Source organism: Luteimonas sp. 3794 (assembly GCF_031456825.1).
In the GTDB taxonomy this organism is placed as follows: Bacteria; Pseudomonadota; Gammaproteobacteria; order Xanthomonadales; family Xanthomonadaceae; genus Luteimonas.
In genome coordinates this window covers 227,175-283,962 of the sequence record NZ_JAVDVJ010000001.1, presented here as the reverse complement: position 1 = coordinate 283,962, position 56,788 = coordinate 227,175, and the positions used below count along the sequence as shown (strand labels likewise).

The 56,788-nt window shown below is 66.1% G+C and carries 53 protein-coding genes and 3 pseudogenes (2 of these 56 only partly in view); 31 read left to right on the top strand and 25 right to left on the bottom strand.

From position 1 onward, the window contains the following. A protein-coding gene (locus J2X52_RS01310; protein ID WP_310147629.1) for an IS30 family transposase crosses the window boundary here: on the bottom strand, positions 1–191 show its 5' end (the start). It extends 793 nt beyond the left edge of the window; 191 of the gene's 984 nt are visible here — the first part of the coding sequence; the start codon lies at positions 189–191; its stop codon lies beyond the left edge, outside the window. Between the two features lie 163 nt (positions 192–354). Here J2X52_RS01310 and J2X52_RS01305 point away from each other — a divergent pair, with 163 nt between their 5' ends. From J2X52_RS01305 to J2X52_RS01255, 11 genes and pseudogenes are all read left to right on the top strand, one after another. After that, positions 355–1,176, top strand: a complete 822-nt coding sequence (locus J2X52_RS01305; protein ID WP_310147627.1) for a hypothetical protein — start codon at positions 355–357, stop codon at positions 1,174–1,176. A 1,409-nt stretch (positions 1,177–2,585) separates the two neighbouring features. Beyond that, positions 2,586–3,119 carry a hypothetical protein gene (locus J2X52_RS01300; RefSeq protein ID WP_310147625.1) on the top strand — a complete coding sequence of 178 codons (534 nt, stop codon included), beginning with the start codon at positions 2,586–2,588 and terminating at the stop codon, positions 3,117–3,119. Continuing rightward, positions 3,116–3,895, top strand: a complete 780-nt coding sequence (locus J2X52_RS01295) for a trypsin-like serine protease (protein WP_310147623.1) — start codon at positions 3,116–3,118, stop codon at positions 3,893–3,895. The genes J2X52_RS01300 and J2X52_RS01295 overlap by 4 nt, the downstream gene beginning before the upstream one ends. 57 nt (positions 3,896–3,952) lie before the next feature. Continuing rightward, on the top strand, positions 3,953–4,330 hold the full coding sequence (locus tag J2X52_RS01290) for a VOC family protein (RefSeq protein ID WP_310147621.1): 378 nt from the start codon (positions 3,953–3,955) through the stop codon (positions 4,328–4,330). An 11-nt stretch (positions 4,331–4,341) separates the two neighbouring features. Continuing rightward, entirely contained in the window at positions 4,342–4,803 is a 462-nt protein-coding gene (locus J2X52_RS01285) for an isoprenylcysteine carboxylmethyltransferase family protein (RefSeq protein WP_310147619.1), read from the top strand. 125 nt (positions 4,804–4,928) lie between these two features. Beyond that, positions 4,929–5,180 (top strand): annotated as a pseudogene (locus tag J2X52_RS01280) (hypothetical protein); the annotation flags it as partial. A gap of 18 nt (positions 5,181–5,198) precedes the next feature. After that, positions 5,199–5,411 (top strand): annotated as a pseudogene (locus J2X52_RS01275) (integrase core domain-containing protein); the annotation flags it as partial. Between the two features lie 73 nt (positions 5,412–5,484). Then, entirely contained in the window at positions 5,485–6,072 is a 588-nt protein-coding gene (locus J2X52_RS01270) for an ankyrin repeat domain-containing protein (RefSeq protein WP_310147617.1), read from the top strand. 415 nt (positions 6,073–6,487) lie between these two features. Continuing rightward, positions 6,488–6,793: a carboxymuconolactone decarboxylase family protein gene (locus J2X52_RS01265; RefSeq protein WP_310147615.1), complete on the top strand. Its 306-nt coding sequence runs from the start codon at positions 6,488–6,490 to the stop codon at positions 6,791–6,793. Positions 6,794–7,293: 500 nt separating this feature from the next. Then, complete coding sequence (locus J2X52_RS01260; RefSeq protein WP_310147613.1) at positions 7,294–7,722, top strand: VOC family protein; 429 nt, start codon at positions 7,294–7,296, stop codon at positions 7,720–7,722. Positions 7,723–7,973: 251 nt separating this feature from the next. Further along, the gene (locus J2X52_RS01255; protein WP_310147612.1) at positions 7,974–8,261 is read left to right on the top strand and encodes a hypothetical protein; all 288 of its coding nucleotides are present in this window, start codon (positions 7,974–7,976) and stop codon (positions 8,259–8,261) included. A gap of 31 nt (positions 8,262–8,292) precedes the next feature. Here the strand turns inward: J2X52_RS01255 and J2X52_RS01250 are convergent, their stop codons facing one another. Together J2X52_RS01250 and J2X52_RS01245 are read right to left on the bottom strand one after the other, a co-directional pair. Then, positions 8,293–9,120, bottom strand: coding sequence for a hypothetical protein (locus J2X52_RS01250; RefSeq protein WP_310147610.1), 828 nt, complete (start codon positions 9,118–9,120; stop codon positions 8,293–8,295). Positions 9,121–9,785: 665 nt separating this feature from the next. Continuing rightward, positions 9,786–10,106 carry a nuclear transport factor 2 family protein gene (locus J2X52_RS01245; RefSeq protein ID WP_310147609.1) on the bottom strand — a complete coding sequence of 107 codons (321 nt, stop codon included), beginning with the start codon at positions 10,104–10,106 and terminating at the stop codon, positions 9,786–9,788. A gap of 91 nt (positions 10,107–10,197) precedes the next feature. On the opposite strand from J2X52_RS01245, the gene J2X52_RS01240 reads away from it, so the two are divergent. From J2X52_RS01240 to J2X52_RS01225, 4 genes are all read left to right on the top strand, one after another. Continuing rightward, positions 10,198–10,542, top strand: a complete 345-nt coding sequence (locus tag J2X52_RS01240) for a helix-turn-helix domain-containing protein (RefSeq protein ID WP_310147608.1) — start codon at positions 10,198–10,200, stop codon at positions 10,540–10,542. 318 nt (positions 10,543–10,860) lie between these two features. Next, complete coding sequence (locus J2X52_RS01235; protein ID WP_310147607.1) at positions 10,861–11,652, top strand: enhanced serine sensitivity protein SseB C-terminal domain-containing protein; 792 nt, start codon at positions 10,861–10,863, stop codon at positions 11,650–11,652. A 281-nt stretch (positions 11,653–11,933) separates the two neighbouring features. Next, the gene (locus tag J2X52_RS01230; RefSeq protein WP_310147605.1) at positions 11,934–12,341 is read left to right on the top strand and encodes a hypothetical protein; all 408 of its coding nucleotides are present in this window, start codon (positions 11,934–11,936) and stop codon (positions 12,339–12,341) included. Positions 12,342–12,481: 140 nt separating this feature from the next. Then, positions 12,482–12,775, top strand: a complete 294-nt coding sequence (locus J2X52_RS01225) for a hypothetical protein (RefSeq protein WP_310147603.1) — start codon at positions 12,482–12,484, stop codon at positions 12,773–12,775. A gap of 136 nt (positions 12,776–12,911) precedes the next feature. Here J2X52_RS01225 and J2X52_RS01220 read toward each other — a convergent pair whose 3' ends face one another. Then, positions 12,912–13,463, bottom strand: a complete 552-nt coding sequence (locus tag J2X52_RS01220; protein ID WP_310147602.1) for a TonB family protein — start codon at positions 13,461–13,463, stop codon at positions 12,912–12,914. 209 nt (positions 13,464–13,672) lie between these two features. Beyond that, positions 13,673–14,497 (bottom strand): CPBP family glutamic-type intramembrane protease, encoded by an 825-nt coding sequence (locus J2X52_RS01215; protein ID WP_310147600.1) that lies wholly within the window; start codon positions 14,495–14,497, stop codon positions 13,673–13,675. 200 nt (positions 14,498–14,697) lie between these two features. Here J2X52_RS01215 and J2X52_RS01210 point away from each other — a divergent pair, with 200 nt between their 5' ends. From J2X52_RS01210 to htpG, 9 genes are all read left to right on the top strand, one after another. Continuing rightward, complete coding sequence (locus J2X52_RS01210) at positions 14,698–14,916, top strand: polyprenyl synthetase (RefSeq protein ID WP_310147598.1); 219 nt, start codon at positions 14,698–14,700, stop codon at positions 14,914–14,916. Next, positions 14,913–15,314 (top strand): GFA family protein, encoded by a 402-nt coding sequence (locus J2X52_RS01205; RefSeq protein ID WP_310147597.1) that lies wholly within the window; start codon positions 14,913–14,915, stop codon positions 15,312–15,314. Before J2X52_RS01210 ends, J2X52_RS01205 begins: the two co-directional genes overlap by 4 nt. A gap of 70 nt (positions 15,315–15,384) precedes the next feature. Continuing rightward, positions 15,385–15,789: a hypothetical protein gene (locus J2X52_RS01200; RefSeq protein ID WP_310147593.1), complete on the top strand. Its 405-nt coding sequence runs from the start codon at positions 15,385–15,387 to the stop codon at positions 15,787–15,789. 84 nt (positions 15,790–15,873) lie between these two features. Then, the gene (locus J2X52_RS01195; protein WP_310147592.1) at positions 15,874–16,356 is read left to right on the top strand and encodes a hypothetical protein; all 483 of its coding nucleotides are present in this window, start codon (positions 15,874–15,876) and stop codon (positions 16,354–16,356) included. A 147-nt stretch (positions 16,357–16,503) separates the two neighbouring features. After that, a complete protein-coding gene (locus tag J2X52_RS01190; RefSeq protein WP_310147591.1) occupies positions 16,504–17,586 on the top strand; it encodes a catalase family peroxidase in 1,083 nt (360 codons plus the stop codon). Continuing rightward, positions 17,583–18,173, top strand: a complete 591-nt coding sequence (locus J2X52_RS01185; protein WP_310147588.1) for a cytochrome b — start codon at positions 17,583–17,585, stop codon at positions 18,171–18,173. Before J2X52_RS01190 ends, J2X52_RS01185 begins: the two co-directional genes overlap by 4 nt. A 111-nt stretch (positions 18,174–18,284) precedes the next feature. Next, entirely contained in the window at positions 18,285–20,177 is a 1,893-nt protein-coding gene (locus J2X52_RS01180) for an SLC13 family permease (RefSeq protein WP_310147586.1), read from the top strand. Between the two features lie 65 nt (positions 20,178–20,242). Next, the gene (locus J2X52_RS01175; RefSeq protein WP_310147584.1) at positions 20,243–20,659 is read left to right on the top strand and encodes a DUF1801 domain-containing protein; all 417 of its coding nucleotides are present in this window, start codon (positions 20,243–20,245) and stop codon (positions 20,657–20,659) included. A 221-nt stretch (positions 20,660–20,880) separates the two neighbouring features. Next, positions 20,881–22,782, top strand: coding sequence for a molecular chaperone HtpG (gene htpG, locus J2X52_RS01170; RefSeq protein WP_310147582.1), 1,902 nt, complete (start codon positions 20,881–20,883; stop codon positions 22,780–22,782). 496 nt (positions 22,783–23,278) lie between these two features. On the opposite strand, the gene J2X52_RS01165 is transcribed toward htpG, so the two are convergent. The 5 genes from J2X52_RS01165 to J2X52_RS01145 all read right to left on the bottom strand — a co-directional run bounded on the left by J2X52_RS01165 (position 23,279) and on the right by J2X52_RS01145 (position 30,975). Further along, a complete protein-coding gene (locus J2X52_RS01165; RefSeq protein WP_310148777.1) occupies positions 23,279–24,730 on the bottom strand; it encodes an efflux transporter outer membrane subunit in 1,452 nt (483 codons plus the stop codon). After that, positions 24,730–25,479, bottom strand: coding sequence for an SDR family oxidoreductase (locus J2X52_RS01160; RefSeq protein WP_310147581.1), 750 nt, complete (start codon positions 25,477–25,479; stop codon positions 24,730–24,732). Before J2X52_RS01160 ends, J2X52_RS01165 begins: the two co-directional genes overlap by 1 nt. Positions 25,480–25,579: 100 nt before the next feature. Continuing rightward, the gene (locus J2X52_RS01155) at positions 25,580–28,765 is read right to left on the bottom strand and encodes a multidrug efflux RND transporter permease subunit (RefSeq protein ID WP_310147579.1); all 3,186 of its coding nucleotides are present in this window, start codon (positions 28,763–28,765) and stop codon (positions 25,580–25,582) included. Between the two features lie 198 nt (positions 28,766–28,963). Further along, positions 28,964–30,148 carry an efflux RND transporter periplasmic adaptor subunit gene (locus J2X52_RS01150; protein ID WP_310147577.1) on the bottom strand — a complete coding sequence of 395 codons (1,185 nt, stop codon included), beginning with the start codon at positions 30,146–30,148 and terminating at the stop codon, positions 28,964–28,966. Beyond that, on the bottom strand, positions 30,145–30,975 hold the full coding sequence (locus tag J2X52_RS01145; protein ID WP_310147576.1) for an NAD-dependent epimerase/dehydratase family protein: 831 nt from the start codon (positions 30,973–30,975) through the stop codon (positions 30,145–30,147). The genes J2X52_RS01150 and J2X52_RS01145 overlap by 4 nt, the downstream gene beginning before the upstream one ends. 381 nt (positions 30,976–31,356) lie before the next feature. Between J2X52_RS01145 and J2X52_RS01140 the strand changes: the two are divergent. After that, positions 31,357–32,265 (top strand): annotated as a pseudogene (locus J2X52_RS01140) (LysR substrate-binding domain-containing protein); the annotation flags it as partial. 429 nt (positions 32,266–32,694) lie between these two features. Here the strand turns inward: J2X52_RS01140 and J2X52_RS01135 are convergent. The 4 genes from J2X52_RS01135 to J2X52_RS01120 all read right to left on the bottom strand — a co-directional run bounded on the left by J2X52_RS01135 (position 32,695) and on the right by J2X52_RS01120 (position 38,648). Beyond that, positions 32,695–33,447, bottom strand: a complete 753-nt coding sequence (locus tag J2X52_RS01135) for an N-acetylmuramoyl-L-alanine amidase (RefSeq protein ID WP_310147574.1) — start codon at positions 33,445–33,447, stop codon at positions 32,695–32,697. Positions 33,448–33,505: 58 nt separating this feature from the next. Continuing rightward, a complete protein-coding gene (locus tag J2X52_RS01130; protein ID WP_310147572.1) occupies positions 33,506–33,766 on the bottom strand; it encodes a hypothetical protein in 261 nt (86 codons plus the stop codon). Positions 33,767–34,158: 392 nt separating this feature from the next. After that, entirely contained in the window at positions 34,159–36,021 is a 1,863-nt protein-coding gene (locus J2X52_RS01125) for a S8 family peptidase (protein WP_310147570.1), read from the bottom strand. A 77-nt stretch (positions 36,022–36,098) separates the two neighbouring features. Continuing rightward, positions 36,099–38,648 (bottom strand): ESPR-type extended signal peptide-containing protein, encoded by a 2,550-nt coding sequence (locus tag J2X52_RS01120; protein ID WP_310147568.1) that lies wholly within the window; start codon positions 38,646–38,648, stop codon positions 36,099–36,101. Positions 38,649–38,875: 227 nt separating this feature from the next. Here J2X52_RS01120 and J2X52_RS01115 point away from each other — a divergent pair, with 227 nt between their 5' ends. Continuing rightward, positions 38,876–40,228, top strand: coding sequence for an ATP-binding protein (locus tag J2X52_RS01115; protein WP_310147567.1), 1,353 nt, complete (start codon positions 38,876–38,878; stop codon positions 40,226–40,228). Here the strand turns inward: J2X52_RS01115 and J2X52_RS01110 are convergent. From J2X52_RS01110 to J2X52_RS01085, 6 genes are all read right to left on the bottom strand, one after another. Continuing rightward, entirely contained in the window at positions 40,212–40,916 is a 705-nt protein-coding gene (locus J2X52_RS01110; RefSeq protein WP_310147565.1) for a response regulator transcription factor, read from the bottom strand. The two genes, J2X52_RS01115 and J2X52_RS01110, sit on opposite strands and share 17 nt — an antisense overlap. Positions 40,917–41,073: 157 nt before the next feature. After that, positions 41,074–42,480 (bottom strand): ammonium transporter, encoded by a 1,407-nt coding sequence (locus tag J2X52_RS01105; RefSeq protein WP_310147563.1) that lies wholly within the window; start codon positions 42,478–42,480, stop codon positions 41,074–41,076. After that, positions 42,470–42,808: a P-II family nitrogen regulator gene (locus tag J2X52_RS01100; protein WP_310147560.1), complete on the bottom strand. Its 339-nt coding sequence runs from the start codon at positions 42,806–42,808 to the stop codon at positions 42,470–42,472. The genes J2X52_RS01105 and J2X52_RS01100 overlap by 11 nt, the downstream gene beginning before the upstream one ends. A gap of 28 nt (positions 42,809–42,836) precedes the next feature. Next, complete coding sequence (locus tag J2X52_RS01095; protein WP_310147558.1) at positions 42,837–43,541, bottom strand: TorF family putative porin; 705 nt, start codon at positions 43,539–43,541, stop codon at positions 42,837–42,839. 283 nt (positions 43,542–43,824) lie between these two features. After that, a complete protein-coding gene (glnA, locus tag J2X52_RS01090) occupies positions 43,825–45,234 on the bottom strand; it encodes a type I glutamate--ammonia ligase (protein WP_310147557.1) in 1,410 nt (469 codons plus the stop codon). A gap of 165 nt (positions 45,235–45,399) precedes the next feature. Next, a complete protein-coding gene (locus tag J2X52_RS01085) occupies positions 45,400–45,873 on the bottom strand; it encodes an Lrp/AsnC family transcriptional regulator (RefSeq protein ID WP_310147555.1) in 474 nt (157 codons plus the stop codon). Between the two features lie 129 nt (positions 45,874–46,002). Here J2X52_RS01085 and phhA point away from each other — a divergent pair, with 129 nt between their 5' ends. Next, a complete protein-coding gene (phhA, locus tag J2X52_RS01080; RefSeq protein WP_310147554.1) occupies positions 46,003–46,905 on the top strand; it encodes a phenylalanine 4-monooxygenase in 903 nt (300 codons plus the stop codon). A gap of 447 nt (positions 46,906–47,352) precedes the next feature. On the opposite strand, the gene J2X52_RS01075 is transcribed toward phhA, so the two are convergent. The 4 genes from J2X52_RS01075 to J2X52_RS01060 form a co-directional block, all read right to left on the bottom strand. Then, positions 47,353–49,485 (bottom strand): TonB-dependent receptor, encoded by a 2,133-nt coding sequence (locus tag J2X52_RS01075; protein ID WP_310147553.1) that lies wholly within the window; start codon positions 49,483–49,485, stop codon positions 47,353–47,355. Next, positions 49,485–49,940 carry an azurin gene (gene azu, locus J2X52_RS01070; RefSeq protein WP_310147552.1) on the bottom strand — a complete coding sequence of 152 codons (456 nt, stop codon included), beginning with the start codon at positions 49,938–49,940 and terminating at the stop codon, positions 49,485–49,487. The genes J2X52_RS01075 and azu overlap by 1 nt, the downstream gene beginning before the upstream one ends. A gap of 213 nt (positions 49,941–50,153) precedes the next feature. Further along, on the bottom strand, positions 50,154–50,792 hold the full coding sequence (locus J2X52_RS01065) for a response regulator transcription factor (protein ID WP_310147550.1): 639 nt from the start codon (positions 50,790–50,792) through the stop codon (positions 50,154–50,156). After that, positions 50,789–52,003 (bottom strand): histidine kinase, encoded by a 1,215-nt coding sequence (locus tag J2X52_RS01060; RefSeq protein WP_310148775.1) that lies wholly within the window; start codon positions 52,001–52,003, stop codon positions 50,789–50,791. The genes J2X52_RS01065 and J2X52_RS01060 overlap by 4 nt, the downstream gene beginning before the upstream one ends. Before the next feature lie 34 nt (positions 52,004–52,037). Here J2X52_RS01060 and J2X52_RS01055 point away from each other — a divergent pair, with 34 nt between their 5' ends. From J2X52_RS01055 to J2X52_RS01045, 3 genes are read left to right on the top strand one after another with little or no spacing between them, the layout of a single operon-like run. After that, a complete protein-coding gene (locus J2X52_RS01055; protein ID WP_310147548.1) occupies positions 52,038–52,469 on the top strand; it encodes a DUF2141 domain-containing protein in 432 nt (143 codons plus the stop codon). A gap of 25 nt (positions 52,470–52,494) precedes the next feature. Then, positions 52,495–54,012 (top strand): carotenoid oxygenase family protein, encoded by a 1,518-nt coding sequence (locus J2X52_RS01050; protein ID WP_310147546.1) that lies wholly within the window; start codon positions 52,495–52,497, stop codon positions 54,010–54,012. Beyond that, positions 54,009–54,257 (top strand): hypothetical protein, encoded by a 249-nt coding sequence (locus tag J2X52_RS01045; protein ID WP_310147544.1) that lies wholly within the window; start codon positions 54,009–54,011, stop codon positions 54,255–54,257. Before J2X52_RS01050 ends, J2X52_RS01045 begins: the two co-directional genes overlap by 4 nt. 168 nt (positions 54,258–54,425) lie before the next feature. Here J2X52_RS01045 and J2X52_RS01040 read toward each other — a convergent pair whose 3' ends face one another. Further along, positions 54,426–55,631: an amino acid aminotransferase gene (locus J2X52_RS01040; RefSeq protein ID WP_310147542.1), complete on the bottom strand. Its 1,206-nt coding sequence runs from the start codon at positions 55,629–55,631 to the stop codon at positions 54,426–54,428. A gap of 164 nt (positions 55,632–55,795) precedes the next feature. Between J2X52_RS01040 and J2X52_RS01035 the strand changes: the two genes are divergently transcribed. Beyond that, positions 55,796–56,788, top strand: partial view of a class 1 fructose-bisphosphatase gene (locus J2X52_RS01035; RefSeq protein ID WP_310147541.1) — the 5' portion only. Its footprint extends 42 nt past the window's final position; 993 of the gene's 1,035 nt are visible here — the first part of the coding sequence; the start codon lies at positions 55,796–55,798; the stop codon falls past the right edge of the window.

Here is a 56,788-nt window from a genome sequence, read left to right as displayed (position 1 = left end):
CCATTCGTGCGCTCCTGCGCTTTGCTCGGCCTGTATGCACCATCCGTCGCGAGGCAGCTGTTGCGGCGTGTCTCGCGACTGATCGTGCTCGGATTTCGCCCCAAGACGCGCGCAATCGCGCGACAGGACATGCCTTGCTGCCTGAGTGCGGCCAGGGTGTATCGTTCCTGCTCGGTGAGCTGGCTGTACATGAGGGATCGTCTCTTGCCGGAGTGATCCCCTCCAGTCTGCCAGCTCACCTCTTTAGTTTCGGGCGGCGCGGGTGTTGCGCTTACTTTGTTAACCCGCGCGGGCTAACAATTCATTCAAGCCGACGCCGCTTCGCGGCACGGCTTAACTCAGGCGTTATACGTCATGACAGTTCATCGCTTTGAAGGACAAAAGCTCGCCGGAACAAGCCTTGATAGTCAGGGTGAGCGTCTAAAACTTGAAGATCTCCAAGCCTATGTGGCTTTTTGCAGCGGCAGGAAGCTTCCCCTGCATCAGCAGCATCAGATGAGTGAGCCCACGACGGGGTTCATTGAGAATGTGAGGCTTGTGCAAGAAGGTGTGGCTGACGACTGGGCTGTTCTCGGAGATGTGACCGTAGAATCCGGGGCCTTTGACAAAGGAATGCGTGGATTCAGCATCTCCTTCATGGCTCCTCTTGTGGAGAGGGAGCATGCAAACTGCTCGCTCTACATTCCCTATCCACACTATAACAACCAAGAATTTGTTGAGGAGCTCGCCTCAGACTCCGATCTTAAGATCGGAAAGTGGGTCAAAAAATCCGCGGAGACTACTACCTACGCGCTTTTTGGCGCCACCATTGCTTTTGCACTTACTCCTGTATGGGATCACGTTTACAAGAGTCGGATAGCGCCAATAATTGATCGGTTTCTAGACGATCATCTAGAGCAACTTGGTTCCAAGAACCTTTCCTTGGAGCATGTGCAGATCGTGTTGCAGGGTGGCCACGAAGTAGAACTTCGTTTTATTCCTGAGCGTGGAAAAGAGCGGTGGTGCTTCAACCAACAATGCATAACAACCGGCATAGCTCTTGTAGCGCAAAACCTCCTGACCAACGCTGTGGCTAATGAGTACGGTGTTCAGCGAGTTGTCCTTCGCTACTCAAAAACTTCTCGTGCTTATGAGATCTCGCGTATTGAGTACCGCAATGGCCACATTGACGTATAACAATTCATCCATGCCGCTTCGCGGCACGGCCTAATTCAAGAGTTAGGGCCCATGTGGAAGCTCGTCGCAATCTCGGCGCTAGTGATAACGATAGGCGGATGCTCGGCAAACCCCGGGCCCGCTTTCCTGTCTCCCATTTCTAGCTCAGACCCCTGTTCCACTGACGTCGTAAACCCGGTCGACGTTCCGTTAGTAGCCCTCCTTGCTGACCCAGTACGCTATGAGGGCCGGTCAGTTGCGGTGATCGGATACTTGCACCGGTCTTTCGAACATTCGGCCATCTATCCTCATCGAGAGGACTATGCTCAGAGCATTGCGCCCAATGGCTTGTGGGTGAGTGGCGCTACCATCCCAAAAGATTTGAACGACGGTTATGCTCGGCTTGAGGGCATTTTCACCGCGGCTGAGACCGGCCACCTCAATCAGTGGTCAGGCGCGCTCTGCAACATTGGAAGAGCGACTCCCTGGGGCCGGGACGTGCCCTAACAATTCGTTCAAGGGGATGCCGCTTCGCGCCACTCCTTAACTCAGACGTTAGGCCGCAATGGAAATTACTTTCACGGGTCCGGTTTTCTTTTCCTCAGGCGACGAAGACTTATTCTTTAGCGGGCTTAAGCATGTGCCTGGCTACAGTTCGGCTGTAGGGCACGGCCGCGAACTCACCGTGACACTTGGTGAGAGCCGCGAGGGAGCCGTCAGGGAGCTGCTTGTACTGCTCAGGCGCTGGCAAATTGATCCGGGCCCACTCCTGCCTTACAGAGCAGAGGACCCGTATCCCACACCCTTGTGGGAGCATGGGCTTCATCAAGCCGTTCTGGCCCACGGCGATCGCCGGCCTGGGGCCTAACAACTCAATCGGGCCGAACTTGCTTCGCAAGTCGGCTTATCTCGGACGTAAGCTCACAGGGAGAGATTCGTCGTGACTCGGGTTTTCGGGATCATCGCGATCTTACTGGCTCTGATCTCGGGTGACGCACGAGCGTCTCATTCGATCTACTTCGGAGACGGAAACGGCTACTCCATCGATATCGGCATCGGGACATGTGAGCATCCACCTCCCCGGCAGCCTGAAACATGTGTGACGATAGTTCGCGCCCAAACGCCTGACTCGAAGGGGTGGGTGCAAGTCAATGCCGGGTTGACGGTAGAAGCTTTCACGTTCCGAAGAAACATGGTTCTTCGATACGATGGCCGTGATCTGCGAGTGCCTGCGTTCTATCTGATCGTGCGCGGGCAACGAGCTTCGCTGCACATGGGTAGCTATGTGAGCCACACAGACTTTAGTTGGTTCATGTGAGCTTAGTCGTTGCTAGCAGGAGGACCAGCTGGTCCCTAACGAGTCGTTGCAGCCGACGTTGCATCGGCAGTGTCAGACCTCAGGTGCAACTATGCAGGCTACTTTAAACCGAATGATCAGCGCAGGATTCGCTCTCGCGTGTCTTGTGGTTGGCAATGGTGCAGCGGCGCACGAAAGTTCAGTGCCGGGTCTCATTGTTGACATGCCTCATGGCGGCTGCCGCCTTGTCGTTCAGCAAGACGGGAATGCCTCGATTTCTTATGGCGCAATGCCAAAACTGATCCGCGTTGCTCCCGGAACTTTCAACTTCAATGAGTTGGTCTTGTTGCTGCGCGAAAAGTCGTATCCGCAAAGCGACCGTTCTTTGCATGATGAACCCGTTGGGACCCTCTTGTTGCCGGAAGAGCAAGACTTGCTCCTCATCAACGATGCTTTCCTAGTCAGCTCCCTATTGGAACGCGCATGGAAGGCCCGTGCGGCACCAACGCGGCAGTTTGACGACGAAAGCTACCGGTGGGTAGCCGAGGCATGCGCCTTTTCAGATCGAGAGACGCAGGTGTTTGGGCTGCGGCCTAACAGTTCAAGCCGATGCCGCTTCGCGGCGCGGCTTAATTCAAGCGTTGGGCCTTACTCTGGAGACATATGAAGCGCCTCGTCCTGGTTTCTCTGCTGCTCGCCTCCGCGATGGCGAGCGCGGTTGTTGTGCGGCACGACGTGTCCGACTCGGCTTATCTGGTGGCCGAGACCGAGCTGCCCGCTCTCGTGGACCTTCCGCATGAGGGCCATGGGGTGCTGATTGCACCGCAATGGGTGCTGACCGCTGCCCATTCGACGCAATGGCACCCAATCACCGAGGTCATGCTCAACGGTAGCTGCCTCAAGGTTGAGCAGGTCTTCGTCCACCCGGGCTACAAGCAACTTCCAGAGGGCCTAGCCGAACGTGACCCCGAGGGCGCTATCGACTTTCTTGCGGGTCTGGATGACATCGCTCTCATCAAGTTGGCGGAGCCGGTCAGTGGCGTCAGCCCGGTGGGTCTGTATGGGGAGCAGGCGGAAATCGGAACGACAGTTGTGCTGTTCGGTAAAGGCGCCACAGGCAACGGCAAATCTGGACAGCTCGCGGGTTCCAACCGCACTCAGCTGCGCAGGGCAGAAAACGTCATATCTGCGGTCGAAGAGCGAGCGCTTATCTATACGTTCGACTCAGGCCCCGGCGCTCGCCCCCTTGAGGGCATGTTAGGAAACGGCGACAGCGGCGGCCCGGTGCTCTTGGATAACAGCGGGCGCTGGGAGCTGGTGGGGTTGGCACGGGGCAGACTCAGCACCTCGCCTCCGGGGTTCTACGGGCAGCAGAGCCATCAGGTCCGGGTGTCGTACTACTTACCTTGGATTAGAGCAACTATGGGCGGGACCGGGTCGTAATTCGTCCAAGCCGATGCCGCTTCGCGGCTCGGTTTAACTCATGTGTTAGGGCTCAAGATGAACCCACTCGGCTTACAGACAATAGAGGTCAAAGCGTTCGTACCAGCCCAGAACTTTGAGCTGTCTCTTCGCTTCTATCAAACGCTCGGTTTTATTGCAGCATGGTCCACTGGTGAAGTTGCCGAGTTGCGGCACGGACAATCCAGTTTCCTGCTACAGAAGTTCTTCGTCAAAGAGCATGCTCAAAACTTCCAAATGCATCTTCTCGTTAAAAGTGCAGATCAATGGCACCAGCACATTCAGTCGCAGGGCATAGCTGAAGAGTTTAGCGTTCAAGTCAGCGATCCGGAGGATAGGCCCTGGGGGGTTCGGGACTTCACTTTCATTGACCCTACTGGTGTCCTGTGGCGTGTCGGGCACAGCCTTGCCTCGTGACAAATGCACTCATGCACACCCTTGACGCGAAAATTCCACCACCCGTTATCCTGTTGTTTCTGGGCGTCCTAGCATCGGCTGCAGCTTTTTATATACCTGCCTTTACATTCGATCTGCCTTACAGTGAACTCTTTGCTGGTGCACTTGCGCTGGCGGGCTTAGGTCTTAATATCTACCCCAAGTTTACCTTCAACCAAGTGGGCACTACCGTCAACCCGCTTAAGCCGGATTCGACCGTTCATTTGGTCACGTCAGGCGTTTACCGCTATACACGTAATCCGATGTATCTCGGGCATAGCATGATTCTTCTTGGGTGGTCGCTCTACCTTCAAAGTATGATCGCCATCTTGGTTGTGCCTGTCTTTATTATTTTTGTCTCGCGGTTTCAGATTCGCCCAGAAGAGCGATATCTTTCGACTCGTTTTCCAGATGATTATGCTGCCTTTTGCAAACGGGTACCGCGCTGGCTATGAGCCGCTACAATCATTTAAGCTGACGCGGTGGTTTCTTCGGTTTACACCCTGTCCTAGCGGCATGAAGTGTCCTCATGCCAGCACCAGGCCCCAGAACAACGTATCGCTAAGGCGATCATTTCAAGGCAACAGCGGTCCGACTGAGCAAGCTTGCCGGCGTCTACGCGCGCGACGTCGCAGATTCGCTTTACATCCATCCCTTCATGCTGTCTCGTTGGCGCAACCTGGCCCGCAAGGAAGTGATCGTGACCAAGGGTTTCGACCTGGACAAGACGATGGCCGCAGAGCTGAAAGCACTGCGCGAGGTGAAGTGGAAATACGAGCGGCTGAAAGTCGAGCATCACCTTATGGCAACCGACTTCAAGCGGCGGCTGTAGCGCGCCGGTCTCGCGCAATCGGCCAATCGACCGCGCCGCATGATCGACAACGCGCACATGGAATCCCGGAGCAAGACGATGAAGTCAGATCTCTACCACCGACAGAACTTCAGCAGTGATCACGGCCTGCAAGCCGCCATCCGCAGCTACGTGGATTTCTACAATCACCAGCGCCTACACTCGGCGCTCGACTACCGCACACCCGCCGACTACGAACGCGCATGCGTCTAACCAGCAGGTGTCCACTTTTTCGAAGGAAGTCCCCGCCGCTTCGCGGCGCGGCTTAACTCAAGCGTTGGGCTGCATGGTTAAGTTCATCGCAAGTGTTGTTACATCACTGCTCATAAGCACCATCGCATACGCGAATCCTGTCACTCAAACCGCTGGAGAAAAGCACAGCATGGACGAGGCAGAAATTTATGATGCTGCCGTTTTCGGACAGTTCTCGCGAGTAGAAGAGCTACTCAATCAAGATCCATCTTTAATCAATGCAGCTGACAAGTACGGCTTTACGCCCCTACATGGAGTTGTCGGAGAGCACTACTTTGACATGGCTCGCCTACTTATCGCCAGAGGGGCCAACATCAACGCAAGCAACGACAACGGCACCACACCGCTTCATCTGGCGGCTTACGCGGAGATGGTCGAGATACTTGCAGCAAATGGGGCCAACCTCGAGGCACGAGACTCTAGAGGCAGCACTCCATTACACGCCGCAACGGAGCACCCCGAGCTAATTGACGTCATGGGCAAGCTGCTGCAGCTCGGTGCTGATGTCAACGCAGTGGACAAATCCGGGCTTACCCCGCTAGATATTGCCACGTCCCTTGAGGAAGAGGATAAGGTTGAGCTGCTAAAGCGCTATGACGCCCGTAGCGGCAATGCAAGGTGAATTAACACGCGAAGTGCACCGCGCCGAGTAGTTCTCACCTTCGTTCGATCGGTAATTTGAATCCATATCGTTTTCCCCGCCGTGATTCGAGTTTGTGCGCGACACGGTCGCAGGCCTTCTATTGGAGACGAGCCAGGCTGCTTCGCTTTGGAAAGTACTGGCGGAGCAGGCCGTTGAAGTCCCCCCCCCGCTGCCACGCCGACGGAACTTCAGCACTGATCACGGCTCGCAAGCCGCCATCCGCAGCTACGTGGATTTCTACAATCACCAGCGCCTACACTCGGCGCTCAACTACCCGCACCCGCCGACTACGAAGACGCATGTGCCTAACCAGCAGGTGTCCAATTTTTCGAACGAAGTCCCACCCGCTCCGCGGGTCTTCTTAATTCAGGGTCGAGCCCAGAAGGAAATATCCATGAGCGTTTCAGAATCGTTTGCCTTATTCCTGCAGGAGGCCCCGGAACATGCCAAGGCGTGGACGCAAGCCGCTGAAGCCCTTAATGTCGCCAGCGCTCTGGAAAAGAAGACCGAAGAATTAGCTTACATCGCGGTTCTGGCGGCCACTGGCAATGCCTCTGGAATTCCGTTTCATGTGCTCTCAGCAAAGTCGCACGGTGCATCAAGGCAGGAGGTGCTGAGTTCCGTTCTTCTTGGCCTGCCGGCCGCTGGCGCAGTTGTTATCGGCGCGCTCCCTGCTGCCGTGGCGGCTTATGATGGGTAGGACCAATAAGACGTGGCATGAGGAAAATCGTATGCCAAAGAACGCCACCGCTCAGCAGCGCATCGAATGGCATTTGGCTCATGCAAAGGCCTGCGGGTGTCGCCCGATTCCGCCATCCATACTCCAGCTACTTAAGAGGCATAGGCCGGCTGATTGGGCCTAGAAAATCCATAAGGAGCTTTCCTTCAACCCCGAGAGCATGGTTTCCGCGCCTTGATTTTCGGGCGTTTGCTGTTCTCAGCTTCGATCTTGTTGCCGCGCCACTCGCCAGAGTGATTCGGTGGTTCAAGCGTTGCCAGACTTCATTTCCGTAATCGGCCTTGTCGAATCGTCGCTGCGGATCCGGCGAGGCAAACACCGCATCCGTAAGGCCTCTCTCGTTCCTCGGATTCGCAACGCACGGGATCAGCCGTGTCATGCGGTGGTGCCACCTTGTTAGTCAGACCCCCTGCGGTACGGTGTGACTGCTTGCTACCCGTTCGCTCTGCGTTGGACCTCGCATGCTTGAAGAACCTCACTGGAATGCTCTCGTCCCCGAGTTCACGGTCGAGCGAATTGAAGTCTCCCTTCGCTTCTACACAGCTGTCGGCTTTTCTGTTCGATTTCAGCGCGACGACCCGCCATTCGCCTACCTTGAACTCGGGCACGCTCAGCTGATGTTGGAACAACAGCACGCGCGGGGATGGAATGTCACCCCGCTTGATCGCCCGCTTGGCCGAGGCATCAACTTCCAGATCGAGGTCACGGACGCCAATGCGGTCCGTTCTGCGTTGGTGGCTGCCGGCGTGACCCTCTTTAGAGAGGTCCAGGACACGTGGTACCCGGTTGCAGCCCATGTACAGAAAGGACAGCGCGAGTTGCTCGTTCAAGACCCGGATGGCTACCTGCTTCGTTTTGCGCAACATCTCGGGACTCGTGCTGCCGCCTAGCAATCCGTGTATGGACGCTCTCTTGCGACCGCGCACCGGTCGAGCATTGAGACCACGAAGTGGATCGGTTGCAGTCGGGTGTTCGGCCCTGGGATGAGCGCGGCGCGCTCGGGCCGCCACGAAGGCCGCTTTCGGTTCAATCGTTCACACGGCAATGGCCTGGTGACGGCGTCAGATTCATTTCATTCGGTGCAAGCGTCGCGCGAGGCATCAACTGCGATGGTGCGGCGCTACGTATGTCCAAGGATTCCATGAAAGCAAGCACCGCGTATCGCTGTTTTTCAGTACTGGCTGCATTGACAGTCGCCGGTGCCATTGCCGGCTTGATCCCTTATCTAGCGAAGGCATCGACGTTCGAAGGGAGTTCTGGATACCTGTCGGCACTGCTCTTTCTCCCGGCGCTGGGGGTGGTCGCGCTGGCGATGCGGGCCTGGGGTAAGCGACTGCGCACGAATACTTCGCGGTATCGCGCAACGCTCGTGCTTTACGGCCTGTTGTCGATTCCAGTCGTCTTCGTCATCGGCACGCTGCTTTTCTGACGCGGCGACGATGCGGCTGCCGGTGCCGGGTTTATTTGTCGTCGGCGGCGGGCACGGAGGCGCGCGGTAGCCAGTCGCCGCTGAGCTCCGGTTGCCGTGCGCTGGCCGGTGGCGCGGAGGCGGGCGGTTGCCAGTCGCTGCTGGACCCCGGTTGCCGGAACACCTTCGGGATGCGCATCCGCACCGGCGAGCGCAATGTCTCGCCTGGGGTGTCGGTCGCGACGATTGCCTTCTGCTGCTCGACCTGGAATACGCACAGGCCCTCCAGCGCGGTGTCGAACTGGAACGGATAGCGTTCGCCATCGATCGTCGCTGTCGTGTCGTCTGCATATTCGATGGGCTGGATGCGGCCGCGGCGCAGGCATTGCCCGCTGTGATCTCGCCAGAACGCAGCGTGGCGGTCGAGATCGCGGGGGTCGATGATCGCGGTTTCGGTCAGCGGGAAATCGAGACGCATGTCGCGCGCGCCATCGGCTTCGGGTGTACGCACAAAGACCAGCAGCGAGGTGGGGTGGTAACCGGCGATATGTGGGACGGGCAAACGCAGCACGCCGTCTGCATCCGGCGCCACGCCGCGGACCCCGAGCTTGCGCCACCGGGTCCCCATGAGGCCGGCGGCGCGATTCTTGTCGTAGGACAGCGACACTGGAGGACCGCCATAACGCTGGGCGCCCATCGTCGCACCCGGCGGCAGGGTCAGCACGATGTCGCCAAAGCGCGGCATTGCCCTGTAGGTGTCCGCGTCCACCGTGCGTTCCTGGTGATCGAGCTGCGGACTGCCGAAGCCGTCGTTGAGCCTGGGCACGTTCTGCGGAAACTCGAGGACGGAACTGCAGCCAGACAGCAGCGCGAGCAGCATCCCCGCAGCGGGAAGCCGCCACAGGCGGGGTTGGCACGGATGTGCCGCGACGGATCGCATGGCTGACATTTCAGTTTCTTCCGGCACCGGTCGCACGGCACCGATGGCCGTACAGGGGCGCGCAGCGTACCTGAAGCCGGGACAGGGTTCCCTTGAGGGCAGATAGAGGCCCGTCGCGACATTCGACCGCTCGATGTGCGGTGGATGGACGCAAGACGCGCACGCGGAAGACCTCGACAGAACGGGCCAACGGTTTCGCCTGCATCGACGCCGGATCGTGTCATCGAAGTGGATGACCGTTGGGTGGTGGCCGGACTAGGCGCGTGGAAAGTCGTGTCCGGGGATGTCAGGACAGCCCGACCGGGACGCTACGGGCAAACCGCGTGCAACGTGCGTTTGAGTCATTACGCCGACTGGATCGACAGCGTGATCGCAGAGCAGGCGCCGCAAGCGCCGCGTCACTGAGGATCATGCCGAAACGCTCGCGCGTGCCGCTCGCGCATCGCGCGGTCAGTCGGCCTATGACGCCGCGCGGTGCAGCTCGCGTATGCGCCTTGGGAGTGGAAGCACCATCTGATCCGCAGCCACGTCATGCCGTCGGCGCGCTGGCCGCCCGCCACCGATGACGCGCACGCGCTTGCAGGCGAGGCCGAGATCCAACGCCGTCAGCGGATCTCAAGCTCGGCGATGCGGCCATCGACCATCGCGAAGCGATACGCCAGCGTCACCGGGCTGCCCGGGAAGCTGCCGGTGAGATGCACCTGCACGACGGGATGTCCGGCATCGCCAGCGATCTCGAACGGTTCGGCCTGCCATTCGGACGCCGCGCGTGCGGCGGCGAGCCAGGCCTCGATGGCGGCGATGCCGGTATGGGTCTGGCGCTCGTCGTGCACGACGGCATCCGCGGTGAAGCAGTCGCGCAGGCCGACCAGGTCGGCGCCGTTGCCGATGGCGAAGAAAGACGCGATGGTGTTGGGGAGTTGCATGGGTCTCTGCCTCGATGGAATGGAGATCCGCGAAATGTCGGTGCCGGGCCGCGCGCCCGCAAGAACGCACGCAAAAGGAAGTCACTTCCCCATGGGTAAGGCCTACACACCCGCGACCGCGGCGGCCGATGTCGAAACGGTGTTCAAGCGTCTGGGCGGGCGCTGGAAGCTGCTGATCCTGTTTCACCTCTTCGGCGGCCAGGTACAGCGCTATTCCGACCTCGAACGGCTGATGCCCGGCATCTCGCCCAAGATGCTGGCCCAGCAGCTGCGCCAGCTCGAACACGACGGCATCGTCGCGCGGCAGGTCTATCCGGAAGTGCCGCCGAAAGTGGAATACCGGCTCACCGACTGGGGCCAGGCGCTGTGCCCGGCGCTCGATGCCTTGTTACGCTGGGATGCGGCGCGGGACGTGGATGCAGCGGTTGCGGATTGATGGCGCCTGGATTGCGCGTCTGTTTGCCGATGCGCATCGCTGCGACGACACCGCGATGCTGGATTCTCGACGTCACGATGGGCAGGTTATGACTGAGATCCAATGACCTCGTCATATCAGTCATATCAAACGACGAATTCCACGTACTGCAGCGCGCGTTAAAAGCCGGAAGCTGCGGTTTAAACTGCGTACGAACGTGTTCGCGCGATTCTGCCTGGTACGAACGCGACGTGATCGGCCGTTGGCCACGTTCTTGAAGGAAGCCACACCCGCGTCGTGGGTCGGATTGATCCAGGTCATATGCCCGATGGAGGCTGCATGCAAACCCCGTTGAACCCTTTGGAAATCGCATTGGCTCGCGCAGCCGACGAGCCGGCTGAGCGGCCTGAGTTCTACAAGGCGTTATTGGAGTCCGATGTCTACGTGATTGGCCATACCGACACGCCCGGGGACGGGCTGGCGACGATTCCGGCCGGCTCTCAGGTATCCATCGTCAATCTGGAGAAGGAAGACGGCACCCCCTTCATTCCGTTCTTCTCCAGCCTCGATGCGTTGCAGCGCGTGTTGCACGAGGAAACCCGCTTTGTCTCCATGTCGGCACGGAGCTTTCTTGACATCACGCGAGGCGCCACGGTGGTGCTCAACCCGGAATCCGACTACGGGAAGGAATTTCTTCCGAATGAGATCGATGCACTGCTGGCCACAGGCCTGAATCATGTGGCAGCAGAACGTGTTGTCCAGAAAGCCACCCGGGTTCTGCTGGCACAGCCTGAAACGGTTCCCTCTGACATGGTCGCTGCGTTGACTGCGTTTCTAAAAAAACACGCAGGCATCAAGGCGGCCTACCTCTGCGTGATGCATGAAGCCGAGTCAACGCAGGCGCCGACATGGATCGTTGGCCTTGAGGGTGACGGCGACATGGACGCCGTCATGCGCCAGGCGGGATCGGTTGCAGCCGATACGGCGCCGCGTGGAGAACCCGTTGATTTCGTCCGGGTCCAGCGTGGCGACGGAGGACTCAGCGATCACTTCACAGGTTTGGTCAAGCCGTTCTACAAGCGCAGCTGGGGCGCGACGCTTCGCGCCATGCTGTCATCAGCCGGGGCATGACAGGCGGTTCACACGGATCCCAAGCTGTTGGCGCTGTGGCGCTTCCCGGCGTCTGGCGCGTCTTGTTCTCCAGGGCGCAGTTCATCACGCTGCCGCTTGCCTGCATGTCGCAGAACATGCAGCATTTCATCGCACAGCGCATCGAGACACGCGGTGGCAAGAATGTGTGCTGATGCGTACTCGAGCGCCGTAGTGAAGCGCGCGCGTTCTTCCGTGCAAGTGACCGTGCCTGGCACGCCGCTTCATTCCAGCGGCCCACAGCCCTTCGCCAGCGAGCCGCAATGAACACCAGGATGGTCAAGGCCGCCGCCCTGTTCGGTGTACTCGGTCCAGTCATCGGGCTTCTGGCCATCACCTTGCCTGCGATGGCGCACGCGAACGCGTGGTCGCTCGTTGATCTGATGCAGTTGCTGCCAGCTGCCTATGTCATGGGAGCTGTGCCCGCGGCAGGTACCGGCGCCATTGTCGCGATGATGTGTCCGCGACCGCGTGGATCCCGGTCGTACCTGCTGGCGGGACTCGTCGGCGCGGCGTGTTCTGCCATCTACTATGTTGGCCTGGCGGCCAGCGGTATCGCGAAGTTCGGCTGGATTGGCGTGCTGTTTCCTGTGGCCGGCTTTGCCGCGGGGCTGGTATGCGGATTTCTCTTTCTCCGCAGAACGGCCAGCGCCGCCCGTTCCAGTCCCTGACCGCACGTGGATGCCGTCGACGCATCTGCCGGGCTTGGCAACGGCGTGGTTGATGGCAACGCACCTGCGCTCTGCCAGCAGACATCCACGTTCTTGACACAGCCCCCCTTCCATTGCGCATGTTTTGATCCAGGTACCCGATGACGCGCAAAGCAGACTCACGCCTAGGCTTGCTGAAGCCGACCCTCCTGTTCGTTCCCGTTGCGGCGCTCGCGACGTTCTTCTGGTGGGCCTACGAGGCGCGCTATCGCAGGTACGCGGACTGTCTCGATGCGCTGACCAACTCCAGCTGCATCACGCCGGACGGCACCAACGTCACATCAGGCGGGATCATCTGGGCATTCCTCGCACTTCCCTTCACTGTCGTGGCGGCGGTGTTGCTCTGTGTGATGGCGGTACGCCTGGTGCGCAGGCGATCGCGTGACGCGGCCTGATGCGGGCGTGGCGCGGGAGTCCGTGCTTCTACGGCGCACTCCGATCGCGCGCGATTTCGGAGGCGCGTTGCTCGAAGGGTTTGTCGCTGTCTGGCGTCACAGGCCGCGGGCCGAGCCGGTCGCGCTTACGCCGTCGCTACTCCACTTCGAATGGAACCGGCACCAGTACCAAACCGATGCCTGGCTCGCGCGGCGTGTCCATGCGTGTGTACGTCCAACGCTGGCTGGCCTCGAGGGCTGCCGTATCCAGGGCCGGGTGGCCGCTGCTGCGGGAGATCAGGCTGACCACCGGGCTTTGATCCGGATCGACGAGCACGACGACCATCGCGACGCCGCCCCGCCCCGCCGTGCCCGGGTGGACCGCCGGGTGCTCATGGCGCGACATCATGTCGAGGCCTGTCTGCGGCGAGGGCGGTGTTGCGCCGGGCGATTGCAGGCACACGCCGCCACCGGGCGGCGCGGCGAGCGTCAACGTGAAGCCATGCCCGGCGTCTGCGCCGCTTCCGACAGCGCCCACCTCGCCCGGCGTGGCGCGGGCTGCGCAGTTCGCCTCGGCGATCAAAGCCAGCGCGCGTTGTTGCAGAGCTGCGATGTCGGCCGTAGGCGCGATGCCCTCGATGCGGCAGCCGGATTCGGTCTGCGATGCCTCGAGCGTCTGCATGCGCGCGTCTTCGACGCGCCAGTCCACCAGTGCGCAGCCGCTGCGTGATTCGGCCTGGGCGCCGCCGCTGATGGCGAGCGCGAGTACGAGCCATGCACGAAAGCGATGGCGACGGGCGAGGAGACGGGAAACAAACATGCGGCAACGGTCACCGGTGTGGATGACGTTTCAGGATACGGGATGGCGCCCTCCACCCCGGATGCGCGCCGACGCGCGACGCGCCGATCCCTGCGCGCTCACTCGCGACGCCAGACCCCGATCCAGCCGCGTCCACGCACCCGCCGACCGCCGCGCCGTTTTGCGAATGCCAGCGTCACGCCGATCGACAGCGCGATGATCACCAGCCGCAAACCGACCGCCCACAGCGGCCCGAGCGCGTTGTCGGCCACCGGGAACACCACCCACCATGCGTTGATCAGCACATGAAAGGCCACTGGCACCCACAGGTCGAAATCCCATTCGACATACAGCCATGCGAACCACACGGCGCCCAGCGCGGTGATGGCGAAGATGCCGGCCGCCTCGACCGCCTGGCCGCCCTGCGTCAGGTGCGCGCCGCCGAACAGCAGTGCGGCCATCAGCGCTGCCGGCAGGAATCCCCAGCCCGCGAGTCGGAACAGCAGGCCGAACAGCAGGCCGCGATACAGCAGCTCCTCGCCGAAGCCGGGCAACAGTGCGTGGCGCGCGAGCGCATGCGGCGTGTCGGCGGTGAGCGTCAGCGGTGCCTTGAATGCGAGCACCGCCACCATCGGCGCAGTCAGCAGCAGGCCGAGCAGCAAGGCGCGCATGGGGCGGCCGTCGAGGCCGAGCGCCGCGAGCGCGTCGCGCGGCCGCGTCAGCACCGCGGCCATGCCCAGTGCGACCAGCCAGTGCGGGAGATAGCCCAGCAGCGCCAAGGCCGCTGTGCGCGCTGCGCCGGTCCAGTCGCCGGCTACGGCGCGGAATAGATCGAGATGGAATTGATCCAGCCACAGGAAGACCGCGATGATCGGCAACGCGACCCAGCGACGGACGGGATAGCCGCGAACCATGCGGCGTGTGCTGCCGATGCGATGGGACATGTGCGTCCAGAAAAGCGGAGCGGGATCGGCACCATGTTCGCGTGACGGGGCGGGTTACACGCATGCCGCAAGTCACGGCGCCCGGGGATGGGGACGCGGGCATTGCACGCCATCGCCACGGTTCCGACAGATACAGGCAGCAGCATCGATGGCAGCCGGCTGGCGCACAATGCATCCCTCGAAATCGAACCGGATGTGTCATGGAACTTGAAGCCCTTCTCATCGCGGCGCTGCGCGAAGCCGGCTACGGCCCCGATGCCATCGGTTCGGCCATGCCGCGGATCATCCGCATCATGCAGGCCGAAGACGTGCGTATCGAAATGGGCCGCAGTCTGTCGCGCAAGGAACGTGAGTACGTGCGCCTGCAGCTGGAGCTGGGCCTCAACGTGTCGGAAGTCGTGGCAGGTCTGAAGAAGTGAGCGACCCCCGGAAAGACGACCGCCCCGCGACGCACACCGTCACCGGCACCTGCCACTGCAAGGCCGTCGAATTTGAAGTCGACTTGATCGACGGCTTCGAGAACATCCGCCGCTGCAACTGCTCGCTCTGCAGCCGCAAGGGCGCGGTGATGGCCGGCGTGACGCTGGACCGTCTGCGTGTGACGCGCGGCGCGGACGTGCTCAGCCTCTACCAGTGGAATACGAAGATCGCCAAGCACTGGTTCTGCAGCGTCTGCGGCATCTACACCCACCACCAGCGTCGCAGCGCGCCGGACGAGTATGGATTCAACCTCGCGTGCATCGAGGGTGTCGACATCACCGCGATCGGTGAGGTCGGTCGCAGCAACGGCGCTGCACAAAGCCTGGTGGAGGCGTGACGCGCGGGCACGCCTGCTAGCATTCCCGCGCCGTCGCCATTCCGGCGACGCAGCACGCAAGGGGATTGCAATGCGCAATTGGGGAATCGGCGCCGCGCTGGCGCTGGCCGTGGCAGCTTCGGGAGCGGTCGCCGCGAATGAAGGGCAGACGCGCGAGGTGCAGTCGAAGGACGGCACGTTCACTGGTGAGATCGTCGGCACACCGGCCGAGGGCAGCAAGTTCGCGCAGCTCGAGATCGGCATGAGCATGCAGGACGTGCAGGAACTGCTGGACCGCGCGCCGGACCGTTTCCACACCTACGAGTCGGGCAAGCGCTGGATTCCGTTCTACTTCGGCAACGATGCGACGCGCCTGCAGGCGCTGTTCCGCGAAGAGGGCTGCCTGATCTTCACCGGCGGCAACGTCTGGGGCGGCGGCGGCAGCGAACTGATCCAGATCGAGGTCGATCCGTCGGGCGCCTGTTACCAGCCTTGACAATCTGGACTCCTCGACACATGCGGCGCTTGCCGTTGGGCTGGCGTCCGCATCTGCTCTCGCTGCAATGAAGGGACTCACGCTTTGAACCTGCAGACTTCATTCGTCTTTCAGCACTTTTGGCTCCTCTGCGGTCTGTGGACCGGCGGTCTGGGCGCCGTCCTGGTGTATCGCGCGCTGTCATCATCGGTAGCGGCGGGTCGCTTATCCGCGGATCGCAGGTTCGCGTCCGTAAGTGGCTTTGCGATCGCGGTGTTGTTGCCCTGCACGTCGCTCTGGCTACTGCAACTGTCTGTGGATGCCGGTGGGCCGGACCTGCTGCAGTGGCCGCAGCCGCAAAAGACGATCGGCGTCGGGATCGTGGTGGCATGTTGGACCGCGTTGTTGATATGGACCTGGGTCGGATCCGGTGCGCGCTGGATCGCAGGACTTTTCGCACACAACGAATCCGCTGCGGCGCGTGTGCTCGCACGCCCGATCGCGATACGGTTGCTTGTCATCGTGATCGTTGCCGCCGGCCTGCTGCACCCGGCGCTGCGCCACGTCGGCTCGAACGTCGGCCCCTGACGCCCAGCGCCAGTTCGTATCGCGGGTCTGACGTGTGCACCGCGCCGGCACAGGCGAATTGGCCCGCGCCTGAAACGCCGATTCCTGTTCACCCACTCGGTTGCATATCGGGCGTACGCTCGCCGCGGCCCGCCACGAGTCGCATCCATGTCGCACACACCCGCACCCCGCCGCCGCACCGGGGCCTATGTCGCGATCGCGGCGATCGTGGCCGCCGTGGGCGGCGCCTTCGCCTGGACCGCAGGCTGGCTCACGCCGGATCGACTCACGGCTGCGCGCATGACCGACGCCATCGAGGCGACGTCGACAACGCCGTATCCGGGGTTCCGCCGCGCGCACGCCAAGGGCATCTGCGTCGTCGGCCATTTCGACGGCACGCCGGAGGGAGCAGCCCTGAGCCGGGCCCGTGTGTTCGCCGACACCGGCACGCCGGTGCTCGGCCGGATGTCGATCGGCGGCGGCTCGCCCTACGGCCTGGATGCGCAGGCGCGCGTGCGCAGCATGGCGCTGGTGCTCAACGGCGCCGACGGCAGCGAATGGCGCATGGCGATGAACAGTTTTCCGTTCTTCGGTGCGGCGTCGATCGAGACCTTTTTCGAGCAGACGCGCGCATCGGCGCCGGATCCGGCGACCGGCAAGCCCGATCCCGAGCGCATGGCCGCGTTCGCCGCGCAGCACCCCGAAGCGCAGCGATTTGCCGCATGGGCGAAGTCGGCGCCGTGGTCCGACAGCTTCGCCAACACGCAGTACAACGGCATCCATGCCTACCGCTTCACCGGTGATCGCGGCGAGCAGCTGGTGCGCTGGTCGATGCGTCCGCAGGCGCCGTTCGTCGAGATGACTGCCGCGCAGCGCGAGGCGGCGGAAGGCAATTATCTGCAGGACGAACTGCGCGCGCGGCTCGCGGCGGGGCCGCTGCGCTGGGACATGGTCGCGACGCTCGCAGGCCCGGGTGACGACGCCAGCGATCCGAGCACGCCCTGGCCCGAGGATCGCGAGCAGGTGGTCGTCGGCACGGTGGTGCTGACGCAAGCGCAGGACCAGGCCAGCGGCCCGTGCCGCGATCTCAATTTCGATCCGACCATCGTGCCGGGCGGCGTCGCGCTGTCGGACGATCCGATTCTCGCCGCGCGCGCGGCGGTGTACGCGCAGTCCTTCGATCGCCGCGAACGCGAGGTGGCACGCGGCGCCGATGTCGATGGCACGCCGCCCGCGGAGGCCGCCCGATGAACATCCCGACCGACCGTCACGATGCATTCGCCCGCGTGCTGCACTGGAGCATGGCGGTGCTGATCCTGGCGATGCTGTTCGTCGGCGTGGCGATGGTGTCGTCGATGACGCTGCGCCCGTCGCTGTTGATGCTGCACCGGCCGATCGGCATCGCGCTGCTGGTGCTGGTGATCGTGCGGTTGATTCATCGCCTGCGGCGTCGCGTGCCGGACCTGCCGCGCGACCTCCCGCGCTGGCAACGCGTCGCCGCGCACGCGTCGCATATCGCGCTGTATGCGCTGATGTTCGCGATGCCGTTGATCGGCTGGGCGATGGTGTCGGCGGCGGGCAACCCGGTGGTGCTGTGGGGCGATGTGCATCTGCCGGCGATCGCCCCGCACGATCCCGCGCTCTACAGCCTGCTGCGCGCCGCGCACACGTGGCTGGCGCGCGCGTTGCTGGCGGTGATCCTGCTGCATCTCGCCGCCGCGCTGTATCACGCCTGGGTGCGCCGCGATGGCGTCTATCGCACGATGGCGCCGGTGCCGCTGGGACCGCGTCCGGATGAGGATCGCGCTGTCACGCGGGTGGAGATCGACGCGCCTTGAGTATGGCCGCCTCCGGTCGCGCGCACCGCATCGATGCAGGCGCGCCGCGCGTTGTGACGTGCCCGACACCGGCCGCGCTCTAGGCTGCGTCATTTCGTACAGAACGGCCCGATGCAGACCGACCAGATCCTGATCCTCGCCATCCTGGCCTGCACGGTCGGTCTGTTTCTGTGGGGCCGCTGGCGGCACGACCTGGTGGCCGGGGCGTCGTTGCTGGCCTGTGTGGCGGTGGGGCTGGTGGGCGCCGAGCAGGCGTTCGCCGGTTTCGGCCATCCTGCCGTGATCACGGTGGCCTGCGTGCTGGTCCTCAGCCGGGGGCTGCAGACCTCGGGCGCGGTGGACGCGCTGACCCGCGTGGTACTGCCGTCCAAGGCCGGACCGATGCTGTCGATCGCCGCGCTGACCGCACTGGCGGCACTGCTTTCGGCCTTCATGAACAATGTCGGCGCGCTGGCACTGTTGATGCCGGTGGCGGTGCAGATTGCCCGCAAGCAGTCGCTCGCGCCGGGCCAGGTGCTGATGCCGCTGGCGTTCGGCTCGATCCTGGGCGGCATGACCACGTTGATCGGGACGCCGCCCAATCTCATCGTGTCCGGCTTCCGGCAGGAACTGGGCGGCGCGCCGTTCTCGATGTTCGATTACACGCCGGTCGGCGCGGCGGTCGCAGTGGCGGGCGTGCTGCTGCTCGTGCTCGGTGGCTGGAAGCTGGTGCCGGTGCGGCGCGAGGCAGCGGTGGAGGGCTTCGATCCGGGCGCATATCTGACCGAGGTGCGCGTGCCCGAGGGCGCGCGGGCGGTGGGCAAGACCGTGCGCGAGATCGAGACGCTGCTCGACGAACACGATGCGCAGGTGGTCGGCATGGTCCAGGCGGAGTTGCGCGTGCATGCGCCCAATCCGTCGCGCGTGGTGCGCGCCGACGACATCCTGGTGATCGAGGCGGACGCCGACGTGCTCAGCGAAGTACTCGCCCGGCTCGGGGCGAAGCTGGAGGAAGACGTGCCCTCGGAGCCGGACGACGCCGACGCGACGGATGCCGGCAGCAACGACACCGACGCGCATGACACCGCGCCAACACCGATCGACGACGCGACGCCCGATGGAGACACGGCGCCGGACGACCGCAGCGACGATGCGCGCACGCCCCACGCCGACATCGTGCTGCAGGAAATCGCGGTGCTGCCGGGCTCGGGCCTCGCCGGGCGCTCGGCCTCGGAACTCGACCTGCGCACGCGTTACAGCATCAATGTGCTCGCGATCTCGCGCGCCGGCCACCGGTCGAGAAAGCGGCTGCGCTCGCAGCGCCTGCAGGACGGCGATCTGCTGCTGGTGCAGGGCACGCAGGCGGCGATCGCCGCATTCGCTGCCGAGTTTGGCGGCGTGCCGCTGGCCGAGCGGGCGCTGCGCATCCCCGACCGGCGCAAGGCGATCACCGCTGCATTGATCCTGCTCGGCGCCATCATCGCCACCGCGTCCGGGCTGGTGCCTGCAGCGGTCGCGTTCGCGGCTGGCGTGGTCGCTTCGATGGCGCTGCGTACGGTGCCGCCGCGCGAGGTCTATGGCGCGATCGACTGGCCGGTGGTGGTGCTGCTGGCAGCCCTCATTCCGGTGGCCGGCGCGATGGAGTCCACCGGCACCGCCGATCTCATCGCCCGCGTACTGTTCGAAAGCGTCGCCCAGGGCCACCCGGTGATCGGTCTGGTCCTGATCCTCGTCGTGACCATGACGCTGTCGGACCTGATGAACAACGCCGCCACCGCAGCGGTGATGTGCCCGATCGCGATCGGCGCAGCCGGCACCCTGGGCGTCAACGCAGACCCCTATCTGATGGCGGTCGCGGTGGGCGCGTCCTGCGCCTTCCTCACGCCCATCGGCCACCAGAACAACACGCTGATCCTCGGCCCCGGCGGTTTCCGCTTCAGTGACTACTGGCGTCTGGGCCTGCCGGTGCAGCTGCTGGTGCTGCTGGTGTCGATTCCGATGCTGCTGTGGATCTGGCCGCTGTAGATGCGACGACAGGCGCGGCACGGGGCGTCCGGCACACTGGGCCGCGTCCGTTCCAGGAGGTCGCCATGTCCGCGCGCCGCATCCCGCACAGCACCCCGGCCGATACATCCGTGGCCGTCGACGCCTTCATGGCGACGCTCGACCATCCGCATACCGACGCCGTGCAACGGCTGCGCGCGCTGGTGCTCGGCGTCGATCCCACCGTCGCGGAGGGCGTGAAGTGGAATGCGCCCAGCTGGCGCACCACCGAGTATTTCGCCACCACCCAGCTGCGCCTGAAAGCCGGCATCGGTCTGGTGCTGCGTCGGGGCGCCAAGACACGCGCCCAGCCTGACGGCGGCCTCGCCATCGACGATCCACAGGGCCTGCTGCGCTGGCCCGCGCCCGACCGCGCGCTGCTGACGTTTGCGGACCGTGCCGCAATCGAGACGCAGGCCGTCGCGGTGCAGGCGCTGTTGCGGCAGTGGATCGCCCACGTCTGAGGACCTAGCCACGCGGCCGGCGTGATGTTCCGGCGGGACCATGCAGTCCCCATGGAGGGAGACCAGCCCCGCGCGCGCGGCAGCAGGCAAGACCCAGTTGTCCGCGGGGCAGCACGGCCCGGCGCAAGGCGTCGGACTGGCTGCGCCCGGCCGGCGCTTGAAAGCCGGCCATCCACACCAATATCCCCGGCTCGCACCACAGCCACACGGACGCCGCACGCATGACCGCACCTGCCGAAACCCGCAAGTTCGAAGCCGAAGTCGCCCAGGTCCTGCACCTGGTCACGCACTCGCTGTACTCGCACAAGGAGATCTTCCTGCGCGAGCTGATCTCCAACGCCTCCGACGCCTGCGACAAGCTGCGCTTCGAGTCGATCGCCAATCCCGACCTGCTGGGCGGTGAGAGCGAACTGCACATCGACGTCAGCTGGGACAAGGCGGCGCGCACGGTGACGATCCGCGATACCGGCATCGGCATGAGCCGCGACGATGTGGTCGCCAACATCGGCACGATCGCCAGCTCCGGCACGCGCCGCTTCCTGGAAGCGATGAGCGGCGAGCAGAAGGCCGATGCGCGCCTGATCGGCCAGTTCGGCGTGGGCTTCTATTCGGCCTTCGTCGTCGCCGACCGCGTGACCGTGATGACCCGCCACGCCGGCGCCGCGCCGCAGGATGGCGTGAAGTGGGAAAGCGATGGCCGCGGCGAGTATTCGCTGGAAGCGGTGAGCCTGCCCGAGCGCGGCACCACCGTCGTGCTGCACCTCAAGGCCGACGAGGACGAATTCCTCGACGGCTGGAAGCTGCGTTCGCTGGTGCGCAAGTATTCCGACCACGTCGCCTTCCCGATCCGCATGCCCAAGGACGCGCCGATGCCGGCCGAGGGCGAGGACGAGGCCAAGTCCGACGCCGCGCCCGAATGGGAAACCGCGAACGATGCGTCGGCGCTGTGGACCAAGCCCAAGTCCGAGATCAGCGACGAGGATTACCAGGGCTTCTACAAGGCGCTCGGCCATGATTTCAACGACGCCGCCGCGTGGACCCACAACCGCGTCGAAGGCAGCCAGAGCTTCACCACGCTGCTGTATCTGCCGTCGCAGCCGCCGTTCGACCTGATGATGGGCGGGCGCGACGAGCGCAAGGGCCTGAAGCTCTACATCAAGCGCGTGTTCGTCATGGACGCGGCCGAGGAACTGCTGCCGAACTATCTGCGCTTCGTGCGCGGCGTCGTCGACGCCGACGATCTGCCGCTCAACGTCAGCCGCGAACTGCTGCAGCACAACCGCCAGCTCGACCGCATCAAGGGCGCCTGCGTGAAGCGCGTGCTCGACCTGATCGAGAAGCTCGCACGCGACGACGCGGACAAGTTCGCCGCGTTCTACAAGGCCTTCGGCAATACGCTCAAAGAAGGCATCGTCGAGGACGCGTCGAACCGCGAGCGCATCGCCAAGATCCTGCGCTTCGCCTCGACCAAGGGCGACGGCGCCGCGCAGACCGTATCGCTCGACGACTACGTCGGCCGCATGGCCGTCGGCCAGGACACCATCTGGTACATCACCGCCGACGGCTACAAGGCCGCTGCCGGCAGCCCGCAACTCGAAGCCTTCCGCGCCAAGGACATCGAAGTGCTGCTGATGTTCGACCGTATCGACGAATGGATGCTCGGCAGCCTGCACGAGTACGCCGGCAAGTCGATGAAGAACGTCGCCAAGGGCGAGCTGCCGCTCGACGAGGCCGACAAGGCGAAGCAGGCCGAAGCCGCCACTGCCGCAGCGCCGTTGGTCGAGCGCATCAAGACGCTGCTCGGCGAGCGCGTCGGCGACGTGCGCGTGTCCGCGCGCCTGACCGATTCGCCGTCGTGCCTCGCCCTGGCCGACTACGAAATGGCCCCACACCTCGCCCGCCTGCTGCGCGAAGCCGGCCAGGACGTGCCGGACAGCAAGCCGACCCTCGAGATCAATCCGCAGCACGCCCTGCTGCAGCGGATCGAAGGCGAAGCCGACGATGCGAAGGCGACCGATCTGGCGACGCTGCTGCTGGAGCAGGCCGAGATTGCCGCGGGCGCGCCACTGCCGGATCCGGCGGCGTTCGTGCAGCGGATGAACCGGGTGCTGCTGGGCGGTTGATCATCCGGCCTCGCGCTTCGCTCAAGCCCTCCCCCGCACGCGGGGGAGGGTTGGGTGGGGGCGCGCATGAAGCGTGATACGCGCGCTGTATGGGCCGATGACCGCGCCTGATCTACAGACGCGCGTATCGGGTGCGGATCTAGCCGCTTCCGGTGTTGCGTGATGCCGTCATCGGCCACTTGCCTACCTCGCGAAGTCGCACATGGCTCGCAAAGGCGCCCTCACCCCAACCCCTCTCCCAGAGGGAGAGGGGCTCGAAGCGCGCCTGCTCGAACGGGAGCGGCATGCTGACGGCTCAAAGCGCGTATGTCCCCACCAGAGCGGCGTGCTGTCGGTCCGACACGCGCCAGCCCTGATAAGGGAGCGCGATGCTGCACTAGCCCCTCTCCCTCCGGGAGAGGGGTTGGGGTGAGGGCAGAGTCGCGGGAAACCAGACCGTCAAAGCGGATATCCACGCACGCCCCGGACCGGGAACTGCATCGCGCGACGATGCGATCTACCGCATCCCCGCCGTCTCCCGCGCCGGCAAGCTCTGCGGCCAGCCGCCGGCCAATGCGCGGTACAGCGCCACCGCATCGGTCGCGGTGCGGGTGCGGCCGGCGGCGAAGGCGTCTTCGGCCTGCAGTTGGGTGCGTTCGGCATCCAGGACTTCCAGCAGGCTGGTACCGCCAGCATCGAAGCGCATGCGCGCGAGTTGTGCGGCGCGGGCGCTGTCGCGGGCGGCGCGTTCGAGTTCGACATCGGCGTCGTGGGCACGGTCGAAGCGCACCAGGGCATTGCCGGTGTCTTCGAGTGCGCGCAGCACGGTTTGCTGGTAGCGCGCGAGTTCCATCGAGGCGTCTGCGTCCGCCGCGGCAATGCGTGCGCGCACGCGGCCGATGTCGAGGAAGGACCAGTCGATGCCCAGTGCGACCAGTCGCGTTTCGCTGTCGCGTCCGAACAGGGCGTCGATGTCGCCGGCCTGGCTGCCGATCAGGCCGCCCAGCGTGAGCCGCGGGAACAGGTCGGCCGTAGCGACGCCCACACGCGCGGTCGCCGAATGCAGGCGATGTTCGGCCGCGGAGACATCGGGGCGTATACGCAGCACATCGGCCGGCGTGCCGGGGTCGATCGCACGCGGCACCGCGGGCAACGCTCGCGCGACGCTCAGCTGCGCGCGCAACGCGTCGGGCGTGCGGCCGGTGAGCACGGCGATGCGGTGGGTCGCGACGGCGATTTCGGCTTGCAGCATCGGGATGCGCGACGCGGTCGAGGCGGCCTGCGCCGAGGCGCGCGCGCTGTCGAAGTCGCTGTCCTGTCCGGCGTTGCGACGCGCTTCGACCAGCGCCAGCGTGTGCTGCTGGTTGCCGGCATTCTCGGTCGCCACGCGCAGCCGTTCCTGCAGGCCGCGCAGGTCGAGATACGCCGTCGCCACTTCACCGACGATCGCGACCTGCAGCGCGCGCAGATCGTCCGCGCTCGCGGCGACATCGGCGCGTCCGGCTTCGACGCTGCGGCGGACGCGGCCGAACAGGTCGAGTTCCCAGCTGGCGCCGATGCCGATATCGAAGCTGTCGGTGTCGCGTGCATCGCGGGGTACGCCGGGCGCCTGGTCGGCACTTGCGCGATTGCTCGCAGCGTTCGCGCTGGCGTCGATCGTCGGAAACTGATCGAAGCGTGTGCCACGCAGCAAGGCGTTCGCGCGGTCATAGCGGGCGAGCGCGATGCGCAGGTCATGGTTCGCCGCCAGCGTGTCGTCGACCAGCGCATTCAACTGCGGATCGCCGAACGCCTGCCAGAACGCGGTATCGAGCACGGCGGGCGCGGCGGTGTCGGTTGCGGCGGTCGCATCTTGCGCGGTCACGCCTTCGAACGTCTCCGGCACGGCCATCGACGGCCGCACGTGCTCGGGGCCGACGGCACAGGCGGCCAGCAAGGCCGTCGCCAGCACCGTGATCAGCGGTCGCATCACCACGGCAGCACCTCGTCGAGATAGAAGTAGCCGCCGGTCGGGCCGGCATCGTCGATCAGCGCCAGACGCACGCTGGTGCGCGCGCCGTCGGCGACTTCGAGTTCGCCGTTCTGTTCGTCGCCGGCCTTGTTCATGTCGGTACGCACGTAGCCCGGATGGATCGTGTTGACCTTGATGCCGGCGTCCCTGAGCACGTGGGCCAGGTGCACTGTCCACGCGTTCACGGCGCTCTTGGAGACGTTGTAGGCCGGCACGCCCTTGAAGTCGTAGATGAAAGAGTCCGGATTCTGATGCTCGCTGATCGAACCGAGCAGGCTGGACACGTTGACGATGCGGCCCGCCGCCGACTTGAGCAGCAGCGGCAGCAGCGCCTGGGTGGTCGCGATCAGGCCGAACACGTTGGTCTCGAACGTCGTGCGCCAGGTGTCGATGGACTGGCCGGCAGCGCCGAGCTGCGCATCGTCGGCGAGGATGCCGGCGTTGTTGACCAGGATGTCGAGCCGGCCGTGGCGGTCTTCGACGGTCTTCGCCGCAGCGGCGATGCTCGCGGCGTCGGTGACATTGAGCGCGATGGCCTCGACCGGCAGACCGTCGGCCTGCAGCTTCAAGGCGGCTTCGACGGCTTTGTCGCGGTTGCGGCCGGCCAGCAGCGTGTGCACGCCGGCTTCGGCGAGCTGACGCACGGTTTCCAGACCGATGCCGCGGGTGGCGCCGGTGACGAGGGCGATACGGGGAGAGGTGCTCATGGATGACTCCTGCAGTGAGGATCTGGGGTGAGGCCGCGCGACTGCGCGCGGTCCGGTTCGAAGCGGTGAACGGGTGCGATGCGGACTGCAACGGCACGGGTCATGCGTGCAGCCCCTTGTCTGGAACGTCAGGCGTGGGCGCAACCGGCTTGTGCGAGACCAGCGGCGTGTTCGCGAGCTTGCGCAGCGCGACGTAGAACACCGGCGTCAGGAACAGGCCGAAGATGGTCACGCCCAACATGCCGGCGAACACGGTGACGCCGGTGATCGAGCGGACTTCCGCACCCGCACCCGTCGACAGCACCAGCGGCACGGTGCCGGCGATGAAGGCGACCGAGGTCATCACGATCGGACGCAGTCGCAGGCGGCTGGCTTCCAGCGCGGCCTCGACGATGCCCTTGCCCTGCAGCTCCAGCTCGCGGGCGAACTCGACGATCAGGATCGCGTTCTTGCACGCCAGCCCCATCAGCACGACCAGGCCCACCTGCACGAACACGTTGTTGTCGCCGCCGGCCAGCCACACGCCGAACAGCGCCGACAGCAGCGTCATCGGCACGATCAGAATCACCGCCAGCGGCAGCGACCAGCTTTCGTACAACGCCGCGAGCACAAGGAACGCCAGCAGCACCGCGAGCGGGAACACCACCATGGCCGCGCCGCTCTGGTTCGACTGCTGGTAGCTCAGGTCGCTCCAGCCGATGCCCATGCCGGCCGGCAGCACCTGTCCGGCGAGCTCGGTGACCTTGGCCATGGCTTCGCCCGACGACAGCACGCGCGGGTCGGCATCGCCCAGCAGATCGGCCGCGGGATAGCCGTTGAAGCGGATCACCGGGTCCGGCCCGTAGGTCTGGCGGACGTTGACCATCGAACCCACCGGCACCATCTCGCCCGCTTCGTTGCGCGTGCGCAGGTTGGCGATGTCGGTCACCTCGTCGCGGAACTGGCCGTCGGCCTGGGCGATGACCTGCCAGGTGCGGCCGAACATGTTGAAGTCGTTGACGTAGGCCGAACCGAGGTAGGTCTGCAGCGTGTCGAACAGTTCGGTCAGTGGCACGCCCTGCGCCTTGGCCTTCTCGCGGTCCACGTCGGCATCGAGCTGCGGCACGTTGGCCTGGTAGCTGCTGATCGGATAGCCCAGACCCGGCGTCTGCATCGCCGCGCCCTGGAACGCCTGCACCGCGGCCTGCAGTTCACCGTATCCCAGGCGCGTGCGGTCCTCGACGAACAGCGACCAGCCCGAGCCGTTGCCGAGGCCCTGGATCGGCGGCGGCATGAAGGCGAAGGTGAAACCTTCCTGGATCGTCGAGAACTTCTGGTTGAGCTCAGCGGTGATCTCTTCGGCGCTGCGCGAGCGCTCGCTGAAGGGATCGAGGGTGAAAAAGATCACGCCATTGTTGGGCGTATTGGTGAACTGCAGCGGGTTGAGTCCGGGGAACGCGATCTCGCTGGCGACGCCGTCCACTTCATTGGCGAGTGCCGCCATTTTCTTCAGCACCGCGTCGGTGCGCTCGATCGATGCGCCCTCCGGCATCTTCACGCCGGCAATCACGTACAGCTTGTCCTGCACCGGAATGAAGCCCGCGGGCACCACCTTGAACATCAGGCCGGCGCCGACCAGCAGCACCGCATAAACCAGAAACACCGCGCCGCGACGGCCGAGCACGCGCGACACCGCGCCTTCGTAGCGCTGCGAACTGCTGTTGAAGAAGCGGTTGAAGGGCCGGAACGCCCAGCCGAACAGCCGGTCGATCAGGCGCGAGGCGCGGTCCTTCGGCGCGTCGTGCGAACGCAGCAGGATCGCCGCGAGCGCCGGCGACAGGGTCAACGAATTGAGGCCGGAGATCGCGGTGGCGATGGCGATGGTGACCGCGAACTGCTTGTAGAACTGCCCGGTCACGCCGGTCAGGAACGCCATCGGCACGAACACCGCGCACAGCACCAGGGTGATGGCGATGATCGGGCCTGACACTTCGCGCATGGCCCGGTGCGCGGCCTCGAGCGGCGCCGCGCCGAGTTCGATGTGGCGCTCGACGTTCTCGACCACGACGATCGCATCATCGACGACGATGCCGATCGCCAGCACCAGGCCGAACAGGGTCAGCGTATTGATCGAATAGCCCAGCAGGTACAGCACCGCGAAGGTGCCGACGATCGACACCGGTACCGCGATCAGCGGGATGATCGACGCGCGCCAGGTCTGCAGGAACAGGATCACCACCAGCACCACCAGCAGCGTGGCCTCGAGCAGGGTGACGACGACCGACTTGATCGAATCGCGGACGAAGATCGTGGTGTCGTAGATCGACTGGATCTGCACGCCGGGCGGCAGCTGCGGGCGCAGCTCGTCCATCTTCGCGACGACACCGTCGCGGATGTCGAGCGCGTTCGCACCCGGTGCCTGGAAGATGCCGATTGCCGCGGCGTTCTTGCCGTCGAGGCGCGCACGCAGCGTGTAGTCGCCGGCGGCGAGTTCGATACGCGCGACATCGGCCAGGCGCACGAGCTCACCGTCGGCGCCGGATTTCAGCACGATGTCGCCGAATTCCTCGACGGTCTCCAGCCGGCCCTTGGCGTTGATCGGCAACAGGAAGTCGCTGCCGTTGGGCATCGGCTCGGCGCCGAGCTGGCCGGCGGAGACCTGGACGTTCTGCTCGCGCACCGCGCGCACCACGTCGCTCGCGGTCATGCCGCGCGCGGCGATCTTGTCGGGATCGAGCCACAGCCGCATCGCGTAGTCGCCGCCGCCGAACAGCTGCGCATCGCCGACGCCGGTGATCTTGGCCAACTCGTCCTTGACGTGCAGGCGCATGTAGTTGCGCAGGTACAGCGAGTCGTAACGGCCGTCCTCCGAGGTCAGATGCACGACCATCAGGAACACCGGCGACTGCTTCTGCGTGGTCACGCCTTGCCGTCGCACGTCCTCCGGCAATCGCGCCTGCGCCTGGGCCACGCGGTTCTGCACCCGCACCGCCGCCTCGTCCGCATCGGTGCCGGGCTTGAAGGTGACGGTGAGCTGCAGCACGCCGTCGGAGCCGGCGACGGACTTGATGTACATCATGTCCTCGACGCCGTTGATGGCTTCCTCGAGCGGCGTCGCCACGGTTTCGGCGATCACCTTCGGGTTGGCACCGGGATACACGGTGCGCACGACTACCGAGGGCGGCACGACCTCCGGGTATTCGCCGATCGGCAGCAGCGGGATGGCGATCAGGCCACCGGCGAAGATCAGGATCGACAGCACCGCGGCGAAGATCGGCCGGTCGATGAAGAAGCGGGAGAAGTCCACGGGGAAATCCTTGTGGGCGGCGCGTGGGCCGCAGAGAAAAGAACGCGGGAACGGCAAGCCCTTCTCCCTGTGGGACAACGTGCCCTCGGGGTAGAAGGTGCCCCGGAGGGGCGGATGAGGGCGGGGCACTACCGGCGCGACCAGCAGCCCTCACCCCAACCCCTCTCCCCAGGGGAGAGGGGCTCAAGCAATCGCGCGTCAGCGCTTCGCGACTGCCTCGACCGGCTGGCCGCCGCGCATCGCGACCGCCTTCGGCGCGACCGGCATGCCCGGCATGAAGACCTTCTGCACGCCGTTGACGATCACGCGATCACCCGCGGCAAGCCCCGATTCGACGACGCGCAGACCTTCGACGATCCGGCCCGGCACGATGTCGCGGCGCTGCGCGGTGTTGTCCTCGCCGACGACGTAGACGTACTTGCGGTCCTGGTCGGTGATCACCGCCTTGTCGTCGATCAGGATCGCCGGGCGCGCGGCCGCGCCTTCCAGCTGCACGCGGGCGAACATGCCGGGGGTGAAGCGACGGTCCGGGTTCGGCAGCACGGCGCGGGCGCGCACGGTGCCGGTGGCCGGGTCGATCTGGTTGTCGAGGAAGTCGACGGTGCCGGCATGCGGATAGCCGGTCTCGTCGGCCAGACCCACGCGCACGGCGTTTTCTCCGTTGCGGCGTTCGCCGGCCCGCGACATCGCCTGGTGACGCAGATAGGTGCGCTCGTCGGTTTCGAAGTAGACATGCACCGGATCCTGCGAGACCACGGTGGTCAGCATCGACGCGTCGGCCTGGGCGAGATTGCCGGTGGTCAGCATCGCGCGACCGGCGCGACCGGCGACCGGCGCACGCACTTCGGTGAACGCCAGATCCAGCCGCGCCGTTTCCACCGCGGCCTGGGCGCCACGCACCGCGGCTTCGGCTTCGGCGCGACCGGCGCTGCGGGCTTCGAAATCGTCGCGCGAGATCGCGCTGGCATCGATCAGCTGCTGTGCACGTGCGTGACGCGTGGTCGCCAGCTGGGCATCGGCGCGGGCGCGGGCCAGCTCGGCTTCCGCACGCTGCAGCGCGGCGCGGTAGGGCCGCGGATCGATGACGAACAGCAGGTCGCCCTGCTTCACTTCATCACCTTCGGCATAGGCCACGCGCTGCACGTAACCGCTGACCCGCGGGCGCAGTTCGACGCTTTCGACCGCGGCGATGCGGCCGGTGGCGTCGTTCCAGTCCTGCACCTGTTCCGACAGCACCGCGGCGACGCCGACATCCGGCGGTGGCGGCTGGGTCTGGTCCTGGGCCTGGGTGTCGCAACCGGCGACGACGACCGCCACGGCGACGGCCAGGCCGGTCGCAGCGAGAGCGCGCCACGCGCGCGGTGTGAGGTGGGTGCGGATCATGAGCGGGATTCCTGGGGGGAGGCGGCAGTGGCGAGGCGACGCAGCAGAGCGCTGGCGTCGGTCTGGTGTTGCGTGGGGGGTGCGCATGGACCGACGTCGAGGTCGTCGGACAGGCCGGGCGGGCGCACGGCGGCGCCGATCGGAAAGCGCACGAGGGCGACGTCGGCGTTCGCGGCGCCATCGACCATGCGCAGCGCGTGGTCAGCGATCGCGTCGACATCCGGCCATTGCGCGCGCGCAGTCGCCGCGTTGGCATCGCAGCGCACCGGCGAATCGACGGCGAGCATCTGCACGCGCACCGGTAGGGTGCGCGCTTCTTCGTGCAGCACCCGCGCGAGCATCCGCAGCGCGGACGCGCCGATCGAGTGATGGCCGTAACCGGACCACGGATGGTCCGCGCCCGGGCCGCCGATCAGCACGTACCCGGCGCGCGGTTGCGTGGCGAGCAGCGGCAGCAGATGGCGCGCGATGGACAGATGCGGCAGCAGGTCTTCGTCCAGGCGACGACGCAGGAAGTCGGCAGGCGCATCGAGCACACGCTGGCTGCCGGCGGCGCCGCGGATCGCCGCGATCACCGCGCCCGGTGCCGGGCCAGGCAATGCACGCAGGCGCGCGGCGAGATCGGCGGCGTCACCGTCACTGCGGATATCAGCGAACAGCGTGGTCAGCGCGGCGCCGTACCGGGCCTGCAGACGGTCGAGCGCATCGGCGTCATTGGCGACCGCGATCGTGCGGCGTCCGGCAGCCAGAGCCTGCGCAACCAGGCGCGTTCCGACCATCCCGGTGGCGCCCACAATCACCAAAGGCGCCTTGATTGTCCCTTTCATGGGATTTTGTCTCCCGAAAACCGCGCTTCGATCGACGCCGGGGCGTTGCGGGGACGTGTCTTGCCAGGCAGCCACGACCACAACCAGCCCCAGCCCGCGTGCCCGGCCTGCAACCGCTTCGGGGTCGCGATCCGGGCGCTAGACGATTGATTCGGCGGGATTTCCATACGCAGTCCGCGGCGACGCGCGGGGGCGGTCGCAGAACGTTTCGCAGGGGGCGCGGCGGGACGTGGGACGGACATGGGCGGCGTCGACTCGGGGGATGCCGCAGATCATCCGCTTCGAAAGGGGACTTGATTAGTCCCTATTCGAGGGAATAATTATCCCCGTCACGGTCCAATCCTCCGCGCACCGTGCGCGCGCCCGCTCCAGGAGTTCCACATGGCACACGATCTCAACGAGACCCTGATCTTCGTCAAAGTGGTCGAGCAGGGCAGCTTCATCGCGGCCGCCAACGCACTGGGCCTGCCCAAGACCACGGTCAGTCGCAAGGTCCAGGAACTCGAACAGCGACTGGGCGCGCGCCTGCTCAACCGCACCACGCGTCGGCTGGGCCTGACCGAGGCCGGCAGCGTCTATCACGAGCACTGCCAGCGCATCGCGCGCGGACTCGAAGATGCCGAGAGCGCCGTCGCCCAGCTGCAGTCCGGCCCACGCGGCTGGCTGCGTTTCACCGTGCCGTACTCGATCGGCATTACCTGGATCGCGCCGCTGCTCGGCGACTTCCAGGCGCAGTACCCCGAGATCCAGCTCGACATGCACATGGGCAACGAGAAGCTCGACCTGATTGCAGGCGAAGCCGATCTCGCCCTGCGCATCGGCACCCTGCCCGATTCGAATCTCGTTGCGCGCAAGCTCGGCAGCCTGCGCACGCAGGTGTTCGCCAGCCAGGCGTATATCGAACAGCACGGCGAGCCGCTGCACCCCGACGACCTGCAGCACCACCGTACCCTGGTGATGCGCAAGAGCCACAACGCGAACAACCGCTTCGTCTGGTCCTTGACCGACGGTCGCGCGCTGCGCGATTTCCCGGTCAACCCGCAGCTCGTCGCCAACGATCCCGCCGCGCTCAACTGGGCCCTGATCAAGGGCGAGGGCCTGATGCTGACCGGCGACGTGATGGCCAAAGCCTTCGTCGAGGCCGGCATGGTGCAGCGCGTGCTCGCCGGCTGGACCGGTCCGGAAGTCGACTTCAACGCGGTCTTTCCCGGCGGCCGTCTGGTCTCGCCGAAGGTCCGCGCGTTCGTGGATTTCCTGATCGACCGTCTGAACTTCGACGCCGACCACATGCAGACGCTGTGCAAGGTGCAGCAGCAGGCGATGCAGGCGAAGGCGGCGGGCAAAGTCGCGCTTGCGCAGCTGGAAAAAGCGACTCGGCGTGCGGTGGCGCCGCAGGTGGACGCCGATGAGGAGCTTGTGCGCGTTGAGCGGTGACGAGGTTTCGCGCTGCACGATGGCTTAGCGTTGCACGTGACAGCGTGCGTGCCGCAGTGTTGCCCGGCACGGGTGCGGCGTTGCGAGACGCAGAATCCAGACACGCTCGGCAAGCTCTGAACAACTCCACTCGTACTCGTCATTCCCGCGGCTTTCAACGGACGCATGTCCGGTCAAGCGGGAATCCAGTGCCTTCTGGTCAATCGCTTGAAGACCCGGGACAACGCGCCGTGCGGCGGTTGAAGGCCCCGCTTCCGGGGAAATGACGGACTTGTGCAGAAGTCCCTAGGGCTGCGCCGCAGCGTCGGCCGGAATCGTCCACCCCTGCACCAGCGCATAGAGCATGCGCCGGTCCTCGGCATCCAGCGGGCCCTCGGCCAGTCCGCGGAAGCGCAAGCGAAACGCGCGCGACGTCGCGTCGAGATCGTCGACCGGATATCCCAGCGTGCGGAACGCCTGCTCCACGTCGAACCCGCGCGGCGCCGGCAGCGTGTCGTCGCGCGGCCAGAGGCCATAGCCGTGCCGGGCCAGGCGCTTCCACGGAAAGTGCACGCCCGGATCGATCTTGCGGGCAGGCGCGAGGTCGGAGTGGGCGATGAAGTTCTCGGCCGGAATGCGCCAGCGCGTCTTCAGATCACCCAGCAGGACCAACAGGCTCTCGACCAGCGGCTCGGTGAACGGCTCGCGTCCGTTGTTGTCGAGCTCGATGCCGATCGAGGCCGAGTTCACGTCCGACACCGCGCCCCAGCTGCCCGCGCCGGCATGCCAGGCGCGGTCGAGGTCGGAGACCAGCTGGTAACGCTCGCCGTTCTTGCCGATCAGGTAATGCGAGCTCACGCGTCCGCCGCTGTTGGCGGTGCGCAATGTGTCGAGGCTGCGCTGCACCGAATCCTGTTCGGTGTAGTGCAGCACCACCAGCACCGGTCGACGCGCATCGTGATTGGTGGACGGCACCCAGGTGGCGAGCGGATTGCGCGGTGCGTTGTGGGCGCAGGCCGACAGCAGCAGCGCGGCGAGCAGAACGATGAGAGTGCGCATGTCCGCATTGCACCCGCTCGCGCGCACGGACGCAAGCCGCCATGCCGATGCGGAACGGTCAGCGGTCGAGCAGTACGCGCACGTGACTGCGGTCGTGCAGATGTTCGAGGCGTGCTTCGTACCAGCAGCCGTCGCTGGCCAGACGCTCGCATTTCCAGGACAGGAAATCGAGCGCCCACGTCGCCTCCGTCGCCCGGCTGCGCTGCAGGAAGGTGTCGAGCACGAAGACCGCTTCGAGACGGTGATCGTTGCGCGTGACCCAATCGGTCCAGTCGAGCAGCCAGTCGTAGTCGGCCGGCGGGCGTGTCGGTGCGTGCATTTGTGGGGTCCCGTCCGCCACACGCGTGGCGCAACGACAGTGCGTTGATCCGATCGAATGAGCGCATTGCAACGCTGCACCGCACATGGCGTTGCCCGTATCGCGAACGACCTGCAGCATGTCGCTGCCATGCCGCGTTTCGAGTGCGTCGAGTTCGTACCACTCGCCGGTCTGGATCAGTCGTGCACTGGCCCACGAGACGAAAGCAAAGCGCCAGTCCGCTGCGCCACTGCGGTGGAGGAGTTCGGACACCGCGATCTCGAGCGTTTCGCACCCGTCGGCGGACGGCCCCCAGCATGGCAGGGACGTCAACCAGTCGAAATCCGTCTCGGGCGATCGCTCCATGGGCACGCGGCGCCCCGCGTCGGCGTTCCGACGCGGGGACATCCGGCCTACTGTCGTGCGACCAGGGTCATGCCGGCGTAGGTGCCGGTCAGGCGTACGTAGTAGGTGCCGGCGACCGGTGCGGTGAAGCGCACGGTTTCGGTGTTGCTGGCGGCGCGGGTGGAAAATCCATCGCGGTCGGTCGTAGTGGGCACGCGTCCGGCCGCGACATACATCGACACGTTGCCAGTGCCGTTGTAGGTCATGAACGTCAGGGTCGCGCCCGCCTGTGCCTGGAAGCTGAAGAGCGCGTCCTCGGCGCCGTTGGACAGATTGCGCAGCTCCACCTTGTTCTGCAGCACGGTGGCCGGCGGTGCACAGTTTTCGGTGCACGGGGGCTGCGTCGCAGTCGTGAGCAGGGTGGCGAGATCGAGAATGCCGGTGCCCATCGGCGTGGAGCCCGGAATCGACACGGGGAACTGACGGGCGGTGCTGCGCAGCAGCGTGCGCATCTGCGACCAGTTCAGCGGCGTGTCGACGACGCTCTGCACCATCGCCACTGCGGCCGCGACGTGCGGCGAGGCCATCGAGGTGCCGGTATAGCCGCCGATCACGTATTCGGTGGTTGGGCGCGTGGTGCCGGCATTGATCGCCTGGAAGATGTATCCGTTCGGATCGCCGTCGACCGAGCCGCCGCCACCGGGCGCGGACAGATCCACGCGCGTGCCCCAGCTCGAATAACTCGCCTTGCCGCCGGTGACGCGGGTGGCGCCGACGGCGATGACGCCGCTGCAGGAGCCCATGGTGTAGGTGCTTGCGTCGGCGTTCGAGTTGCCTGCCGCCACGACGATGATCGAGCCGAGATTGTTCACGGCGTTGATCGCGTCCTGGTAGACGGTCGGGCAAGACGACGGGGCGCCGCTGCCCAGGCTCATGTTGATCACTTCGGCCGGGTTCGGGTTCAGCGGCAGGCCATCGACCTGCGCACCGGCCGCCCACAGCATGCCGTCGGCGATGTCGCTGCCGTAGCCGCCGCAGGACCCGAGCACGCGCACCGGCACGACCTTCGCGTTGTGTGCCAGCCCGGCAAGGCCGACGCCGTTGTTGGTCTGCTGCGCGATCGTGCCGGCGACATGGCTGCCGTGCCAGGAGCTGGCCTCGGCGGGGTGGGGTTGGGCACCCAGCGCGGTGCAGTAGTTGGCCTCTACCCAGTCGCCAACGTCCCAACCGCCGGCGACCCGCTCGTCGGTGTCGCGGCGCGAGATGAGCTTGTCGGAGATCATGTCGTAACCCGGCAGCACGTTGACTGCGAGGTCGGCGTGGTTTTGCACGATGCCCGTATCGATCACGGCCACGATCACGCCTTCGCCGGTCGAGATGTCCCAGCCCTGTTCGGCGCGCACGCCGCCGGTCGCGTTGTTGAAATTCCACTGCAGCGTCGCGTAGGCGGGGTCGTTCGGCGCGGCGGCGCGCACGACCTGGGTGCTGCGGGCGACGTCCGCACGCTGATACAGACGATCGGCCTCGACCTTAAGCACGCCCGGCTCGGCGGACAGCTCGCGGATGAAGCTCGCCTTCTCGGATTCCGAGAGCGCACGCGAGGTCTGCACGACGTGCCAGCCCGGTGCGCCCATGCTGCGCAGCACGCGCGCAGTTGCCGCCGGACGCGCGGCAGCGGTGGTGGTCGCGCGCACGGCGCTGGCGAGGCCGGCGCGGCGCACTGAAGTATTCAACGCACCGCCCAGTGCGGCGCGGCCGTTGGCCGCAGTAGCCGAGGTCTTGACCACGAAGCGCTGTGCGCCTGCGCCCGCAGCAGGCGCTGCAGCCATGTCACGGGTCACGATACGGTCGAGGCGGGGCGGGGCAGCCTGGGTGGCGCCGGTCAACAGGATGGCGGCGATCGCGGCGCCGAGGGTGGTCTGGATGCGCATGGAACGTGTCTCCGTCAAAGGATGGGGGCCCGGATGGGCGAATCGGGAAAGACAGCAGCGGATGACGCCGCCGCACGTCACAGGTCGATACCGAAGCCGATGCCGGCAGATGTCTCGTCACCGCTGAAAGCGCCGCCGAGGCTGAAGGACGCGCGCTCGCCGACCTTCTTCGCATAGCCGATCGACAGGGCCTGCTCGCCACTTTGGAAGCCGGCGCCGACCGCAACCCGGCCGCGCGGGCTCTGGGTGCCCGCGGCATTCGTGGCCATGTTGAGCATCGCCGCGCTCATCGCGCCCTGCTTGTCCATACGGCGATCGACGTCACTGAAACGACGTTCGACATCGCCACGGTAGGTCTCGAACTGATCGCCCCAGCTCGCCAGGCGCTGGTCGGTGTAGGCCTTGGACGTCGACACCGCCTGAGTGGCCGTGGTGTCGGCGTAGGCCTTCGCCTCGGTGACCCCGGCCTGCAACTGGCCCACGTTGGCCGCATCGGTCGACTGCGTGCCGGCGGCGACGTTGGTGATCTGGCGCTGGTTCGCAGCGCTGCCCACCGACACCGTGTTCGCACGATCCGCCACCGCGCCCTGCCCCAGTGCCACGGCGCCCTGCGCGGTGACGCTCGCGCCCTGGCCGATCGCAGTGCCGGAAGCGGCCGTCACCGATGCGCTTTCGCCGACAGCGACGGCATCGGTTGCATTGGCCGAGATGCTGCTGTTCGCACCGACCGCGGTGCTGCCATCGGCTTCGACGCGGGCGTTCCCGCCGAGCGCCGTGTCGTTGGGGCCATGCGCATAGGCATCGCCGCCCACTGCGACGCCGTTGCTGCCGTTGGCTGCCGCGCCCGCACCGACCGCGACCGCGTTGGTATCGGCGCCGATCGTAGCTGGGTTGTCGCCACCGACAGAGACGCGACCGCCGCCGCTCTGGTCGACCGCGGTCTCCACCCCGTCCACGCGCGCGTTGAGCCGGCTGATCTGCGTATCGAGTGCCGAGAACGTCTCGGCGATGCCGTCATAGGCCACGCCCTGGATCGAGTACGAGGGCGCGGTCAGCGTGCCGAATGCGGTGGCGGTGACACCACCGCCCAGCACGTCTGCCAGGCTACGCAGGCCCGCATGCAGCTGACGGCCATTGATCGCATCACTGCTTGTGGCCGACACCGCGCCGTCGGCGAGGTTGCCGATGCGCGTGCCCTCATTGCCCGCGAGTGTCAGCGCGGCCTTGTCCGCAGTGTCGTAGACGACCGCGTTCTCGGCGAGCGCATCCAGGCCCGAGGTCATGGACCGCACCTGGGCCAGGTTCACTGCATCGGTGTCTTCGGTACCGGCGGCGACATTAGTGATCTGCCGTTCTTCGCCGGCGCGACCGACGGAAATCGTGTTCGCGCGATCGGCAAGTGCGTTGGCGCCCAGGGCGACGCTGCCGTCGACTGGCGCCCACAGGCCGCTTTCTTCGAGGCGTCCGACGTAGGCGTTGGTGCCGAACGCAATCGAATCCGAACCATGGACATTCGCGCCAGTGCCGATCGCGGTGCTGTCGACGTAGAGGATCGGATCGCCGTCGCCCCAGAAGTAGCCGTTCCAGACCATGGCATCGCCGATCGCGATGCTGTTGCGCCCCGCCGCCCACGCGCCGTTGCCCACGCCCGTGCTGTTGACCCCCGATGCGAATGCGCCCCAGCCAACCGCGGTCGCGTTTTCGGCCAGCGCGCTTGAGAACCCACCCAGTGCGGTCGAGCGCAAGCCGTTCGCGCGTGCGCCGGCGCCGTAGGCGGTCGCCCAGTCCTCGGTCGCCTCGGTGCGGTCGCCGACCGCGGTGGCGTCGTAGCCGGTCGCCTGGGTCACGTAGCCGATCGCGATCGAACGGATGCCGCTGGCATTGGCCAGCGCACCGATCGCCGTCGATGCGTATTCGAGCGCCTGCGCGCCGCCGCCGATGGCCGTCGATAGACGCCCCGACGCACGCGTGTTCTGCAGGTCGGACCCCGCGAAACCTTCGCCGATCTGGTCTTCGAGCACGTCGACGATGCCGCCGATCGCGACTGCTGACTTGCCGCTGGTCTCGGTCTGCGCGCCGATCGCGATGTTGAAGTCGCCGTTGGCCTGCGCGCCTGCACCGAGCGCGGTCGAGGCCAGGCCGTTCGCCATGGTCTGTTGGTCGAGCACGACGCCGTAGCTGCCGATGTCGCTGTAGTCCAAGCGCAGCATGCCGCCGACGGCCGTGGCCGAGTTGCCGGTTGCCAGGCTGTCCTTTCCGACTGCGGTGGCTTCGTTGGCCAAGGCGAGAGCACCGCCACCCAGTGCCGTCGCGCCATTGCCGATCGCCGCGGCAGCTTCACCGGCGGCCAGCGCATTGTCGCCTTCGACGTAGGCACCGGCATCGCTGTCGGCACTACCGCTCGCCTGGAAGTAGCGCGCGACTTCGGTCGCATCGACTGCGGTCGGCGCTTCGAATGCCTGCAGCCCGACCGCCGTGGCCTGCGCCATCGCGGTCGTCGGCAGGACCAGCGCGGCGCTGACGAGCAACACGCCGGCCCGGCGGCCGGTGCGCGAGCGCGCAAGTTCCGAGGCCACGACCATGCGACCGAGCGTGGCATTCCAGAGGGTGCAGTAGATGCGGTTCATTTCGGTGTCTCCGGCAGGCGTTTCGTGAAGGCGCACGCGGTCCTGCAGCGGGCATCTGCCCGCCACGTCCGGCGTCCGTGTCTGTCTTGGCCCTGTCATCCCGATCGGGTAGGGCGTCCCGTCAACGAACGTACGACCGCCGCGTGCCCCTTGTCACCCGCGTTTTCTCGCCGGAAGATCACCGCTATCTCACCGCCGTCCGCGTGGTGCAAAGCAGCGCGAACGCCATGCCCAACCCTGTTTTCCGATGGCTAGACCGGGTGCCGATCGCCGATGTCGTCGATCGCCGCAATGCCCGCGTGATCCAGATCCTGCTGCTCTTCCTCGCCATCACCGTGCCGGCGATGGTCGTCTTCGGCGTCGCGATGACCTGGTCGACGCTCGCGCAGGGCCCCATCGCACCGGCGCTGATCATCTCGCTGGGTTTCAGCCTGGTGATCGCGGTGCTCGCCGGCGTCGGCGTGTGGATGATCCGGCGCGGCCGGTTCCGGCCGGCGGTGCGCACGATGCTCGGCGTGCTGCTGACGATGCTGTTCGTCAACGCGTTCGCGAACGGTTTCGAACGTCAGCTGCCCGATCAGCTGGCGCAGATGCTGGTGCTGATCCTCAGCGGGCTTGTGCTGGGGCGGCGCACCTTGTGGATCGTGTTCTTCGCCCTGCTTGCCATGGTCGCGGTGGGCGTGATGCGCGATACGCTGGTGCTGTTCGCCGAGACACCGGCGCGCGCGCTCTACAACGTCCCCTCGACGATCCTGAGCTATTTTCTGGTCGCGATCCTCACCGACCGCACCACCGAGGCACTGCGCGAAAGCCTGCGCGAATCCAATGCGCGCGGCGAAGCACTGGAGCAGGAAATCCGCGAGCGTGAGCGCACCCATGCGCAGTTGATCCACGCGCAGAAGAAGGAGATCACCGAGCGCATGGCCAGCGGCATGGCCCACGATTTCAACAACATCTTCTCGGTCATCGCCGGCTTCTCGGCCGAGCGCCACGAAGACGACGGCGGCAGCGACGCGCAACGCGCTGGGCAACTGGAAAGCAGCCTCGAATCAGTGGAGGAATCTGCGCGACGCGGGATGGCGATCAGCCGCCGACTGCTGCGCTTCAGTCGCCGCGACGATGCGCAGGCGGAAGTCTTCGATGCCGGCGAAGCGATCGATGCGTTGCAACCGATGCTGCGCCAATTGCTCGACGCGCACATCGTGCTGACCTGCTCCCGTGAGGCCGCGCCGCTGCCGATCCTGTTCGACCGTAGCCAGTTCGAACTGATGCTGCTCAACCTGGCATCCAACGCACGCGATGCGATTGGCGGCAACGGCACGTTCGCGATCGATGCGCGCCGCGAGCGCGGCGACGTGGTGATCGCGCTGCGCGACGACGGCGTCGGCATGCCGGCCGATGTCGCAGCGCGCGTATTCGAACCGTTCTTCAGCACCAAGCCCGCCGACAGCGGCACCGGTCTGGGCTTGGCAGTCGTGCACGAGCTGGTGACCAAGGCGGGCGGCACGATCGATGTGACGAGCACGCCCGGCGCGGGCACCACGTTCCGGATCGCGTTGCCGCTCAGCCCTGCGGCGTGAGCATGTAACCGCGGCCCCGCACCGCGGTCAGCGGCAGGTCCTCGCCGCAACGCGCGTGCGCCTTGCTGCGCAGACGATGGATCATCGAATCGATGCGGTGCGCGTCGAAGTCGTGCACCTGCTCGGTCAGCGTTTCGATCAGCTGCTCGCGCGACACGAGTGCGCCAGGCGTTTCGAACAGGCGTCTGCACAGCCGGCGCTCGCTCTGGGTCAGTGCCGCCGAACCGCCGGACGGCGACAGCAGACACCAGCCGTCTTCACTCATGCGCCAACGGCGGTCGGGCGCGCGCGCGGGTGCGGGCGTCGTACCGATGCGCCTGGCGAGGCTGTGCAATGTGGCGGCGAGCAGGTCGATCTCGACCGGCTTGGTCAGATAGGCGTCGGCGCCTTCGGCGAGGCCGCGCACGCGGTCGCCGGTCTCGGCGCGGCTGGTCAGCATCACCACCCCGAGTTGCGGCCGCGTCTCGCGCAGCGCGCGCGCAAGGCTGAAGCCGTCGCCATCGGGCAGACCGACATCCAGCACCACCAGGTCGACCGGGCGCAGCTCCAGATGCGCGCGCAGCGCCGCGATGGTCTCGAATCCAACCACATCGAAACCGAAGCGCTGCAGGCCCGGCAGCAGGATGCGCTCGCGCAGCATGACCTCGTCCTCGAGTACAGCAACATGCAGCGGGGCGTGCGCGGTCATGGCGGAAAGGAGCCGGTCATCGTGGCCGGCATCCTAGCCCCACCGGGGGCCACGTGGACAGACACACGCAAAACGGGCGCCGGCCTTCCCCGCCGTCGCCCGCTGGCCCCGCTTTGTTGGCCGGCGTCCGCGCGCTGCGCGGACGCCGGTTATCTCCCTACTTCTCGTAGGCCGATTCGCCGTGCGAGACGATGTCCAGACCTGCGCGCTCTTCGTCCTCGGTCACGCGTAGACCGACGACGAGCTTGACGATCAGCATCACCACCGCGGTCACCACGGCGCACCAGAGCACGGTGAACGCGACGCTGACGAACTGCACCCACACCTGGGCGCCGATCGCGAGATCGACTTCGGTGCCGCCCAGCGACTGTGCGCTGAAGACACCGGTCAGCAGCGCGCCGACGATGCCGCCGATGCCGTGTACGCCGAACACGTCGAGACTATCGTCGGCGCGCAGCAGGCGCTTGAGACCGGTGACGCCCCACACGCACAGCGCACCTGCGGCCAGACCGATGACCACGGCGCCCATGGGGCCCACGGTACCGGCGGCGGGCGTGATGCCGACCAGACCCGCGATCGCACCCGATGCCGCGCCCAGTGCCGACGGACGGCCCTTGGTGAACGCTTCGACGATGCTCCAGGCGACCACACCTGCGGACGTGGCGACCATCGTGTTGAGCATGGCCAGCGACGCGCTGGCATCGGCGGCGAGCGCCGAGCCCGCGTTGAAGCCGAACCAGCCGACCCACAGCAGCGATGCGCCGATGAAGGTGAAGGGCACGCTGTGCGGCTTGATCGCTTCCTTGCCGTAGCCCAGGCGCTTGCCGAGGAAGTACGCGCCCACCAGACCGGCGACACCGGCGTTGATGTGCACCACCGTGCCGCCGGCGAAATCGATCACGCCCTTGTGCGCGAGGAAGCCTGCTTCACCGCTCCACACCATGTGCACCATCGGCAGGTAGGCGAACGTCACCCACAGGATGGAGAACAGCAGCACCGCCGAGAACTTGATGCGCTCGGCGAACGAGCCGACGACCAGCGCCGTGGTGATGCCGGCGAACGTCGACTGGAACACGATGAAGAGAAATTCCGGCAGACCACCGGCATCCGTCTCCGCGGTGATGCCGCGCAGGAAGGCCTTTTCGGTGAACGAGCCGAAGAACGCATTGCCGTCGGTGAACGCCGCGCTGTAGCCGTAGGCCACCCACAGGATGATCACCACCGAGAACACCACCAGCACCTGCATGATCACCGACAGCACGTTCTTCGAACGCACCATGCCGCCGTAGAACAGGGCGAGGCCCGGCACCACCATCAGCAGCACCAGCAGCGTGGAGGTGAGCATCCACGCCACATTGCCGCTGTCGAAGGTCACGGCCTCGGCCGTGTCCACAACCGCGGCCGCGGTCTCGGCCGCCGGCAGGTCCTGGGCGAAGGCGCTGCCCGCCACACCGAACAATGCGCACGCACACAAAAGCATCAGGCACAGCGCCTGCATCCGGGTCTTCCACCCGCGGGACTCGATCTTTTTCATTTCAGAAATCTCCGTGGGGTCAGAGCGCATCGGCGCCGATTTCGCCGGTGCGGATACGCAGGGCCTGTTCCAGGGCAAGTACGAACACCTTGCCGTCGCCGACCTTGCCGGTCCCTGCCGCCTGGGTGATCGCCTCGATCGCCGCCTCGAACACGTCGTCGCTGACCGCGCATTCGATCTTCAGCTTGGGCAGGAAATCGACGACGTATTCGGCGCCGCGATAGAGCTCGGTATGGCCTTTCTGCCGACCGAAGCCCTTGACCTCGGTGACGGTCAGGCCGGTGACGCCGGCCTCGCCGAGTGCCTCTCGGACCTCGTCGAGCTTGAACGGGCGGATGATCGCGATGATCAGTTTCATTTGGGTCTCCAGGTGCGCGCGCGCCGCGTCAGAACGACTTGGTGACGGCGAGGGTGATGGTGTCGTCGGGACCGATCAGGTCGTTGTCGTTGAAGTTCAGGGCGATGTCGAAGCCGTTGTCGAACGACTTGCCTATACCCGCCGACCAGAACGCGTAGGTCGCTGTGCCCGCGCTGCCGGCGACCCACTGCTTGCCGACGGCGCCGTTGAGGGTCCAGCTGGGTGCGAACTCCCAGCCCACAGCGACGTCGAGGTTGCTGCTGCCGTCGGAATCGGGAATGCCGAACAGGTCGGTGACGGCGTAGGAGTACTTCGCGCTGAGGATGTTCCAGCTCACACCGGCGTAGAGCTCGGTGGTGTCGGCCTTGTTGAAGCCGGCGGGATAGCTGCCCGGATACCAGTAATGCACGGCGCCGACGTCGTAGCCGAAGCCGCTGTCGCCGAAATCGCCGCGGAAGCCGACATAGCCGTCGAGTTCGAGCTGGCTGGAGATGTCCGGGTCGGAATCGGACAGCCAGCTGATGCTGCTGCCCCAGGCGCCAGCATAGAAACCGCTGTCATGCGCCCACTCGACGCCGCCCTGCAAAGCAGGTTTTTCGTCGGTCTGGCTGAGGCCGCGGAACAGGTAATCGCTGGTCAGCGTGATCGAACCGGAGACTTCCGCATGGGCGGCACCGGCGGACAGCAGACCTGCGCACAGCAGTGTGGCGAGTGCGTTCTTGCGTGACGACATGACAGGCTCCTCAAATGAATGGAAAGCCCTCCCCGGTCATTGCGTACTGCGTCTGTTGTTGTTCTTCTTTTCGCAGGTGGAGCATTCGACGCCGGCGTGCCCCCTGGCTGCCGTCGCCGCGACCGACGCTCTATGGCGCCTGAGCGGCCGCTCTCCGATCCATCGGTTGAATCCCGGACTCCGTGCGCCTGCCGGCAGTGCCGCCCACCGTGGGGGAGGGAGGCGCCGCCGCTTCGGCGGTGGAAACGAATCGGGGCCGGCCAATGGCCAGCCCCGGAGTGCGTCAGATCGCGTAGTACATCTGGTACTCGAGCGGGTGGGTCGCGCCGCGGAACGCGGTGACTTCCTTCATCTTCAGCGCGATGTAGGCATCGATGAAGTCGTCGGAGAACACGCCGCCGGCCTTGAGGAAGTCGCGGTCCTTGTCGAGCGCGTCGAGTGCCTGGTCCAGCGAGTGGCAGACGGTCGGGAAGTTCTTCTCTTCCTCGGGCGGCAGGTCGTAGAGATCCTTGTCGCTCGGGCCGCCCGGATCGATCTGGTTCTTGATGCCGTCCAGACCCGCCATCATCAGCGCGGCGAAGGTCAGATAGCCGGACTGCATCGGATCGGGGAAGCGCATCTCGATGCGGCGCGCCTTCGGGTTCGCCACGTACGGAATGCGGCAGGAGGCCGAGCGGTTCGACGCCGAGTAGGCCAGCATCACCGGCGCTTCGAAGCCCGGCACCAGACGCTTGTAGGAGTTGGTCGACGCGTTGGAGAAGGCGTTGATCGCGCGGGCGTGCTTGAAGATGCCGCCGATGTACCACAGCGCCGTCTGGCTCAGGCCGCCGTAGCCGTCACCGGTGAACAGGTTGGTGCCGCCCTTGGCCAGGCTCTGGTGCACGTGCATGCCGCTGCCGTTGTCGCCGACGATGGGCTTGGGCATGAAGGTCGCGGTCTTGCCGTTGCGGAACGCGACGTTCTTGATGATGTACTTCATCGTCTGCAGCTCGTCGGCCTTCTTGACCAGCGAGTTGAAGCGCGTGCCGATCTCGCACTGGCCCGCGTTCGCGACTTCGTGATGGTGCACTTCGACCTCGATGCCGACCTGTTCCAGCGTCTTGCACATCTCGGCGCGGATGTCGTGCAGCGAGTCGAGCGGTGCGACCGGGAAATAGCCGCCCTTGATACCGGGACGATAGCCGCTGTTGCCGCCTTCGTATTCCTTGGACGAGCTCCAGTGCGCTTCTTCGGATTCGATATGGAAGAAGGTATGGCCCATCTCATTCGCGTAGCGCACCGAATCGAAGATGAAGAATTCGGGCTCGGGGCCGAAGAACGCCTGATCGGCGATGCCGCTGGATTTCAGGAACGCCTCGGCCTGCTTGGCGATGCCGCGCGGGTCGCGCTCATACGACTGCATCGTGGTCGGGTCGAGGATGTCGCAGGTGATGACCAGCGTCGGATCGGAGGTGAACGGATCGACGAACGCGGTGGACGCGTCGGGCAACAGCACCATGTCGGAGTTCTGGATGCCCTTCCAGCCGCTGATCGACGAGCCGTCGAACATCTTGCCGTCTTCGAACAGGCCGGGCTCGATGATCGACTTCGGGAACGTGACGTGGTGCTGCACGCCGCGCATATCGGTGAACCGCAGATCGATGAACTCGATCTTGTGGTCCTTGATCAGCTTTTCGAGATTGTCGGTAGACATGGAGCGACTGCCTTGCGTGTTGATTGTGTTCCTGACTTACGCAATCGCCGTGCCAACAGCCTAGAACCAATGAAATCAAGCGGTTAAACGTTTCGCGCCGCGGACCCCCGCCAATTCACGTACGTGGTTGGTGCGTTATTCCTGCGTTTGCACCTCAATGGTGCTTCAGCTGGGCAGGGGCAGGCCTCGGTCCGCCTTGACCGTGCGCAGCACGAAACTCGAGTTCACATCCTCCACTGCCGGCTGGTTGAGCAGGCGATCGAGCAGGAAGCGCGAGAAGTGTTCGAGATCGCGCACGATCACCTGCAGCAGGTAGTCCATGTCGCCGGTCAGCGCGTGACAGGCGATCACCTCCTCCCAGCCGTTGACCAGGGCGGCGAAGCCGGCGACCGCGGCACTGTCGTGGTGCTTGAGCTGGACGCGCACGAAGGCTTGCAGTCCCAGGCCCAGGCGTTCGGCACTGACATCGGCGCGGTAACCGGCAATCACCCCGTCGCGCTCCAGCCGCTGCACCCGCCGCAAACAGGCCGAGGGCGACAGGTGGATACGCTCGGCCAGGTCGGCGTTAGTGAGTCGACCATTGCGCTGGAGCTCGGCCAGCAGCAGCAGGTCGGTGCGGTCGAGATCGGCAGCAGCCATTCTCGTTGTCCTGAATTGCGGATATGCGCAAGATTATTGCGCGTATACGGCCTGGGCGCGCAATCACGCAAGCCTGTTGCAGCGAAACGGCGCTATCGTCGTGGATCAAGGAAATCCACTGGAGTCGCCATGTCCGCCCAGCCATCGAACGTCCCACGCCGCGTCGAGAACCTGCAGACCGACAAGGGCAGGGTGCCGGTCTACGCCACCGGCATCGTCGAGCAGCCCTGGGACACCTACAGCGCCGATGACCACGCGACCTGGGCCACGCTCTATGCGCGCCAGCGCGAACTGTTGGTCGGCCGTGCCTGCGACGAATTCCTGCAGGCGCAGGACGCGATGGGCATGACCCCGGACGCGATTCCGAAGTTCACCGAACTCAACGAGGTGCTCGAAGCCGCCACCGGCTGGACCCTGCTCGGCGTCGAAGGCCTGCTGCCGGAACTCGACTTCTTCGACCATCTCGCCAACCGCCGCTTTCCGGTGACGTGGTGGATTCGTCGCCCGGACCAGATCGACTACATCGAAGAACCCGATCTCTTCCACGACCTGTTCGGCCATGTGCCGCTGCTGATGAATCCGGTGTTCGCCGATTACATGGAGGCCTACGGCAAGGGCGGCGTCAAGGCGCACGGCATCGGCCCGGATGCACTGCAGAGCCTGACCCGGCTGTACTGGTACACGGTGGAGTTCGGCCTGATCCAGCAGGCCGATGGCCTGCGCATCTTCGGCGCCGGCATCGTGTCGTCGAAGGGCGAGTCGATCTACTCGCTGGATTCGGATGCGCCCAACCGGATCGGCTTTGATCTGGAGCGCATCATGCGCACGCGCTACCGCATCGACACCTACCAGAAGACCTACTTCGTCATCGACAGCTTCGAACAGCTGATGGACGCGACCGGCCCGGATTTCACCCCGATCTATGCGCGCCTGGCAGAGCAGGACACGGTGGGTGCGGGGACTGTGCGCGAGGAGGATCGCGTGTTCTATCGCGGCACGGGCGAGGGCTGGACGGCGGGTGGCGATGTTTGATTGATGGAGTCAGCTGTTGCGCAGACCTTGAGAGAGGGCGCACGACTGCGTGACCCGTCGCCCCAGCGGAAGCTGGGGCCCATTTTGATCTTGCGGCTCAAAGCGAACTGATGGATCGCCGCGAACATGGATCCCCGCTCGACCAGACATGCGTCTGTTGAAAGCCTCTTAGACGACGATCGCTTTTCACATAGACGGCGCCCGATCAATTCCGCGGCGCTTTGAGCTCGGAGCACAGTCATTCCGGCGAACGCCGGATTCTCAACGGACGAAGGTCCAGTCATCCAGTCGCTCGGAACGCGATGTCGGAATTCGCCATCTCCGCAGCGCAACGACACAGTCACTGGATTCCGGCGTTCGCCGGAATGACGAACATTGTGGCGAGGCTTAGCGCGTCAGTGCATGCACGCGTTCGTAGGACGGGCAGAGCGCAGCGAAACCCTTGCCTCACCGATTCCAACTCCACTGCGCCCCCACCATCAGCCCACGTCCCGGGCCCGGCTCGTAGAACCGGCCGTTACCTTCGTTGACGATCACCGAGCCGATGTAGGCGTGGTCGAGCACGTTGTCGACGCGCACGAAGGTCCGCAGCTCGCCCGCATCGAACCGCCAGCGGCGTGCGCCCTCGAGATGTACGAGCGCGTAGCCGGCCGCGCGCCCGGTCGCGAGATCGTCGACGACGACGTCACCCACGCCGACACCTTCGATCGCTGCGCTCCACGGCCCGCCGCTCCAGTCGAGCCGCGCGAACAGCTGGCGCGCCGGGACGCCCGGAATGCGCGCGCCTGCGGCGACCGGCGTGGCCGGCACGGTGCAGCCCGCACCGGTGCAGACGAGATAGTCATCGCGGAAGGTCGCATCGAGCCAGGTCGCGGCGACGCTCAGATCGAACGACGCGCCCAGTGGCTGACGCAACGAGAGCTCGGCGCCTTGGCGGCGCGCGCGACCGATGTTCTGGAAACTGCTGCGGCCGCCGACATTGCGCGCGACGGCGAGCTCGTCGTCGGTGTCGGCGCGGAACAGCGCGGCGTTGAGCGCGGTGCCCGAACGCGCTTGCCACTTCGTGCCGATCTCGAGGTTGTCGCTGACCGCCGGCGCGAGATCGAAGGCGAGCCCGGCGCCACCGTCGGCGCGGTAGCCGAGTTCGTTGAAGGTCGGCGTCTCGAAGCCGCGTCCGGCCGACGCGTACACGCGCAGATCCTCGCGCGGCGCGAACGTGACGCCGGCCACCGGCGAGGTCTGGCGGAACGCGATGCGGCCGCTGTCGTCGGGATTGCTCGCGGTCACGAAGGCATCGCGCGAGACGAACTCCACCTCGCTGTGCCGCACGCCGGCCAGCAGCGACCAGCGCGGCGCGAAGGTCCAGTAGAGCTGCGCGAACTGGTCGCGGTTCTCGACGGTGTTGCGCTCGTCGCGTCGCAGCCGCCCGCGCACGCCCAACGCGTCGCCGACGAAATTCTCGAAGCCCTGGCGGTCCTGACGCTGCCGATCGGCGTTCGCGCCGACGGTCGCCTCGAGCGGACGCCCGGCCAGCGTGCCTTCCCAGCTCCAGCGCAGGTCGAGGCCGCCGTAACTATTGTCGAGATCGATGACGCCGCCCGAGTTCAGCGGATTGGCCTGCGCGGCAGGCGGAATCGGCAGGTACTGCACGACCGCGCGTTCACCACCGTAGGCCATCGCACGCAGCGTCTGCGCATCGCCGATGCCGTGTTCGTAGACCGCGCCGGCCTGGCTCTGGCGCACGGTCTTGCGCGTGTCGAACTGGCGCGCGACCGCGGCGACCTGGCGCGGGTTCTCGCGGACCTGCGCAGCGGTCAGGCCGAGCGGATCCTGCGCGTCGATGTCGACATGGTTGGCGACCAGATCCAGGCGGCGCCGATCGCCGAAATCGAAGCGCAGCTTCGCGTTCGCCGAGTCGCGTCGCGCGGCGCTGTGGTCGCGCCAGCCGTCGGTGTCGAAGCGCGACAGCGCGAGGTTGTAGCCGACCGCCTCCGTGCCACCACGCAGCTGCGTCGACAGGCTGGTCGTGTTGTCGCGCCCTTGGCTGGCCTTGAAGCGCCAGGGATCGCCGGGCTGTCCGTCAGCGCTCCACAGCTGCACGACGCCGCCGGAGGAATTGCCGTACAGCGCCGAGAACGGCCCGCGCATGATCTCGATGCGGTCGCCGCCGACCAGACTGAAATGCGAGAGCTGGCCCTGACCATCCGGCATCGACGCGGGGATGCCATCGGCGAACAGCCGTACGCCGCGCACGCCGAACGTGGAGCGCGCACCGAATCCGCGAATCGACAGCTGTGTGTCCTGCGCGTGGTTCTGCCGGTCGCGCGCGAGCATACCCGGCACGCCCGACAGCGGTTCGGACGCGACGGTGCCGGCGCGGTTGCTGTCCGCGTCGCCCAGGCGGATCGCATCGACCGAGGCCGGCGTGTCGAAATCGCTGACGCCACGCAGGCGCGTCGCATCGACGCGCACGCGTTCGAGTGTGGTGGGCGCATCGCTCGCCGCCTGCGCATGCGCGAAGCCGGGCGAGAGCAGGACCAGCGACAGCGCGATTGCCAGCGCGGTGGGGGCCGCGCGCATCAGCCGAACACCAGCTTGCCGCGCATCACGTTCCAGTGGCCGGGGAACGAACAGAAGAAGGTGTAGTCACCGCCGCGCGTCAGACCGGCGGTGGGGAAGGTGATGGTCGTCGTCTCGCCGCCACCGATGACTTTCGTGTGTGCGATGACGCGCGTGTCGCCGGCGGGCAGATAGCTGCCGGCGAGATTCCCGCGACCACCGGCGATCGCGACCGGGCGATAGTCTGCAGTCCGGGTCAGCACCCAGTTGTGACCCATTGCTGCAGCCATCTGGCGACCGGTATGACGCAGGGTGAGACGCACCTGGGTGCAATCGGCGGCGACACGCAGTTCGGACTTGTCGAAGCGCATCGCATCGTTGCTGCCGATCGACAGGTCGCAGGTGCGCGCGAACGCGCCGGTGGCAGGCAACAACAGCAGCAGCGCGAGCGCGCCGCGCAAAGCGCGGTTCGGCATGACATCTCCGTGGGGAAGTGAGGCGTGCGATGCGACGCATCGCGTCGCGCATTGTCGCAAACGCAGGCGTGAACGGCCCGGGACGGAATGTCGCAGCGAGGCTTGTTACAGCAGCTGCGCGGTTGCGCTCGATAGACCCACAGCACTGCATACCGTCGCCCCACCGTACGCTGGGGCGACGAGCACCGGAGTCACGTCGGGGAAACGCCGGCCTCAGATCACCTGCAACGTGATCGCCTTCAGCACCGCACGCGTGCGATCACGCGTGCCGAGTTTTTCGAGGATCGCCGACACGTAGTTCTTCACCGTGCCTTCGGCGAGGAACAGGCTGCGGGCGATCTCCTTGTTGGAATAGCCGCCGGCCAGAAGGCGCAGGATCGCGATCTCGCGTTCGGTGAAGGTTTCGCGCGGGGCGTGGTCGTCGTGGAAGCGATAGCGCGCGCGCACCGGTTCGGTACTGACCGGTTGCAGCAATGTTTCCCCGGCAGCAACGCGCGCGATCGCGTCGCGCAGATCCTCGGGCGCGGCGTCCTTGAGCAGGAAGCCCTGGGCGCCGGCATCGGTCGCGCGCAGCAGCAGGTCGCTGTCGTCGAAGGTGGTCAGCAGCAACACCGGTGTCGTGTCGCCGCGTGCGCGCAGCGCGGTCAGCGCTTCGATGCCGTCGAGGCCGGGCATGCGGATGTCGCTGAGCACCACATCGACCGGATTCGAGGCGAGCTGCTCGAGCAGCGTCGTGCCCGAGTCGGCCTCGAACACGATCACGATGCCGTGGCGTTCGAGCAGCGCGCGTAGGCCGGCGCGGACCAGCGCCTGGTCGTCCGCGAGCGCGACACGGACCGGCAACGCGCTCACGCCGGCAGCTCCGCATCGATGCGCATCGCGCCGCTGGGATTGCGCACCAGCCGCACGCGGCCCTGCAATGCGGCGAGGCGTTCGCGCATGCCGGCAATGCCGTTGCCCTCGCGCCAGCCCTCGCGCATGCGTCCGTCGTCTTCGATGGTGACGTACAACAGGTCGCCATTGCGATGCAGAGTGACATCGAGCGTGTCCGCATCGGCGTGCTTCGCAGCATTGGTCAGCGCCTCCTGTACCAGTCGCAACACCGCTTCAGCGATCGCGGGATCGGACACGCGTACGTCGTCGGCGATGGTGAGCCGCAGGCGCGGACGCGGCATCGGCGCGGCGAGCGCACGCAAGGCGGTTGCGAGATCGAGACCGCCGCTGTCGCGCAAGGCCTGCACCACATTGCGGATATCACCGAGCAGTTCGCCCGACAGCTGTTCGGCGATGCGCAGCTGCGGGTGGTCGGCGAACGCCGGCTCATCCGCCAGCGCGCGCAGGTTGAGGCGCATCGCGGTGAGCTTGTGGCCGGCGACGTCGTGCAGTTCGCGCGCCACGCGCAAGCGTTCGGCGTCGCGGGCGCTGTCGGCTAGCAGCGCGCGCGTGGCCAGCAGGTCGGCATTGACGCGCGAGAGTGCATCGCGGGCGTGCTCGGCGCTACGTGCGTAATACATGCACAGCGCGGCGAAGGCCTGGAAGCCCGCGAAGCTCAGCACGATCTGCAGCGGCGCGCGGAAATCGCCCATGTGGCGCAGCAGCACGTAGTAGACGATGTCGACCACGATCACCGCGGCCACCGCCTGCCGTGTCGGCCAGTCGGCGAACGCGACCGCCGCCCAGATCACCAGCAGCACCTGCACCGCACCGGCCCGCGCGTCCAGGCCGATCAGCACCAGCGCGATCACCGGGAGCAGCCCGATCACAAGATGTTCGGCCCAGCGCAGCCTCGGCGGCCAGACCGACAGCGACAGGAAGCCGAGCGAGAACGCGGCCAGCAACGCCCATGCCAGCGCGCGGTGGTCCGCATCGTAGAGCCGCATCGACGGCGCGACCGCGGCGATCGTCAGCAGCGCGGCGAAGTTGAGCGGGTTGAGCAGGCGCCGACGGTTCATGGGCGCATGCTGACGGCCGCTGCTGCGCGCGGCAATGGCCCGGACGCAGAAGGTGACTTCCGGCACTGCGGATCGATGACCACCGGCAGCTGGCGCCGGCCCGCGGGGCATCGACACTGCGGCCACACCCAGCCAGGAGCTCACCATGCGCCGCATCCCCGCTTCCTTCATCACGCCCTTCGCATTGCTGGCCGTCGCCGCGATCGCCGCGCCGGTACAGGCTGGCAACCTCGACGTGTCCATTCGCGAAGCCCGTAGCGCGAGCGGGCAGTTCCAGGTCGCGCTGGTCGACGCCGCGGGCTACGCCGGCAGCGCCGCGCCGATCGCCGCGCGCCTGCTGGCACCGGCGGGCGATGTGACCCGGGTACGCTTCGATGGCGTTGCCCCCGGCCGGTACGCCTTGATGGTGATCCACGACGAGAACGGCAACGGCACGCTCGATACCAATCTGATGGGCATGCCGGTCGAGGGCTACGGCTTCAGTAACAACCCGCCGGTGCTGCGCAAGCCGACCTTCGACGAAGCCGCATTCGAGATCGGCGCCGACCCGCTGGCGCTCGACGTCACGATCCGCTGATCCGCGTGTGGCCCAGGAGACCGCCATGGATCGTCGCCGCTTCCTCCGCAATCTGCTCTCGGGCGCCACGGTCGCCGCGCTCGGGCCGACGCTGCTGCACGGTGGCGATGCCCTGGCCGGCGACCCGGCCGAGTTTGCTGCCGGTCTGCGCGAGCGGCCGTATCTGGCCGGCTGGCGCCAGGTCTCGGCCGAGGCCTTCGGCCCGACGACGGTGCAGCTCGAAGGCCGTCTGCCGGCGGATTTCGCCGGCACCCTGTACCGCAACGGCCCGGCCTGGTTCGAGCGCGACGGCTTCCGCTACGAACACTGGTTCGACGGCGACGGCATGGTGCATGGGTGGCGCTTCGACGGTGGCACGATGACCCATCGCGGGCGCATGGTGCAGACGCCGAAATTCCAGCGCGAGCGGCGTGCTGGCCGCTTCAACACACCGGCGGCCGGCACCACGATTCCGGCGCCGGCGGCGATCCGCAACAACGATGACGCCAGTACCGCCAACACGTCGGTGGTGATCATCGGCGGCCGCCTGTTCGCGTTGAGCGAGGCGGGATCGGCCTTCGAACTCGACCCGGATCAGCTCGACACGATCGGGCCGATGACCTGGCGTCCGGACCTGCAGGCACTCCCGTTCTCCGCGCATCCGCTGCGCGATCGCGATGGCAGCTGGTGGAACTTCGGGTCGCTGTCGATGATGGGCGGCGCAGGCCTGCTGCTGTGGCACATCGGCGCCGATGCGACGCTGCGCGGCGCGCATGTGCTGGAGACGGACGCACCCGGCTATCTGCACGCCTTCGTGCAGACCGACCAGCACCTGGTCTTTCTGCTGACCCCATTCGACTACACCCCTGGCGGGGCGTTCTTCGAGAGCATGCGCTTCGCGCCGCAGCGCGCGTGCACGGCGTTGGTGGTCGACAAGGCCGCACCCGACCGCATCGCGCGTCGCTTCGAGGTCGATTTCACGATGGCCTACCACTTCGGTGATGCATTCGAGCGCAACGGCGAGATCGTCGTGCGCACGATGCGCCATGCCGATGTCTCGGAGGCCCGGTCCCCGCACCGCGCCGCGATGCTGGGCCACGAGGGTGCGGCCGCGCCGGCGGACCTGGCGGAGCTGCGCCTGGACATGCGCAGCGGCGGTGCACGCTGGGCCAAGACCGGCATCGGCGGCGTCGAGTTTCCGATGCTGGACCCACGCGCGCCGAGCGACCATGGCGCGCGCCTGTACATGCCGACCAATGCCGGTGACGCGAGCGCGCCCTACTTCAACGCCGTGCAGATGGTCGACCTCGCCACCGGCCGGCACGCGCTGCACCGCTACGGCCGCGACATCCTCGCCGAGGAACACGTTTTCGTGCCGCGTCCCGGCAGCAGTCGTCCGGATGACGGCTGGCTGGTCGGCACCCTGTTCGACCACGCGCGCGACCGCAGCGGCATCGCGGTGCTCGACGCGCAGCATGTCGACGATGGCCCGCTCGCGACCGCATGGCTGCCATATGCGTTTCCGCTAGGGTTCCACGGACATTTCGCGCAGGCGGCCGCGTGATCGCGCCACGTCCTGTGCGCTGGTGGCGCATCGGCGCACTGTGCGCGGCCCTGATGCTCTGCCTGTGGGTCGGCTGGCACGATTTTGATCCGTGGATCGCGCGGGACGAAGTCCGTGAGGCGATCCGACTCACGATCCGGCGCAGCGTGCAGATTGCGGTGCAGTTCGTCGCGCCGGGTGCACTGCTTGCGCTGCTGGCGCGCGAGCTGGGCCCGGGGTTGCGCACGAAAGGGCGCAGCACCTGATCGGTCTTGTCGATGCGCTCACGCGGACCATGGGTCAAGCCGTTCCGCAGGAGGGGCGAGCAGCGCAGGATCCAGCCAGACGATTCGCGCATCCATCCGAGGTTCAGATGGATCGCCCTAGCCCAACCCTCCGCAATGCCCCTGCACGCGGCGGAGGGCTTGAAGCAATCAGCCGCGGCTGACCGCCGCGACCGCTTCGGCCACGTAATCCAGATTCTTCAGGCTCAACGCGGCCACGCAGATGCGCCCCGTGCCGACGGCGTAAATCCCGAACTCGTCACGCAGGCGATCCACCTGGGCGCGGCTCAGGCCCGAGTACGAGAACATGCCGGCCTGCTCGCTGATGAAGGCGAATTCGGGGGCGCCATTGGCGACGAGCTTTTCGACCAGGCCTGCGCGCAGGGCATGGATGCGCTCGCGCATCTGGCCCAGTTCGGTTTCCCAGCGTGCGCGCAGTTCGGTGCTGCCGAGCACACCCGCGACCAGGGCGGCGCCATGGGTTGACGGGCTGGAATAGTTCGCGCGGATGATGCGCTTGATCTGCGACTGCACGCGCTTGCTCTCGTCGGCATCGGCCGAGACCACGGTCAGTGCGCCGACGCGCTCGCCGTAGAGCGAGAACGACTTGGAATACGAGCTGGCGACGACGAAGGTCGCGATGCCCGACTCGGCCAGCAGGCGCACCGCCGCGGCGTCTTCGTCGATGCCCCGGTCGAAGCCCTGGTAGGCCATGTCGATGAAGGGGAACAACTCGCGCTCGCGCAGCACCTCGATGACCTGACGCCACTGGTCGACGGTGAGATCGGCGCCGGTCGGGTTGTGGCAGCAGGCGTGCAGCAGCACCACGGTGCCGGCCTCGAGCGTGCGCAGGTCGGCGAGCATGCCGGCGAAATCGACGCCGTGCGTGGCGGCGTCGAAGTAGGTGTAGTCGACGACCTCGAAGCCGACGGCGCCGAACACCGCGCGGTGGTTCTCCCAGCTGGGATTGCTGATCGCGATGGTCGCGTGCGGCAGCACCTTCTTCAGCAGGTCGGCGCCGGTGCGCAGTGCGCCACTGCCGCCGACGGTCTGCGTGGTCGCGACGCGTCCGGCCGCCAGCAGCGGCGACTCCACGCCGAACAGCAGTTCGCGGGTGGTCCTGGTGTAGTCGGGCATGCCGTCGATCGGCAGGTAGCCGCGCGGCTTGGCCTCGGCGGCGAGACGCTGTTCGACTTCGCGCACCGCGTCGAGCACGGGAATGCGGCCGGCCTCGTCGTAGTAGATGCCGACGCCCAGATTGACCTTGGTGGCACGCGGATCGGCGTTGTAGGCCTCGGTCAGGCCGAGGATGGGGTCACCGGGGACGAGTTCGACGTTCGCGAAAAAGGAGGACACGTAAGACTGCCTGCACGACGGAGGGAGGGTCCGGTCGCGCGTGTCGCCTGCGACCAAACCCGTCCAGAATACCGGCCCATGCCCACCCGCGCGATCCTGGTCGTGGGACAGCCATCGCCTTTGGCGCGACAATGCCGGTCCCCGACGCCAAGGACCGCCCGCACATGCCCAGCATTTCCCTGACCCGCCATCTGATCGAGGAACAGCGCTCGGGCCATGTGACCCCGGATCTGCGCCTGCTGCTGGAAGTGGTGGCGCGCGCCTGCAAGCGCATCTCGGTGGCCGTGGGCAAGGGCGCACTGGGTGATGTGCTGGGCGAGGCCGCAGCGGCCGGCGGCGGTGACAGCATCAATGTGCAGGGCGAGGCGCAGAAGAAGCTCGACGTGATCAGCAACGAGATCCTGCTCGAGGCCAACGCCTGGGGCGGCCATCTGGCCGCATGCGCGTCGGAGGAAATGGAGCATTGCCAGCAGATCCCCGACGCCTTCCCGCGCGGCAACTACCTGCTGGTCTTCGACCCCCTCGACGGCAGCTCCAACATCGACATCAACGCCAGCGTCGGCACGATCTTCTCGGTGCTGCGCTGCCCGGAAGGCGTCAGCGCGGCGCAGGACCAGGATTTCCTGCAGGCCGGCCACACCCAGGTCGCCGCCGGCTACTGCCTGTACGGCCCGAGCACCATGCTGGTGCTGACCATCGGCCACGGCACCCACGCGTTCACGCTGGACCGCGAGCAGGGCTCGTTCGTGCTGACGACGGGCCACATGCGCATTCCGGCGCAGACCCGCGAGTTCGCGATCAACATGTCGAACCAACGACACTGGGAAGCGCCGACGCAGGCGTACGTGGGCGATCTGCTCGCCGGCCGGGACGGCCCCCGCGGCCAGGACTTCAACATGCGCTGGGTGGCGGCGATGGTCGGCGACGTGCACCGCATCCTGACCCGTGGCGGCATCTTCATCTATCCCTGGGACCGCAAGGACCCGGCCAAGCCCGGCAAGCTGCGGCTGATGTACGAAGCGAATCCCATGGCGATGCTGGTCGAGCAGGCCGGCGGCGCCGCGACCAACGGCCGCGAGCGCATCCTCGACATCGCCCCGACGTCCCTGCACCAGCGCGTGCCGGTGTTCCTGGGCTCGAAGGACGAAGTGGAGATC

Bases quoted from the DNA above. Each gene is read 5' to 3' on its own strand.
- J2X52_RS01305 (WP_310147627.1), top strand. From the start codon at position 355: ATGACAGTTCATCGCTTTGAAGGACAAAAGCTCGCCGGAACAAGCCTT.
- J2X52_RS01300 (WP_310147625.1), top strand. From the start codon at position 2,586: ATGATCAGCGCAGGATTCGCTCTCGCGTGTCTTGTGGTTGGCAATGGT.
- J2X52_RS01295 (WP_310147623.1), top strand. From the start codon at position 3,116: ATGAAGCGCCTCGTCCTGGTTTCTCTGCTGCTCGCCTCCGCGATGGCG.
- J2X52_RS01290 (WP_310147621.1), top strand. From the start codon at position 3,953: ATGAACCCACTCGGCTTACAGACAATAGAGGTCAAAGCGTTCGTACCA.
- J2X52_RS01285 (WP_310147619.1), top strand. From the start codon at position 4,342: ATGCACACCCTTGACGCGAAAATTCCACCACCCGTTATCCTGTTGTTT.
- J2X52_RS01270 (WP_310147617.1), top strand. From the start codon at position 5,485: ATGGTTAAGTTCATCGCAAGTGTTGTTACATCACTGCTCATAAGCACC.
- J2X52_RS01265 (WP_310147615.1), top strand. From the start codon at position 6,488: ATGAGCGTTTCAGAATCGTTTGCCTTATTCCTGCAGGAGGCCCCGGAA.
- J2X52_RS01260 (WP_310147613.1), top strand. From the start codon at position 7,294: ATGCTTGAAGAACCTCACTGGAATGCTCTCGTCCCCGAGTTCACGGTC.
- J2X52_RS01255 (WP_310147612.1), top strand. From the start codon at position 7,974: ATGAAAGCAAGCACCGCGTATCGCTGTTTTTCAGTACTGGCTGCATTG.
- J2X52_RS01250 (WP_310147610.1), bottom strand. From the start codon at position 9,120: ATGCTGCTCGCGCTGCTGTCTGGCTGCAGTTCCGTCCTCGAGTTTCCG.
- J2X52_RS01245 (WP_310147609.1), bottom strand. From the start codon at position 10,106: ATGCAACTCCCCAACACCATCGCGTCTTTCTTCGCCATCGGCAACGGC.
- J2X52_RS01240 (WP_310147608.1), top strand. From the start codon at position 10,198: ATGGGTAAGGCCTACACACCCGCGACCGCGGCGGCCGATGTCGAAACG.
- J2X52_RS01235 (WP_310147607.1), top strand. From the start codon at position 10,861: ATGCAAACCCCGTTGAACCCTTTGGAAATCGCATTGGCTCGCGCAGCC.
- J2X52_RS01230 (WP_310147605.1), top strand. From the start codon at position 11,934: ATGAACACCAGGATGGTCAAGGCCGCCGCCCTGTTCGGTGTACTCGGT.
- J2X52_RS01225 (WP_310147603.1), top strand. From the start codon at position 12,482: ATGACGCGCAAAGCAGACTCACGCCTAGGCTTGCTGAAGCCGACCCTC.
- J2X52_RS01215 (WP_310147600.1), bottom strand. From the start codon at position 14,497: ATGTCCCATCGCATCGGCAGCACACGCCGCATGGTTCGCGGCTATCCC.
- J2X52_RS01210 (WP_310147598.1), top strand. From the start codon at position 14,698: ATGGAACTTGAAGCCCTTCTCATCGCGGCGCTGCGCGAAGCCGGCTAC.
- J2X52_RS01200 (WP_310147593.1), top strand. From the start codon at position 15,385: ATGCGCAATTGGGGAATCGGCGCCGCGCTGGCGCTGGCCGTGGCAGCT.
- J2X52_RS01190 (WP_310147591.1), top strand. From the start codon at position 16,504: ATGTCGCACACACCCGCACCCCGCCGCCGCACCGGGGCCTATGTCGCG.
- J2X52_RS01185 (WP_310147588.1), top strand. From the start codon at position 17,583: ATGAACATCCCGACCGACCGTCACGATGCATTCGCCCGCGTGCTGCAC.
- J2X52_RS01180 (WP_310147586.1), top strand. From the start codon at position 18,285: ATGCAGACCGACCAGATCCTGATCCTCGCCATCCTGGCCTGCACGGTC.
- J2X52_RS01175 (WP_310147584.1), top strand. From the start codon at position 20,243: ATGTCCGCGCGCCGCATCCCGCACAGCACCCCGGCCGATACATCCGTG.
- htpG (WP_310147582.1), top strand. From the start codon at position 20,881: ATGACCGCACCTGCCGAAACCCGCAAGTTCGAAGCCGAAGTCGCCCAG.
- J2X52_RS01165 (WP_310148777.1), bottom strand. From the start codon at position 24,730: ATGCGACCGCTGATCACGGTGCTGGCGACGGCCTTGCTGGCCGCCTGT.
- J2X52_RS01160 (WP_310147581.1), bottom strand. From the start codon at position 25,479: ATGAGCACCTCTCCCCGTATCGCCCTCGTCACCGGCGCCACCCGCGGC.
- J2X52_RS01150 (WP_310147577.1), bottom strand. From the start codon at position 30,148: ATGATCCGCACCCACCTCACACCGCGCGCGTGGCGCGCTCTCGCTGCG.
- J2X52_RS01145 (WP_310147576.1), bottom strand. From the start codon at position 30,975: ATGAAAGGGACAATCAAGGCGCCTTTGGTGATTGTGGGCGCCACCGGG.
- J2X52_RS01135 (WP_310147574.1), bottom strand. From the start codon at position 33,447: ATGCGCACTCTCATCGTTCTGCTCGCCGCGCTGCTGCTGTCGGCCTGC.
- J2X52_RS01130 (WP_310147572.1), bottom strand. From the start codon at position 33,766: ATGCACGCACCGACACGCCCGCCGGCCGACTACGACTGGCTGCTCGAC.
- J2X52_RS01125 (WP_310147570.1), bottom strand. From the start codon at position 36,021: ATGCGCATCCAGACCACCCTCGGCGCCGCGATCGCCGCCATCCTGTTG.
- J2X52_RS01120 (WP_310147568.1), bottom strand. From the start codon at position 38,648: ATGAACCGCATCTACTGCACCCTCTGGAATGCCACGCTCGGTCGCATG.
- J2X52_RS01115 (WP_310147567.1), top strand. From the start codon at position 38,876: ATGCCCAACCCTGTTTTCCGATGGCTAGACCGGGTGCCGATCGCCGAT.
- J2X52_RS01110 (WP_310147565.1), bottom strand. From the start codon at position 40,916: ATGACCGCGCACGCCCCGCTGCATGTTGCTGTACTCGAGGACGAGGTC.
- J2X52_RS01105 (WP_310147563.1), bottom strand. From the start codon at position 42,480: ATGCGCTCTGACCCCACGGAGATTTCTGAAATGAAAAAGATCGAGTCC.
- J2X52_RS01100 (WP_310147560.1), bottom strand. From the start codon at position 42,808: ATGAAACTGATCATCGCGATCATCCGCCCGTTCAAGCTCGACGAGGTC.
- J2X52_RS01095 (WP_310147558.1), bottom strand. From the start codon at position 43,541: ATGTCGTCACGCAAGAACGCACTCGCCACACTGCTGTGCGCAGGTCTG.
- glnA (WP_310147557.1), bottom strand. From the start codon at position 45,234: ATGTCTACCGACAATCTCGAAAAGCTGATCAAGGACCACAAGATCGAG.
- J2X52_RS01085 (WP_310147555.1), bottom strand. From the start codon at position 45,873: ATGGCTGCTGCCGATCTCGACCGCACCGACCTGCTGCTGCTGGCCGAG.
- phhA (WP_310147554.1), top strand. From the start codon at position 46,003: ATGTCCGCCCAGCCATCGAACGTCCCACGCCGCGTCGAGAACCTGCAG.
- J2X52_RS01075 (WP_310147553.1), bottom strand. From the start codon at position 49,485: ATGCGCGCGGCCCCCACCGCGCTGGCAATCGCGCTGTCGCTGGTCCTG.
- azu (WP_310147552.1), bottom strand. From the start codon at position 49,940: ATGCCGAACCGCGCTTTGCGCGGCGCGCTCGCGCTGCTGCTGTTGTTG.
- J2X52_RS01060 (WP_310148775.1), bottom strand. From the start codon at position 52,003: ATGCCCCGCGGGCCGGCGCCAGCTGCCGGTGGTCATCGATCCGCAGTG.
- J2X52_RS01055 (WP_310147548.1), top strand. From the start codon at position 52,038: ATGCGCCGCATCCCCGCTTCCTTCATCACGCCCTTCGCATTGCTGGCC.
- J2X52_RS01050 (WP_310147546.1), top strand. From the start codon at position 52,495: ATGGATCGTCGCCGCTTCCTCCGCAATCTGCTCTCGGGCGCCACGGTC.